Source organism: Streptococcus sp. 20925_1_22 (assembly GCF_041431685.1).
Taxonomy (GTDB): domain Bacteria; phylum Bacillota; class Bacilli; order Lactobacillales; family Streptococcaceae; genus Streptococcus.
This window is the reverse complement of sequence record NZ_JAPVYE010000004.1, coordinates 1-57,671: the sequence shown is the minus strand read 5'-3', so window position 1 is coordinate 57,671 and position 57,671 is coordinate 1. Positions and strand designations below refer to the sequence as shown.

Genomic DNA, 57,671 nt, shown 5'->3' with positions numbered 1-57,671 from the left:
GAAAATAAGAAAACCGACGATATATATCCAATACTTTTTCATATGTTATGTTTGGTTTATAACACTCATTTAACAATTGTTCTTGGATATTTAAAAGTTCTTTTTCAGAATAGTTGTAAAAATAATTCAATTTTTCATAATTTTCAATGCTACCATTTGGATAAAAACATTCATACCATTTATTCCTATAGTTATCATCATACCAAATTCCACTTACGACATAGGACATAATACCCTTAGAATAAATTATATAATCGTCGAATAATTTATTCTTCCGATGATATTTACTTATTAAAATATGCCAATAATTTTTATCATCAAGTTCTCCAAAGATATAAAATATTCTGTCAAAGGCATGCAGCCCCAAGATTTTTAATTCTTCATTTTTAATATATCCTGATTTAAGTTCAGTTGTAAGAACATACACATTTAAAAATACTGACTTTAGATATTCATTACGATATTGTTCGTCAAATTCTGAAGGTTGTTCCTTAAATTTCCGTTCAATAAATTCAAAGTTATTTATGATACTAAGAACTGTTCTAATATTAATTTTGGAAATATCGTCAAAAATAGAAAAAATATCAATAATCCAATTTAGATTATCTATTAGAAAATCACTTGTTACAATGCCTTGTAATATTTCTTTTAGCAAAGCCTCATCTTTAGAAAATTCAATGGTTTTACTAATAAATTTTTCTCTAATTTTCAAAAATTCCTCATGATTATCCATTTTAGTTTCATTTGAAATAATTAAGACTTTAAAATTGAACTTATCAATAATATCATTTGCTATAAATCCTAAAAAATCATGAAGTTCGATTTTTTTACTTAATCGTTCTAAATCATCAATAACTAATAGTATCGTTTTATCATTCTTATTCTTCGCTAAAATACTTTGTATATATTTCTTGAGAACAACATCTGATAAAATACTTATAGAATTCAATACTAAATTGCTATTATTATTGATTCGTCTAAATATTGAAGTAATTTTATTACCTCTCTCAATTATAGAAAAATTATCAAGTTCTATTGCTAATTGTGATAATAGCTCCATTTTTAAGTTTTGCAAGTCATTATATCCATAGACTGAAAAATAAATAACTCTAGCTTTAGTAGTAATTTTGGAATAATTATTAATAAAATAAGTTTTTCCACTTCCCCACTCGCCATCAATTTGTAAAGCATAGGGTTCTGGATTATCAATATAGTTATCAATAGCATTTGTTATATAGTCCATATTATGCCACTCTCTTTTTTACTCCATTATACCAAATTGTTATTTATTCTAGTGTCCCATAACATGGGGAAATTATTTTGCATCAATAGCTTTTGTAAGATTATATCCTACTTACTGGTATATTACTTAAAGTTATTCCATCTCTATCACGTTTTTTTACCGATTAGTTACAGAGGGACTTTAAAAGTTCCGCCGTGTTCATTTATGTACCAATCCGGCTTTCTAATGGTTTCGCTTGCAAGAACCAATTGTATCTATAAAATCGGCACCGTCATCCATTTTCTGACTCAGAGAGCCGTTCGTATATTTCTGAGTCATATCATCTCGAATTTTCAAGTTCTGATTTTTATTACCAATAATTGTCTGTTGGTTTAAGATAATCATGCCAATAACTTAATCATTGAAGTTATTAGCATTTCTAGAATTTTAATCAAAGCTACCGTGAATATCTTATTTTGCAAGGCTTTTTGTTTATCTAATCTCGCTATTTTAGTTCTATTAGTATCCAAGATTTTCCACAAAAAAAATCCCCTTCCTTTAGGCACAAAAAGAAGGGGCATCGCATAGAAAAAACTACGAGAGAAGACTGAAGCAAAATATGTTTGACGAAAACCTGATAAAGATGGTCACACACCGAGCATATTCCTAGGGATGTCTTATAATTTTTTTGATTTAGGAATTAAGAAAGATTATATATCAAGTTTTGATATGCCTCACGCTTGCATATCCAAGCGGCTTTCCCCGTAGTTCTGAGCAACTAATTTGTTCTAGGAAACATCTTAGTTGCTTTTTATTTTAAAACAACTATATTACGGAACATCACAGTCTTGATTAACAAAAGGATACAAGATAGTGACTGATTGTAAAAAACATTCTTAATTCTTCTTTCTAAAAAGCGACCACTGCTAATTCGGAGTTGGAATAAAAAATCTCTGTCCCTTAAGGGAACAGAGATGAAATAAGTTACTTCTTCGAACGGAAGACAACGAAGCCTACCAAGCCTACTAGAGCTACTCCAGCAGCAATCATGATCCAGCTAGCATTCTCACCCGCTTTAGGGAGAACTTTCTTGGTTCCAACATTAGAGGCATTCCCTCCGCCAGTACCATCGTCTGATTCGATGATCACAACAGTACTCCCTGTAGTGCTGCTTGAGCTACTTGAACTGCTTGAACTAGAGCTGCTCTTAGAGCTATTGTCCGAGCTAGGTTTCGGCGGTTGCGGAACTCCTGGAACTGGTGTATTGGTAATGTTCATACCATCAACAGTAGCTGTATAACCATAAACACGGTCTTCAGTAACTGAGTAGACAATATCTTTTCCATCTTCACCAGTCGCTGGCAAGTCAGTGAACTCATACTTCCACTCACCCTTATCATTCGGACCAACTTCTTTATGATCGACTTCAGCGCCATTTGCATAGAGACGAACGGTAATCTTGTCTGGACGTTTGCCATCTTTATCGTTGTCATCATTCCAAGTCTTGGTACCTGAAGCGGTAACCAATGCCTTACGGTTGGTAAAGTCTTTGTAAATAATACCAGAACCATAATTTTTGAGCTGAGCCGCATTGACCTGAATCTCTTCATCTGACAGTTGGTAACCTTCTGGTGCCTTGGTTTCCTTAATCAGATAATGCTCCTTAATCAAGTTGCTGAAAGAAGCAATCCCGTTAGCATCACTGGTTGCTTTTTGAACAATTGTCACACCATCTTCATCGTACAATGTGAATTCAGCACCTGCTAAGGCTTTACCAGCTTCATCTTTCTTAGTCACCTGCACACCATAGACATCCCCATGTGCATAGCCGTTCGCTCGTTGGTAGTGGACAGCAACCGAAGATTTTTGCTCTTCAATATTATCTGCTCGCATAATTGCTTCGTTCGGGAAGACTGTTCCATCAGCCGGAACTGTAGGGAAGTTAACACGATAGCGAACATAGAAGCCTTCATTGGCACCGATATGCCCCATGTTAATGGTAAAGGAACGCTTGTCAGCAGCAAGATTAATCGTATAATTTGCTGTCACATCCTCGCGTTGCTGACTTAGTCGATAAGAGTTATCAGCTGGGTCAACAACCCATGAACCTTTAAGAATTTGGAAGCTGTTAAGATCAATTTCTCCGGTATTAAAGCCCAGAGTATCTGAAATAACAACATTATCCAGTTCTTGATTTTGTTGGTTGATATTCAGGCTGTAAGTAATACTCTTGATATTATCCGCATTATTCCAGCCGTATTTTATGAAAGTATAAGGAGTTGCTTGGCCAGGAAGACCTTTGTAGTCAATTTTTCCATACTCAATGATCTTCTTGCCAACGATAAGTTTCAGAGGGATTGAGCCTTTATCTCGAACCACATTATGGTCAACACGAGCTAAAAGATGAACTTTCCCTTCAATATGAGAGCGAGTCAGGACATAGTCTGTATAAGTCAGTGTAAGCTGCTTAGAGCTTGCATCAACCACAGCTGTCGCTACGAGATTGCCGTCATCATCTTTGACTTCAAAATCAGCTCCCTCCAAGGCAAACTCAACAGGAAGTCCAATGGTAGTAGTATCTCCCGGCTGAACCTTGCCGTAATTGAAGGCAAAGTTTGCGTCAATTTGAAATTTTTCCCAAGGGGAAAGGCCGTCAGTCAGTTCTTCACCTTTCTGATTGTAGACATTGATTGATGTGATAACATCATCTACCGTGTTAGCTCTGGCAGATTGACTGCTAGAAAACAGGCTAAAGAGGAGCACAAAGGCTACTGAGAAAAAGCGCGCAATAGTATGAGATATTTTTTTCATAAATAATCCCTCCATTTTTCCTTTTTTCCTTTTTACTGAACATGTAAAAAACATTAAGATTTCTTTACATTTCCAATTTACTACATATATTAGACTAGCATACGATTGACCATAAGTCAACTAATTACCTTAACCGGTTCCGGTCTGGTACACAGGTTGTAAACCAGTTTATTTCTCCAAAAACCTTGTCATATAAGAATTGAAAACAGTTTCCTCCGTTATCTCCTTGTATTTTCTTGAAACAAAAATGTAATATTTGGCTGCATAATAAATGAACAAATATGAATTATATGACCATAAATATTCATATATATAAATTTGTTTTTAAAGATAAGCATAATTATTAATGCTTGCTACATAACTAGTCACAATAAAAAAACTGAACAAATATGCTCAGTTTTCTAATTGATAAATATAAGACAAAGATTATATCTAATTTATACGAGTATATAATCCCGTTATTTTTCTACATCATTCCGCCCATCATGCCTGGATCCATAGCTGGAGCTGGGCTAGCTGGTTCTGGTTGATTAGCCACCACTGCTTCGGTTGTCAAGATAAGACTGGCAACAGAAGCGGCATTTTGCAAGGCTGAACGGGTCACCTTAACTGGGTCAATGATTCCAGCCTCAATCATGTTAACCCATTCTCCAGTCGCGGCATTGAAGCCTGTACCAGCTTCAGAGTTTTTCAGACGGTCAATGACGATTGATCCTTCAAAGCCTGCATTCAGAGCGATTTGACGGACAGGCTCTTCCAAGGCGCGGAGAACGATGTTGCGACCAGTCCCTTCATCCCCTGCCAACTCAAGATCTGCGACAGCGTCCAGTACGTTGATATAGGCCGTACCACCACCGGAGACGATTCCTTCTTCTACCGCTGCACGGGTTGCGTTAAGGGCATCTTCGATGCGGAGTTTCATTTCTTTTAGTTCTGTTTCAGTTGCAGCTCCAACCTTAATCACAGCTACACCACCGGACAATTTAGCCAGACGCTCTTGCAGTTTTTCACGGTCAAACTCAGAAGTGCTGCTTTCAATCTGTGACTTAATGACTGCCACACGGTTAGCAATGGCTTCTGGATTGCCGGAGCCTTCCACAATCACAGTGCTGTCCTTATCAACAGTGACTTTAGAAGCTTGTCCAAGCGCTTCAATCGTAGCATCCTTGAGCTCTAAGCCAAGATCATCTGTAATCACTGTACCGCCTGTCAAGATAGCGATGTCTTCCAACATAGCCTTACGACGATCACCAAAGCCTGGTGCCTTGACAGCTACGACATTAAAGGTTCCGCGAATCTTATTAAGAACCAATGTTGGCAGAGCTTCACCGTCCACATCATCTGCGACAATCAAGAGCGGACGGTTGGTTTTCAAAATGTTTTCCAGTAATGGCAGGATTTCCTGAATGTTAGAAATTTTCTTGTCAGTAATCAGGATGTAAGGATTGTCCAGTTCGGCTACCATTTTTTCATTGTCAGTTACCATATACTGAGACAAGTAGCCACGGTCAAATTGCATCCCCTCAACCACATCCAACTCAGTTTCCATCCCTTTGGACTCTTCAATGGTAATAACGCCGTCATTTCCAACTTTTTCCATAGCTTCAGAGATGTACTCGCCGACTTTCTCGCTGCGAGAAGAAACGGCAGCAACTTGAGCAATAGCTTCCTTGTTAGAAACTGGTACTGAGTTAGATTTGAGGGCTTCAACAGCTGTCGCAACAGCTGCTTCAATCCCACGGCGGATACCGATTGGATTAGCACCAGCTGTAACATTTTTAATCCCCTCGCGGACGATAGCCTGTGTCAAAACAGTTGCTGTTGTTGTTCCGTCACCAGCGATATCGTTGGTCTTTGAAGCAACTTCTGAAACCAGCTTAGCGCCCATGTTTTCAAAATGGTCTTCCAGTTCGATTTCCTTGGCAATGGTTACACCATCATTGGTGATAAGCGGTGAGCCAAAGGATTTTTCCAAAACGACATTGCGGCCTTTAGGACCCAAAGTCACCTTGACAGTATTTGCCAAGATGTCAACCCCACGAACCATACTGCTTCTTGCATCTGCTGAAAATTTAATATCTTTTGCCATTTTATTATTCCTCTCTTCTAATCTTACTCGACAACTGCTAGAATATTGGCTTCACTGACTAAGAGATAAGCTTCATCTCCGTCCTTAACTTCCACGCCTGCATGGCTTTCTACGAGAACCTTGTCCCCTTCCTTAACGCTCAGGGCTACCAGCTCACCGTTCAAAGTACGAATGCCTTGACCGACTGCGACAACTTCTGCTGTCTTAGTCGCTGCTTGGCCGTTGCCTGCAATGACAAATCCGCCAACTTTCTGCTCTTTTTCTTCTACTTTCAAGACCACACGGTCTCCTAATGGTTTTAACATAGTTTTCCTCCAAAGATTGAATTTTTAGCACTCTAAACTATAGAGTGCTAATCTATAGTTATTATTTTATCACTTGGTCAGAAATAGTCAAGAAAAAAACCGGCTAGATGAAAGAAAAATTTTATTTTTTTGATTTACTTGCTCCCAAAGTCAAAGAAATAAAAAACAAGTCCGAGCTAAAATTCTCTCAGACTTGTCTTTAGGGGGAATGTCTATCTTGCAAGTTTTAGTTTTGCTTCAAAATCATCAATCACTTTTTGCAGATTTAGGTGTCCTCTATAGATACCATATCCAAATACGAGCATGGCTAAGATACCCAGTAGAGCTAGGACGATTCCTGCAATCAGTGCTAGGAGATTGGTCTCATGAAAGAGATAAATCAGAACAAGACCGATGCTGGCAATGGCAAAGAAGAGACTGAACCAGCGTCCTAGATTTTCAATCATATGCTTCTGGTAGTGAATTTCTGTTTCATAGCCTTGAATCAATTCTTGTTCTGTCATGATCTTCTCCTTTTAATATTTCAATCCTGGGTTGAAGAAACCAACTAATACACCAACAAAAGCAACTACAACGAGAATGAGCATAACTTTGATTGGAGAAAAGTTTTTCTTCGCCATCAGCCACCAACAGAAAACGATAAAGAGTGCTGTCAAGAGACCAGGGTAGACACCATCTAACTGATCTTGCATGACCAAAAATGCTTTACCAGATGAATCTTTCAATTGGAAGGCCGTTTTTACTGGAACCCAAGTAGCAGCAACTGCTCCGATAACCATACCACCAACGATAGATACTGATTTACGGATAGCCTGTCCTTGAGGACCTACCAAAAATTCAACTGCCTTATCACCTAATTCATAACCTTTGAAATAGGCGAATTTCATACCTGCATAGGCAAGTAAATTCCATACTACAATGTAGAAGATTGCACCAAGAGGTGAACCGCCATTAGAGAGTCCTAGGGCAATCCCTAGAATAATCGGAATCAAGGTACCAACAATAAGGGAATCCCCAATACCTGCAACCGGTCCCATAAGACCAGCCCGCAGTCCATTTATAGTTTCATCATCAACTCCATCAGCACCATTGGCACGTGCTTCTTCAAGACCAGCTGTAATCCCAACAATCAAAGCTCCCAGCTGAGGTTCTGTATTAAAGAAAGCAGTATAAGTTTGCATAGCCTTTGCCTGCTCTTCTTTATCCTTATAAAGCTCCTCCACCACTGGCAACATAGAAGCTAAATAACCAAAGGTCTGCATGTGTTCTTGTGAAAAACAGGTTAGATTCCCATAGTACCAATGATGGAAAGATTTGCCTAAAGTTTTTCTTGTTAATTTTACCATCTTAAATATCCTCCTCATCATCGTCTTCAATAAAATCTGCATTTGGTCCTGCAGTAGCTTGCGCTCTTATATTTTTAGCCATTTGAATTTCATAAAACAGAACGGCGAAAATCAGAGAAACAACAGCACAAGAAACAAGATTCAGACCCAGAGAAGCTGCCAATGTAAAACCGACAAAGAAAGGAATGAAATCAACAGCTTTTTCAACAATTTGTTTTAAAAGGATAGCGATTCCGACACACGGAAGAAGTGAGCCAACTGTAAAGAGAGTTTTCATAGGAATTCCATCCAACGGTAGGGCTGATTTCAAAGTTGTTACAGCCTCAGCACCTAGTTTACACATGATAAGTGTAGGCAGGAATGAAAAAACCAAGTGTGAAATCCAAGGGAAACCCCAATCGACTACATATAGCTTTTTAAAATCCTTTTTTTCTACTGCTTTCCAACCAATATGCTGCCAAAGCAGATTCATAGTTGCTGTACCATAGAAGAGTACTGTACCAACTGTTCCTACTAGAGTTCCCATTGATTTTGCAAGGTTTGCTGCATCAGCAGAATCTAAAGTTAAACCTTGTGTCTTAATGGCAACCATAGCAAGTGGAATCCCGATGTAAGAAACAGCTCGCACATCAGCAGAGACAGTACCACCAGGAGTGACCAAAGCGATGTAAACCAATTGCATAGCAACTCCACAAACAATACCAAGCTTAATATCACCTAAGATAAGACCAGATATTAAACCTCCAACTAAGGGACGTCCTAATGTATAGTTACCAATAGATGTACCACCCAAACCAGGCATAGATGACAGACATGCAAATAATCCCAGTAAAGCGGCTTGTAGCCAAGAAATTGTCATAATAGACTCTCCTTTTCATTATTATAATTAAAAACCAAATTTAGACTTGAAATCGCTCCAGTAACCGATGGAAACATCTGGCAAGAGCTGGAATTTGACTTTGTAGCCAGCTTTTTCAATCGCCTCAATCGCTTCTGCCTCTTCCTGGGTGATGGACTGGTTATTGCCCAGCTTAACAGCTCCCGGACGGTCATTAGCAGGACCGACGATGATTTCCTTAACATCCCCGGGTACAAAACCTTGGTCCACTAGGATTTCCTTCATGTCCACAGGATTTTTTGTAATGAGGAAATAGCGACTGTCTGAATCTGTGACCTTGCCTGATTTTTCCTTGAAGGCTTCCTTGGTCCAAACAAAAGTCTTCTTATCAGAAGCTCCCTTGTAGGCCTGAATCAAAACCTTGTTTCCTGCTGCTGCATTATTAACTGCAATCAAGCCATCACAAGGGTATTCCTTAGCCCAGCGAGTGACTGTTTGACCGTGGATCATGCGGTCGTCAATCCGTACAAATGATACTGTCATCTTTAAAATCTCCTTTTATCTTTTATAATGTATGCGGAAGCACTAAATATCGTCTTCATCTTCGTCAGCTGCATCACTTACGACTTCAAATTCCTGCAAAGCAGCTGTAGCCTCGGAAAGGATAGCCTGAGCCAGCTCTTTTCCGTCCAAGATGTCTTTCATAACCAAGCCAGTCAGTCCCATGGTCAGGTTCAAACCTCCCAAGATAACTGCTGAGTCGAGCTTACCCATGTCAGCTAAGACGCTAGCTGCTGTCGTCAGAGGACTGCCTCCTACAATATCAGCCAGAACTAAGACACTGTCATCAGCGCTTAAGCCAGCCAAGGCCTGAGTAAAATCAACTGCAAAATCATCAACTGACTTGCCCTCCTGAAGACCGACCGCAATCACCTGGTCCGTCTTGTCTCCGGCAAACATCTTCAAGGAACTCTGCACGCCTGCTGCCAGTCCCCCATGGCTGACCAGTACAAGGTATTTCATCTTTCCTGCCTCCTTTATCCTTCGACTTCTTAGCCCAGTCAGGCTTTAGATGACGAAGGATTTATTGATGATTTTATTGTACAGGATATGGAACCGGTTTCATATTGTCAAATGTCACTTTGCCCAGATGACATTTGTTAGGAAAAATATGACATTTGTCATATTGGTCTAGGCAACTGTACTTTTTCTGATTTAATTGGCAATAAAAAAGAAAGCAGATTATTTTCCGCTTTCTATTTCTCTTTGAATGCTCGGCAAGGCACTGTCAATCTCTTGATTCTGCATAGCATTTTGAATCAGATAGTCCATACGATCCATGGTATGACGATCTACTTCAAGACTGATGTCAATGATGGAGCGATTCATCATGTGGTCTAGCCTCTCTGAAGTCAAGGAATCCAAGCCAAAATCATCTGCCTGTAAGATTTCTCTAGCCTGTTGACTTTTCACCACAGATGGTAAGACTGAGGTCCCCTGCGATTTTTCAAACAAGGCCTGCTGGCTTTCTTTATCCTGTGACAGCAAGAGCATAAATTCCCAAGCCAGCTTCTCTTGCTTGGTATTGGAAGACATGGCAAAGAGCGAGGTCTTGACCTGTGTTCCCATCACCTGGCTATTGGCTGTTGGCATCGGGATACAGGTCCAAGAAAAGCTAGAATACTTGGCAACATGGTATGGATAGGGCTTGTAGGTCCGATACTGAGCCAGACTCATAGGATAGAAGGCCACCCGCCCCTCATCAAAGTCATTAGAAGTCACCTTATAATGCTGGCTGAGCATGTTTAGCTTGCTCATAAAGGCCAAGGCTTGGTGCATCTCTGCGCTGTCTACATTGATACCAGATTTATCGGTAAGATGGCCGCCGTAAGCTACCAGAGCTTGCTGCCAAGTGTAATCTGTAATACCGTACTGATCCACCACACCATCGCCATTGGTATCCTTGGTTACTTTCTTGCAAATCTCATAGAAATCCGTCAGGGTCCAACCTGACTCAGGAATGCTAATCCCTTCTTTTTCAAGCAGGTCTTTATTGACACACATCATGATAGGATTGCTCTCAACTGGAAGTGCATAGCTGACTCCCTGATATTGCCCAGCTTCATAAGCCACCGGATAAAAAGCCTTTCGCTCATCATCCGTTAAGAGGGTATCCAAGGATTTGAGCGCACCAGTCGAAGCCAACATGCTAAAGTCGTTTTCCGGTACCATAAAGAGATCCGGCTGCTCACCTTTCAAGACTTGCTCTGCCAGCCAGTCAGCGTAATCATCCTTGGGAATACCGCTTTCATAGACGACCTTGACATGAGGATGCGTCTTTTCAAATTTTTTAATCAAACTGTCCAAGACCTTGTTTTCGCGGCTGTTAGGCACATCCCAGCTAGAGCCAGCATAGACACCGATACGCAGGACCTTTTCCTGAGCTGAAGCCCAAAAGACAAAAGCCAGAGCAACAGATATGATCAGGACAACCAGCAGGGCTAAATGTCTCAGTCTCCACTTCATTTGTCGCTTTCCTTACTAAAATCTCTCTGAGTGACTCCGGTCTGCACAGCCCAGATAGCCAGCTGGGTTCGGTCGCGCAAGTTGAGCTTGGCTAGGATGCCTGACAGGTAATTTCTGACTGTCCCTTCTGACAGAAAGAGTTTGGCAGCAATTTCTTTATTCGAAATCCCAAAGCCAATCTGCTGGATAATCTTCCACTCCGTCCGGCTCATGTCCTCTATATTTTCCTCCGTCACCGTGATAGCAAAGTTGGACTGGGCCATCTGAGAAAAGATTTTGAAGACCTTGGTGGCAATATTGGGATTGATCATAGCTCCGCCTCGATAGACTGTCTGAATAGCTTCATGAAGCTCTTCTGTCGAAACCCCTTTGAGAATATAACCAGACGCACCGTATTTGAGAGCGGAGAAGATAAATTCATCGTCATCAAAGGTCGTCAGAATGATAATCTTAACATCCGGATACTGCTCTTTGACAGCCTTGGTACAGAGAACACCGTCCATGACTGGCATGCGAATATCCATTAAAATCACATCTGGGCGTACCCGATGAAGCTTTTCCAGCACTTCCTTACCGTCTCCGACTGTCCCGACCACCTCAATATCTGCGTGTGCTGACAGGATGATTTGCAGAGACTCGCGAATCAAGGCCTGATCGTCTGCTATTAAAACCTTAATCATGTCTTCCTCCTATTTTTGGGATTTCGATATGCGTGTAGAAACCGTCCCGATTTTCAAAGCGGACGCTTCCGCCAATAATCATTAGGCGCTCCTGCATCTGCTTGAGGCCATAGCCATAGTGGAGTTCATCAAAGCCAACACCATCATCCTGAATGGTCATTACATAAGCTTCTTCTTCCTCCAACAGCTCAATCCAGATAGTCTTGGCATGACCGTGGCGGACAGAGTTGGTAATAGACTCCTGAATCACCCGGAAGACAATGTCTTCCTTGGCAATATCCAAGTCAATATTATCCCATTCGTAGCGGAGATGAATCTCCAAATTGGAGATGGCTTCATACTCACGGATAATCTTAATCAGAGCTTCCTTCAAAGTATTATTTTCCAGAGCTCCCGGTCGCATCTTATTGAGCGAGCCACGGACATCACGGATACCATCTCGAACGACGACAGAGACATTATTGAGCTGCTCCTTAGCCCGATTGGTATCAATATCAACCAAGACCTTGACCGCATCAATACCCGCTGAAATTCCCGTTAGGGCATGGCCCAATGTATCGTGAATCTCTCTGGCAATCCGCTTCCGCTCTCGGTCTTCTGCTATTTTTTCGGACAAGGCCAGATAAGAATTCAACTCGCGATTGGCCTGAGAAGCCATGCGCAGCTCTTCCTCAATCCGATGACGCTCCGTAATAGCCGATAAGATATAGAAGAGCAAGGAAATCATAAAGACGACGATATTGAGGGAATAGAGGAAGTTCTTACCAAAAAGCAGCAACAGCCGAACGGACTCTGGGTAAAAACGAATATAAGTATCCAGCGAAGGTAGCTTGATAAAGAGCGACATGAGGTCATAGTTGGACAAGAGCAGCATGCCAAAGCTCAAAATAATGAAAGAAAACCAGTACTTCTTGTCCTTGGAAGAATTGAACTCCTTAGAGCCATAGAAAATATCCGCAAACACCAAAAGAATCAAGCCATTGTAGGACGAATGCAGGACGGAAAAGATGACCAGCATGAGCAGGATTTCAATAATGGTTGCCTTGTCATAGACGGACAGCTGATTGGGGTGGCGCTCCCGGTAGTACATGACCAAAAGCAAACTACCATAGAGGCTAATTGATACCCAGAAAATCAAGCTGGGAGAGCCCGGAATGGCATCCAAACGCTCCAAAAGCGAGTGACTGAAGCCCTTAGCCGCTATATAGTTGGTCGCAAAGAGATAGATGGACGCATTATAGACAATGGCAACCAGATTGATGACCATCAGGGCTATTTTGCTGTAAAATATACTTTTTTGAGGTCTCATTATTGCCACCCTGTAACTGTGTATTGGCTGATATTATCTCTGTTGACTAAGTGAACGGGAATCAGGTATTGGCTGTCGTAGGATTTCCCCTCTTGCATCAGCTCAATTACCTGCGCCACCTTGCGTCCCATCTGAATGGGCGATTGGGCCACGGTTCCCTGTATATCGCTAGTCGTAGCCAGAAAGTTTTTGATATCTGGTGAACCATCCACGCCATAGATTGAGATTTTCTTATCAAGACCTTGATTTTTAATAGCAGCCAAAGCCCCGATGGCTGCTCGATCATTGAGCGCCATAACTACATTAAAGTCTAAACCTTCATCCAGAGCCCCTTTGACCTGTGGCATGGTTTCCTCAGTCTGGCCTAGTGTTTCTTTCTGGGAAATAATCTTGTAGCTAGGCTGTTTTTCAATCGTATCAATAAATCCCTGAATCCGGTCCATGGCAGAGACGGCATTGCGGTGCTCTAGAAGGAGAATGTTGGCAGAAGGCCGACGCTTCATCATGTCCTGGGCAATCAGGACGCCTGCTTGGTAGTTATCAGACACAATGGTCGTATCCACTTTTACATCCTGACTGATAGGCGCATCCACTACGATGATTTTAATACCAGCTTTCTTGGCCTTTTGAAGAGAGGAAATAATACTTGGACTATTGCTTTTCACCGGATTGATGACAATGACATCAACCTTTTCTCGGATAAAAAAGTCAATCTGCTGGCTCTGCTTGCCCTCATCCAGCTCAGGATCCCGAACGTAGAGTCGGCTGCCCTGCTGGTTGGTTTTCTTCTCCAACTCCGCATTTAAGGTCTTGTAAAAGTCATTGTTCATGGTCATGTAGGTCACCCCAATCTTGACCTGCTTCTCATCTGGCAGAACGCCCTTGAAATAAATAAAAAGCAAACCCAAGATAAGCAGAATGAAAAGCGGCCAGAGAGCCTTCTTCTGATAATGCTGTATCCGTTTTTTGATCTTAGCTGATACCATTTTTCACCCCCTATGCCGTAAGCGCCTTTATGAAACATATAGGATTATTATATTACAAAGCCACCAAAAAGCAAAATCTTTCCAGAAACGGCTATAATAAAAGAGGTGAGACAGAATCTAAAAAATCCATGATTTTTGATTCTTGGTCCCACCTCGATGATTATAACTAAACCTCAAAAAGCTTAATAGAAAGAGACTTTCAATCACACAGAGCTTGCATCCTGCAAAACTGAATGATGATTTTTGGGCGCAAGGTCATTTCCCAGTCTTTGCTTCCTGCTTAAAAGGGAAGTTCCTCTTCTTCCAACACCAAATCTGCCAAATCAGCTCCGCTGTTATTTTCACGCAGAGCGCGCTGAGCCCGACTTTCCAGCAGCTGGAAGCTATGACAGAGCACCTCTGTCACATAATGAGTCGCCCCCTCCTTCTCGTAGCGACGAGTCCGCAACTCACCATCCAGAGAAATCAAGCTGCCCTTACTTGCATAGCTAGCTAAAGTCTCAGCTAGACGCCCCCAGACAACCACATTTACAAAATCCGCCTCACGCTCACCGCTCTGAGATTTATAACGACGATTAACTGCGACCGTTGCACGAGCCACAGATTTTTCATTCGCAGTCTTGTGCAGTTCAGGCGTAGCCGTCAGCCGGCCGATTACAATTACTTTATTATACATTTTATATCCTCCTAACTTATCATTCGTAATAGGAGGCAAAAAGTGAAAAAAATGTGGTATAGTATAGACAAAAAGGAAAGTTGCAGCTTCTGTCCCTTTCCTACTAGACTTGTACAACGGAGGCTCCGATGACCATTAAACATTCCCCTGTGAAAAATATTCTTTTTATCCTGATTTCTCTGTGGTTCGGAGGTTTTTCTGCCTTAGCTGCCGTAGACTACCTGACTAGCTCCAACCCCTACAAAGACACTAGTTTCTTTGTCCTTAGTCTGCTGGTTGCTGCTTTCTTCTTACTGCTCCTTATCTTTGCTATTCGCAGACTAACCATTCATGCGACTATCCTATCCTTTGACCACGACTATGTGACCTACCACTATAGCGGACTCTTATCAGCAGCCACCTACTGCATTCCTATGCAGCAGATTAGTCATGCTCGCTACAGCCGAGACAGTGAAGAATCCGAGATTGGTCTTTGGATGGAGGACAGTTTCCATGACTTTGCTGCCTTTAACCATCCCCGCCACAAGATTTATGCCTATCCCGACAGCCAACTCATCGGTATTGTTTTCAAGAGAAAACGCCTCAAAGTATTGGAAGACCAAGGCCTAAATAGCCTCATCTACCAATACAAATACAGCAGTCCAAGTCAGAGTCCCACAGCCACTCCTCAGTCAACAACCGACTCGCAAAGTAATAGCGACAGCGTCTTCTTTTGAGACAGTGTGGTGATTGTTAAGACATATCACTTTAGATTACGGAGGATATCTAATGAACTATATAGCTTTTGTTTATTCCATTCTTTTATTATTTTCAACCTATTTTGCTTATAAAAAGAAGATTGGCAGCTCCAAAATCTCATTAATCGTCAGTTTATTTTTATTTTTCCTAACTCTTCTGAATTTATTTTTCTTCAATTTTTTACTGAAAGCTTTAATATCTATACTTTTAATTTTAATCTCAGTAAGTTTTTTCTATGACAGAAAAATGAGTAAGAAGCAGATTCATTATATTCATCATTGTGTTAGATTGGTTTTTCATCTGTTAATCATTTATTTTCTCTACCATTAGCATGAGATAGATTTTTAACGCTAAATTTATTGCCACAAAAAATAGAGCGAAACGACTACACAAATCAATTCGCTCTATTTTATATTTCGGATGTTATTAGGATACCTCGCCCATTTCTGAGCTTTTTTGTTATTTTAAATCTTCATTTTTATCCCTGCCAATGTTTAGCTGGATCAAAGGCGGTGCCAACTAGTTCGCTATCGGATAATTCAATGATGCCACGTTTTTGAGGCGCATTAGGCAGCTGAAGTTCCCGTGGGCTGCACATCATACCAAAACTCTTTTCTCCTCGAAGTTCTCCTGAGAAAATCAAATTCCCTTTGGGCATCATGGCACCTGGCAGCGCCACAATCGTTTTGAGGCCGACTTTGGCATTAGGAGCACCGGCCACGATTTGAACAGTCTTATCAGCAGCTACCTGTACTTGGCAGATATTCAGGTGGTCACTATCTGGATGAGCTACCATATCAACGATTTGACCAACCACAAATTTTGGCTGGCTGTCATTGACCAAGTTCGCTGGGAAGCCTTCCTTGCTCAGCTCCTGATTGAGAATAGCCACTTGCTCATCTGTCAAAAAGACCTGTCCGCGCTCTGCAATTTCAAAAAGGTCTGACTGCTCAAAAATATTCCAAGCTACTGTCTGGCCATTATCTTCACGGTAAACACGCGCTACCCGTCCTTTGCGTTCAGCTGCCAGTTTAGCTCCTTGATTGTCCGCAGCAATAATCATCAGCACATCGCCGACATATTCTTTATTATAGGTAAAAATCATTTTACGCTCCCTTTTTCTCTTATACTCGCTAAAAATTCATTGATTTGACCCTTGGTCTTGCGTTCACGATTGACCAGACGGCCAATCTCCTGTCCCTTTTCCAGCACTACTAAGCTAGGAATCCCGTAAATGTCCCACTCTTCGGCCAGATCCAGATAGGCATCACGGTCCACTTGGATAAAGCGATAGTCAAGATTTTCAGCTTCTATCTCTGGCAGAAAAGGTCTGATAAATCGGCAATCTCCGCACCAGTCAGCCGTGAAAAAGAAGACAGTCTTCTCCCCATCATTGACATAAGAAGCCAATCCCTCTAAATTTGTAGGGATAATCATGCTTCTTCCTCGTAGCTTAGCTGACCATTTTCATAGACAAAAGCAAAATGACGGTCGTCCTCTAGGACCAGACCACCAACCAAGCGGTCATCTGTGGACTCGTAGAGCTTGACATAAAGGCAGGAAATAGTACCCTGACTGGAAAAGAAATCTCGCACAAGCTCGACGATTTCCTCCCGATTACGCAATCTTTTTTGCTCCTGTACGACTTTGGCTGCCCCAAAAGCCAGAGCTCCAGCCCCCAAAAGGGCGGTTGTGGTTAAAATGATTTTTTTAGCTTTCATGTAGAATATTTTAACACAAAAGAGCAGAGGCGACAAACAATATTCCAGATTTTCCTGGGAGAAGCTGGATTCTTGGGCGGGCAGTCCTCTTGATTCAGGCAAGCTATAAGATTTTCCTACTCATTTACCATAAAAAGTGATAAAATAGGGGACAGAAAGAAGGTAAGTTTATGACAACATTATTTTCAAAAATCAAGGAAGTAACAGAGCTTTCTGCTATTTCGGGTCACGAGGCACCTGTTCGCAGTTACCTGCGGGAAAAACTCACTCCCCATGTCGATGAGGTTGTCACCGACGGCCTGGGCGGTATCTTTGGGGTACGCCATGCAGAAGCTGAAAATGCTCCCTGTGTATTGGTAGCGGCCCACATGGACGAGGTTGGCTTTATGGTCAGCGAGATCAAGCCGGACGGAACCTTCCGTGTAGTTGAAATCGGTGGCTGGAACCCGCTGGTCGTTAGCAGCCAACGCTTCAAACTCTTTACCCGTGAAGGTCGGGAAATTCCTCTTATCTCAGGATCAGTCCCTCCTCATCTGACGCGCGGATCTGGCGGACCAGTTATGCCACAGATTGCAGATATTGTCTTTGATGGTGGCTTTGCGGATAAGGCAGAAGCTGAAAGCTACGGCATCCGTCCAGGAGACACGATTGTGCCAGACAGCTCTGCTATTCTCACAGCTAACGGGAAAAATATCATCTCCAAAGCCTGGGACAATCGCTACGGCGTCCTTATGGTCAGCGAATTGGCTCAAGCCTTGTCTGGTCAACCACTAGACAGCCAACTCTATGTCGGTGCCAATGTTCAAGAAGAGGTTGGCCTTCGTGGTGCCCATGCTTCTACGACAAAATTTGCCCCTGAGGTCTTCCTGGCTGTAGATTGCTCACCAGCGGGTGATATTTATGGCGGTCAAGGGGCCATCGGTGACGGAACGCTGATTCGCTTCTTTGACCCTGGTCATCTCATGCTGCCAGCTATGAAAGACTTCCTCTTGACAACTGCTGAGGAAGCTGGCATCAAGTATCAATACTACTGCGGCAAGGGCGGAACGGATGCTGGTGCTGCCCATCTCCAAAGCGGCGGCGTACCATCTACTACCATTGGTGTCTGCGCCCGCTACATCCACTCCCACCAAACTCTCTATGCCATGGACGATTTTCTGCAAGCCCAAGCTTTCTTGCAAGCGCTGGTCAAAAAGCTGGATCGCTCAACGGTGGACACGATTACCAGCTATTAATCTCAAAAGGCAGCCCGTTCTTCATTCGGGCTGCTATCTCTTTTGTCTAACACTTCCCCTTTCAACTTTCCAATTTGAAGAAAATTTTGTTATAATGCTTAGCAGAGGTGAAAATATACATGAAAAAAATTGCTTTTGATTCTGAGAAATACTTAAACCTGCAGCGCGACCATATCTTGGAGCGCATTAATCAATTTGAGGGCAAACTTTACATGGAATTCGGCGGTAAAATGCTGGAAGACTTCCATGCTGCCCGCGTCCTGCCAGGCTATGAGCCAGACAATAAAATCAGACTGCTCAAAGAGCTCAAGGACCAAGTAGAGATTGTCATTGCTATCAATGCCAACAACATTGAGCACTCTAAGGCGCGTGGTGATTTGGGCATTTCCTATGATCAGGAAGTGCTGCGACTAATCGATACCTTTAACGAGCTGGATATTTATGTAGGCTCAGTGGTCATCACCCAGTATTCCGGCCAGCCAGCAGCTGACCTCTTCCGCAGCCAGCTGGAAAAGAATGGCATCGCTTCCTACATCCACTACCCGATCAAGGGCTATCCGACCGACATGGACCATATCATCTCACCTGAAGGTATGGGGAAAAACGACTACATAAAAACTAGCCGTAATCTAGTCGTAGTAACTGCACCTGGTCCTGGTTCTGGTAAATTGGCTACTTGCCTATCCAACATGTACCACGACCAAATCAATGGCATCAAATCAGGCTACGCCAAGTTTGAAACCTTCCCAGTTTGGAATCTGCCCCTGCACCATCCAGTCAATTTAGCTTATGAGGCAGCGACGGCAGACCTGGACGATGTCAACATGATTGATCCTTTCCACCTGCAAACCTACGGAAAAACCACCGTCAACTACAATCGTGATATTGAAATTTTCCCAGTCCTAAAGCGTATGCTGGAGCGCATCCTTGGAAAATCACCTTATGCTTCTCCAACGGACATGGGAGTTAATATGGTTGGCTTTGCCATTGTAGATAATGATGCAGCTATCGAGGCATCTCAACAGGAAATCATCCGTCGCTACTACCAAACTATTCTGGACTTTAAGGCAGAGCGCGTTTCTGAATCTGCTGTCAAAAAGATCGAACTCTTGATGAACGACTTGGGCATCACACCGCTGGACCGCAAGGTAACAGTTGTAGCACGCGATAAGGCTGAAAGCACTGGTGAGCCAGCTCTGGCATTGGAATTGCCAAACGGTGAAATCGTAACCGGTAAGACCTCTGAGCTCTTTGGTCCTACGGCCGCTGTATTGATTAATGCCATTAAGAAACTAGCCAATATTGCCAAAGAGACTAAGCTGATTGAGCCTGAGTATGTCAAGCCAATCCAAGGCCTGAAAATCAATCATCTGGGCAGCCGTAATCCTCGACTCCACTCAAACGAAATCTTGATGGCTCTAGCAATCACAGCCATGGAAAATCAAGATGCTGCGCATGCCATGCAGCAACTCGGCAATCTCAAGGGCAGCGAGGCCCACTCCACCGTCACTCTGACTGATGAAGACAAAAACGTCCTGCGTAAGTTGGGCATCCATGTAACCATGGACCCTGTTTACCAGTATGATAGACTCTATAGAAAATAAAAACAAGCTCTGTTAAAAGCTTGTTTAGAAAGCTGGCGTCGCCAGCTTTTTTTGTTAATAACGCTTAGACAGGAGAAAGCGCAAGAGATAGTAAAGTCCCAAAACCAGGATAATGGTCAAGGTCAGAAACTGATTGAGATTTAAGATGATTGGGAAAATCATGGACAGGACACTCAAGCATGCTGCCAGCAGCAAAAGTATATTAAAAAGCAAAGTACGAGTCTTTTCGTCAATCATGCGATTGCGCTCGTCAGTCACTTGAATGTAGAGCTTCTCAAAATTTTCCTCCCGTCTTAGGGCCAGATTATACCGAATGGTCAGCAAAGAAAGCCCCAGCAGGATGCCGACCATGACTCCTTCCTGCTGATCATCCAGAGAATGAAAGTGGCTCCAGGCCAGTCCTACCAAGATGATAAAGGTTAAGATACGCCCCACGATAACTTTCCTTTGAAGTTTTTTCCGAAATTCTTGTTTAGTTAATGTTTCCATGTCAGCCTCCTATTTTTCATACGCTTGAAAAATTTTCAAAATCACCACAATCAATATAACTCCCACAAAAGGCAGGATTTCCTTAGGGATAAAATTGGCTTGAAAATGGAGATAAGATAAGCCAACCACCACCAAAATAGCCAATATCCATTTACACAAATAAGTCCATTTCATGATTTATCCTCCTCAAAGAGAAACACTTCTTCAATCCTTAAATTGAAAAAGGATGCAATTTTATGAGCCAAAAGCAGCGAGGCATTGTAGCGGCCTTTTTCTAAAGAAATAATCGTTTGTCTCGTGACCTCTAGCTTCTCAGCCAGCTCCTCCTGGCTGAGCTTTTTTCTTTTTCGTAATTCTTGAATTCGATTTTCCAAGGCTGCCTCCTTTCCACAATGTAAAACAAACTTTACTTTTCAAATATAGTATAGTCTCCTTTACATCTTTTGTCAAGAAGAAAGCGGCAAAAAAGAACTGAAACTTTAAATATTTCAGTCCTTTCATCATCTTTATTGATTTCCTTTGTTATTTGCTTTTTAAAGCCACAGTCAACTCGACACAGGCTCCTCCTTGGTCTGGATTGAGCAGAGTCAGACGACCACCGTGCAAGAGAGCTACCTGCTTAGAAAAGGCCAAGCCGATACCATGATGGGGATTAGCTGAATTGCGGCTTTGGTCACTCTGGTAAAAGAGCTGTTCCGCTCCCAGCAGCATCTCCTCTGAAAATGAAGGGCCGTTGTTCCAGATAGCAAAAACCAACTGGTCCTGCTGCACTGATACCATCAGCTTCACTTCCTTTTGGTCCTGATTAGCATGTTCAAGCGCATTCAGTAAAATATTGAGCAAAGCTCGCTTGAGATAGTCCAAATGAATTGACAAAATCAGACTAAGATCACAATCTTCTTGGAGATAAAAACGATAGCTTTCCTGTTTGCTGAACAGTGCCCAATCGTCCTGGAGATAAGCCAAAAAGTCCTCCAAGGAAAGCTGACCGAACTGATTAGAATCAATCTGAAAAGTCTTAGCGTAATCAATCAAAGAGCCACAATACTCTTCCATCTTGTGACTGGCCTGCAAAATCTCAGCAGCATAGTCTGCCTGTGGCTGGCCTAACTGCGCCAATTCCAAGAGCTCAGCATTCCCCTTAATCACAGTTAGGGGCGTCTTCAAATCGTGCGATGTCGCTGATAGCTGTAAAATCAACTCCTGATTATGCTGCTGCTCTCTTTCTAGAAGACGAGCATTATCTTGGTGGCTGCTCCGTAAATCGCTATAGACTTCTAGCATTTCCTCAATCCGAAAAAGCTGACTTTGATTTTCTTCTAAAAGCTTCTCGCTCGTTAGCATTTTTATTTCCCTGTCGATTTTTCGGAGCAATTTCAAAATATGATAAAAAGTAATCAGCAGCAAGCTCCCTGCCCAAAAGAACAAGGTGAAAAGAACGTGATTACTTCCTTGCGTAAATTCATAGCCTATAAGCACAAAAATCAAAACATGAAAAAAGACGATTTTTAAACTGGTTGTCCAGACTAGGCTTTTGAAATTTCGGGTTCTAATTGCCATCTATAGCCTACTCCTCTCACTGTTGCGATTGCTTGCAGCCCTTCTTGTTTGCATTTTTGACGAATCTGATATACGTATTCTGAGATGGAGCGAAGCTGTGTTTCTGAGCTTTCTGGGTAAAGCAAGGTATGCAGGCGTTCAGCTGAAAAGGTCTGTTTGGGATTGCTAGCTAGTAAATGCAGCAACTTAAACTCACGCTCTGAAAATTTCAAGACTTTACCAAAACAGGCAACTTCATAGCGCTCTGGATAAAATTGACAAGAAGCAATCTCAGAATAGCGCTCCTCCCGTCTTTCCTCCCGCCGAAGATGAGCTCTGACACGCGCCAGCAATTCTTTGGTCCCAAAAGGCTTAACAACATAGTCATCTGCTCCGCGAAAGAGCCCTTCCACTTTGTCTGCCTCCAATTCCTTAGCCGTCAGAAAGATGATTGGACACGAAAGATGAGGACGAATGTAGGAACACAGCTCAAAACCATTAACAGGCTCCATCATCACATCCAGCAGAATCAAGTCATATCCGACAAAATGCGTCAGCTCTAGCTCTTCTATTCGATCAAGCGTCGTCACATCATAAGCATCGAGCTCTAGGACATTTTTCACCAGCTTCAAAATGCTCCGGTCGTCATCAACCACCAAAATACGATACTGTCTCATGATTTCCATTATAGCATACCTCTAGCGAACATCTCGTTTCAAGGTTAAGAATATAGTAGAGCTCCAAACCAAAGCTAACCATATCATCTGTACTCCCAGACCTAATAGATCTATTGAATGCTGAAGCCCTTCATACTCAAAAAGATTTAGCGTAGCCAGATCGGGCAAGTATTTTGCTTCTTTGATGAACGTTGCCAATAAACGGCTGAGACCAATCAAGAGAGGAAAGAGCACCGACACCGGCACAACCCAAGATTGAAATAGCAAAGCGAGGCCGGCAGTTAAAAAAGCCAGAAAAAGATTGCTGAGAAGACCAAAAAAGCTGTAATAAAGGAATTTCCCCAGTAAGGACCAGCTAAAGTCTAGGTCAAAACGAGCCAGCATAACAAGGAAACAGCTGCCTATCATGACACTGTAGAGGACCAAGAGCAGCAAGGCCAGAAAAAGGAATTTCCCAGCCAACCAAGCCTTTCTATTTGATACGGTTAGAAAATTCGTTCGCATTCCTGATTTGACAAACTCCTGGGCAAAATAGAGGGAAGTAAAGATGACGATGACAGGCTGCGCCAGATAGAGGGCATGCAAAACCTCGCTCAGAGCCTTCGTCTGGCCAACTGCTGTCTGACTGTAGTCAAGATTCATTAGAAAAAATGGAACAGCTCCCAGAGCCACCAAGGCTGCACCAAGAGCGAGATAGTAAGAACGGAACTTAATCCATTCGCTTCTAAGTAGAGCTTTTATCATCAGTATCGCCCTCCTAAATCCGTCTTCAAAAAGCGCAGAGAGGTCATACCGCCGATGACTAGTAACCATGCACCAAGTATCAACAGCCCTTGCAAGGGATTGTTGGCATATTGGGAAGTTGGCGTTGCAGCAAACAACTCTCCTGCTGGCTGTGGCAGATAAGCTCCCCAACTCGTGTGAGCAGCTAGGTAGTTTCCTAAATTATAGATTTGGGGTACGAGAAAAAGCAGAGGAACTAGCATGGTCCGAGCCAATAAACCTAACAAAAATGAAAGGATTCCTAATAAGGTTAGAGATAAGGTTTTCCACAAAATCAAACTCCAAGCTGCCTGATTGAGCAGAATTGGATCAAGCCCTTCCTTTCCTAAAGCAAGATGCATGACCATATAGCTACAGTAGATTGATAAAAAGCTACTGGCAAGAGAAAACCAAGCAAAGGTCATGAGTTTCCCCACAAGCAACTTCAGGCGGTTATTACAGGTCAAGAGACTAGTTCTCAAGCTATGAGACTGAAATTCCATAGCTCCCAAAATTCCAGCTAAGATGACCAAAACCATGCCTGCCATAGAGGCACCATTGAGACCTAGATATTCCAGCGGGTCAATGGCTTCTGCCAGGCCGGGAACCGTCTCAGGCGTGGCATCCAAGCCGACAGATAAATACTGTCGACCCTCCATCCAGGATACGGCAGGCACCAATAGCAGCATGAAGGCCATACTCACTTTGAAAGCCTTGGTTGAGCGAATTTTCAACCATTCTGAATGCAATAAGGACATCGTTTCTTTCATCTTAAACCTCCTCTGTCAAATCAAAGAAGAGATCTTCTAGACTGTCTGCATCTTGCAGCACCTCTTCCAATCGTCCCTGCTCAATAATTCGCCCATGATGAATTAAGACTACATCATCTGTCACCATTTGCACCTCTGACAGGATATGGGAAGATAGAAGTACTGTTTTCCCTAAATCAGCCTGCCGACGGATGAACTTTCTAAACCACTTAATCCCACTTGGATCTAGTCCATTAGTCGGCTCATCTAATATAAGAAACTGAGGATCACCCAGCAAAGCTGCGGCCAAACCTAACCGTTGACCTTCCCCCAGAGACAGGCTTGACAAGAGGTCTTTCCTCTTATGAGCGATTCCAGTCATCTCCAAAACCTCATCGATCCGAGACTTGGAAATGGCATTACTCGCCGCAATAATTCTCAGGTGGTCATAAACCTTTCGATTTGGCAGACCGCCAATGCCGTCAAAGGCTGCACCTACCGTTCTGAGCGGATAGGTCATTGACTGATAGGTTTGCCCATCAAAAGTCGCCGTCCCTGCTGTCGCCCGATCTAACCCCAAGAGAATCCTCAAGGTCGAGCTTTTCCCTGCACCATTTGGGCCCAGAAAGGCTGTAATCCGACCGCTTCTAGCAGTAAAAGAAATATCTTCTAAAATCTGCTTGCTGCCATGCTTTTTGCAGACTCCTTCTATTTTCACTGTATGTTCCATACTGAACTCCTTTTGATTTTTCTTTAGTATACAAGAGAAAGTTCAGAGAAAGTTCAGACAATAAAAAAACTTGCCTTGCGACAAGTTTCTTTTCTATAATTCCAGTTTGCTCAATATGAATTTCTTTTCTTGACTTACTCACTTAGCTCACCACCCTTTCCATTATAGTATTGTTTAAACTCTTTATAAGAGTGAATCTCATGTTCTTGACCATCTACAGAATAGTCAGCTTTGATTTTAACTCCATACAAAGTTTCCTCTCCCTTAGGCGCAAACCAATGAAGGAGTGTATCGAAGATCTCGGCATTCCCCATTCGATCATAGCGCATGGATAACTTTTCATCTCCCTTAATTATCCCCTTCTCTATATTAGGGAATATACTGAATAGGTTGATGTTAGAATCAGGTTTTACATTACTAGAGTTAGTAATACTTCTATAATCAGTTGCATAGTAATAACCTATGTCAGAAATACGATCACTTAAATTTGTCATGGAAAGTGAAATAACATCTAATTCTTTTGTGCTAGGAATTTTATCTGAATCAGTCGGACTATAATATTCTTCCTTTCCTAGATTATAGTAAAGTTTTTCCACTTCGGAGATAGGTTTTCCAGCTTCTAGCACCTCAATATAAATAGTATCTTTATAGGCTGGTCCTCCAAATGTAGGAAGCCCAATACGTATAACATCATTTTTTTTATTCTTTTTTCGAACTTTTTCTAACACATTGACCGTAGAGCCTTTCTGAGTATCTAAATCATAGTACGAAAAACTAATAAATTCTGTATTTGTGCTCTTAGAATCTTTCACTCCTCTTTCCTTGTAGCTTCTGCCAAAAAGATACCGTCCTCCAACTAAAACTGTATCAGCACCAGAAAGAATGTATTTCTTTTCATCCCCTAGCACTTTAATTTTATTTATATCCAATTCATTTACTGATTTAATAATTTTGGGTTCAGATTCTTTTTCTGAAGAGCTCTGATGAAAATAAACGACTCCAAGAACTATAAAAGAAATTGTTACAATCATCCCAATCCAATATCTATATCTCATCGTCTCACCCCCTTATATCAAAACGTTGTATTAGATCCTACTAAATTTGAAAAGTACTTAGAATCCGTCGTTTGCCAATCTTCATAAAAGAAACTTTCTATCTTAGATAAACTCAGCAATCCGTCATATACAACCTGAAAACTAATTTCTTTCTTATTTTCATCACTAATAATATGATTATAATTAACTTGAAATAATTCCTTTACATTAAAAAGTCTTACAACGAGTTCTTAGTTTATTTTTCAACCGCATCCCAGAGCTGGCGGATGCTTTTTTTCTGCACGGGATCGACAAAGTGTGGAGCGATTTCCACCAGAGATTGCAAGACAAAAGCCCTCTCAGCTACATAAGGATGAGGAACAATCAAGTCCGGACTGTATAGCTCTTCCTGTCCTATGTAAAGAATATCCAGATCAATCACACGAGGTCCCCATTTGATCTCCCGCACGCGCCCTAGATCCGCTTCGATAGCCAAGAGCGTCTGCATTAATTCCTCAGGATTGAGCCAAGTCTCAATTTCAACAACTTGATTGAGAAACGAATCCTGCTCAACCCCACCCCAAGGCTCCGTCTCGATACGACTTGATGCCTGCAAAACTCTTATATTTTGTTCTGCCATTTTTTCCAAAGCCGCATCCAAATTGGCAGCTGGGCTGCCTTGGTTGCTGCCCAGAGCGATAAAGGCCTTCCGCTTTCGATGCACTAGCTTGACTGAGCAGGTCTCTAAAGGCAGTGGCACCGGTGCCCAAGGCTTCTTGACCTCCAAGCTGACCTTCTGCACCAAAGGATGAGTCAGAAAAATCCGATCAATCAGCTTATAAGCCAGCGTCTCAATCAAGTCCTCCTTGCTTTCCTGACACCAGCGGGTCAAATCCTGAGCCAATTCTCCATAGTGGATAGAAGCTGTCAGGTCGCCTGTTTTGGCAGCCTGAGTCATATCATAGTCCAAAATCAGATCCAGCACAAAACGCTGGCCTAACTCCTTCTCTGCTCCAAACAGACCGTGATAGGCATACACTTCTAAATCCTTTATGCGTAGCTGATCCATTCTCTTATCCTTTCTGATTCAAGTTTCTGCATTTCATTCTTGATAAAACTATCTAGCCTTTCCCGACACGCTCCACTACTGATAAGATCAATGTCCCATCAGTTTGTAAGCTTCATTTTTTAGGTCCTTGTCCGTCGCTAAAATGCCACGCGCTGCTGTAGTAACCGTTGCAGTGCCAGGCTTTCTGACTCCGCGCATATTCATACACATATGCTCAGCTTCCACCCAGACCAAGGCCCCCTGAGCACCCAGATAGTCCATCAAGGCTTCAGCAATCTCTACGGTCAATCGCTCTTGAATCTGCGGTTTCTTGGCATAGACCTCTACCGTTCGGGCCAGCTTGGACAGGCCTGCTACCCGACCATTAGGCACATAGGCGATGTGAACCTTCCCGTAAAATGGTAGGAAGTGGTGCTCACACATGGAATGAAAGAAAATATCCTTCTCCACTACCATATTATTGTCAATGATTTCAAAAGACTTAGCCAGATGCTCTTCAGCAGTCTCGCCCAGCCCAGCAAAAATTTCCTGGTACATTTTAGCAATACGCTGTGGCGTCTCCTGCAAGCCTTCGCGGCTTCCGTCTTCTCCAACCGCCTCAATAATCTGGGCTACAGCTGCTTCAATTTTCTTCGTGTCCATATATGCTCCTATGTTCATTTTTATTTTTTGATAATTGACTTGACTGAGAAGGACGCTCAGCCAAGTCTAACTTGCTATTCTCAAGGATTGCTTTTCTGACCTGAGCTAGAAAATACAGAGAGCCCGTGATCAGCAAAAGCTCATCTGACTCATGCTCTACAGCAAAATAATCTGCCAAATAATCCGGCCATTCTTTGTAAGACATACCTTGCTGCTCAGCCAAGGCTTGCATGCTCTCTTTAGAAAAACTCCGCGGATCAGCAAAGGCTGTCAAGCTTATAGCAGCTTTGGGAATCTTTTGCAACAGCTCCACCATATCATCCAAGGCCTTGGTTTGGATACAAGCAAATAAAATGTGCTTTCTATACGTCGGATAATGCTGGTCCAATGTCGCTGCTAGCGACCGAAGGGCATGGGGATTATGGGCTCCATCCAGAAGGATGAGCGGCTGATCCGATATCCTTTCCAAACGCCCTGGCCATACAGCAGCAAGCAAGGCCGATTCAACCTCTGCTTTTGTCAATAAAGGCAGCGACTGCAGCTGACAGTATAGGTCACACAAGTGCAGAGCTAGTCCAGCATTGTCTACCTGATGCAGTCCCATCAGAGCTGTTTGATACGAGTCTTTGGCCCGATAGGCATTTGAAAAGGAAAAGCGCTCCCCCTTCTCTGACACTTGATGTTCTACTTGATAGTCTTGAGACCAAGAAAAGAGCGGAGCATCTTTTTCAGCAGCCTTCTGCTCGACTACTGCCAGAGCCTCCGGCTCCAACCTACCGGTCACAAGGGGAACTCCAGGTTTGATAATGCCTGCTTTTTGCTGGGCAATAGCCTCTAGACTGTCACCCAGCAAGGCCACATGATCCAGACCGACTGTCGTGATAGCGGTCAGCAAAGGCTGACAGACATTAGTACTGTCCAAAAGCCCACCCATGCCGACCTCGATAATAGCCACATCCACCTGCTGCTGGACAAAATAATCATAAGCCAGAGCAGTTATAATCTCAAACTCAGTCACCCCTTGCAAGCTAGAGTCTGTCGCATGCTGGGCCAAAAGCTCTTGGTAAATAGAAAGTAATCTCTGAAGGTCTTGGTCGGAGATCGCATTGCCATTAATGGCAATCTGCTCATTGTAGCTGACTAGGTAGGGAGAGGTGAAAGTGCCAACCCGCAAGCCTCGCACCTCCAAGAGTTGGCGCAGATGGGCAATGGTTGAGCCCTTGCCATTAGTCCCTGCAATATGAATGACTGGCAGCCGCAAATGTGGATTTCCCCGCAGCTCCAGCAAACGCTCCATCCGCTCCAAGCCAAAATTGGGACTGGCTGTTCGATAGGCTTCCAGCCAACTTAAATCAGGTAATTCTTGTTTTTTCATATTACTTATACTGACCTAGATTGAGATCTTCTGTCTGCTGTGCTAGACGAATAGCATCGCCAACGGCAGCAGCCATCCGGTGCTTAGCCACTTCGTGCACTCTGACAACTTCAACGCCTCTACTGGCCGCAAGGCTAGTCAGATGGGCTGAAGCTGTATCACGGTTTTCGAAGCCTTCCTGAGTCTCAGGATTGACCTCAAAGCCGCTTTCTTCTAAGATACTAACGAGAAACCGCTTACGAGAAACCCCAAGAAAAATAGGGAAACCAGCCTGATGGAGACTATCCAGCTCCTGCAAAATGAGAAGATTCTCCCGCTTGGTCAAACCGAAACCAATCCCTGGATCCAGCATGATATTATCACGCGAAAGACCGGCATGTTCCGCCAACTCCAAAGATTTCTCAAAACACTTCCACATCAGTTCTGCAATCGGCAGCTCTGCAAAAAAAGATAACTCTTCCTTTGTGAAGGCTGATCCAAAGCCAAATTCTGGGAAAATTTTTGAGCTGGCATGTTGAGGCCGAGCCATCACTGGATTAAACATGACAATAACTGGCGCGCCATATTCCGCTGCTGTCTCTGCCATCTTTTCATCACCCAAAAGACCAGTAATATCGTTGATGATATCTGCACCCGCAGCCAAAGCAGCTGCAGCCACTTCCGACTTCCAAGTGTCCACAGAAATCACAACATCACTTTCCCGACGAATAGCTTCAATGACTGGCACCACCCGTTCTATCTCTTCTTGAATAGCCACAAAATGACTGCCCGGCCGAGGCCGAGTAGACTCACCACCAATATCCAGCATGTGAGCTCCCTCAGCAATCAGCTTTCTAGCCTGAGCCAATGCCGTCTCAACCGTATTGTAGCGCCCACCATCTGAAAAGGAATCCGGCGTCGCATTGATAATGCCACAGAGGCCCGTTCGGCCATCTGGAGCAATTGCTTTTAGATTCACCATTGATTTTCATCTCATTTCTATCGACTGCCCTGCTCTTCAACAAAAAAGGCACACTCATCTAGTGTACCGCAAAGCTCTCAGCAGATGCAGCATCCAGTCCTATGAACTGCACTCGACTTCACAAGAAGACCTTGTCTAGTCCCTTGTTTCATTTACCATTTTACCATAATTCTTCTATTTGACAAAACACTTTCTAAAAACAAAAGGGTAAAAGACTGAGAATAATCATATTTCGGAGAATATGGGCCAGCATAGACAGCTCCAAACGCTGAAAATAAGGCCTGAGGAGATGGGCAAAGACTAGTCCCAAAACTAGATAGGAGAGAAAACACAGAGTTTCCTGAAGATTTTTCGCAAGGGAAAAGCAGAGCAAACCTAGTGCAATCCCCCAGCTCTTCCGATAGCGAAGAGAGGAGTCACTGTCAATAAATTTCGGTGCTGCAGGGGATAAAACAGCGATGTCAATCCCCAGAAGCAAAAGAGAAGATGACAGAAAACTCTCCGTCAGCATCTGCTCCACCGCCTGTCCTGACTGCGCCTCCTTGCCACACAGCAGAAGAACCCCCGCAGCATTGACCAAAATCATCAAAAAATACAAGAAAAGCAAGTGTCGATAGTTGCTTGACTGACGCAAGGAACCTTTGATTTCCTGAAGTTCTCTGGAAAAATAAAAGGCGCAACAAAAAAGCAACCCCAGCAAGCCCACCATAAAAAGCAGATTAGCCTGACTAAAGACCAAGCGGTGAGGCATTGGATGAAACATGAGAAGCAGTCCCGTCTGAGTCAACATAGCCAGCAATAACAATTGAATGATTTTCTCTAATTTCAGCATATTCTCTCCATTCTTCTCTTATCATTATAGAAGAAGTAAGAGCAAGCTGGTAGAAATCCCCTCAAATGTCCTAATTTGTGCCTCAAATGACAAAAAAAGCAGATATTCTCTGCTTTCTTACTTGTTCACCAAACCTGTCAGTATCATAATGAGTACTGCAACTCCATTTCTCAGCATGTGTGCTAAAATAGACATTTCCAAACGCTTAAATATGTAAGCAACAGCAGCTAAAACAGCACCCATACCTGCATATATAACAAAACTGCCGATATTGGTCGGACCATGAAAAAGACCGAAAAGAATGACTCCTACAACCAATCCCCAAACATAATGCTTGGTAAAAATCTTCTGAGGAATCAAGCCACGAAAGACTACTTCCTCCAAGATAGGGGCTTGAATCACAGCACCTACCACTAATAAAATCTTGGGTACATGCTGAAATAAAGCATTCAAGGCATCCTGATTAGCAGTGGAAATAGCCTGACCTTCCAGCAGCATGATAATTGCTCCTAACATGTTGACGCCAATCATGACAACATTAGAAACGGCTAACCAGCCAAACGAAGACCATTTGAAAAAGTTAAAGTCAAGGCTCAACAGTTCTTCTTGCTTAGCCATTCTCAGAACAAAAAAGACAATCAAAAGATATACCACCAGCACAAAGATAGTCTGTCCAGCTGAAAAACTCTTCTCAGAAGACGTCATCTGTCGGATAAATATAAATGGTATCTGGCTGAGAAATAAGACAAACAGAGTCAGTAGGATGTACTCTAATTTTTTTAGAACTGCTTTCATATCTTCCTCCTTTTCCTTCCTAGTATAGCTCAATTTTCTCTTTTTGTATAGACAATTCTTAACTGCAAGCATTTTGTATATCACGTGTTGGGAACTAATACTGATAGTGACTATGAGATAGAATCGCTCAGTTTTTCCAAGGCCAACAACCAAGAAAATTCTTTCTTAAAGCATACAAAAAGCCCAGTCAAACTGAGCTTTTGGATTTATTGATTTTTGAAACGTTCGACATCACGCGCGATGACCAATTCTTCGTCAGTCGGGATAACCAAGACTTTGACCTTGGCATCAGGACTGGAAATCACGCCTTCTGCACCACGAACATTCTTTTCTGGGTCTACGTTACAGCCAAACCAAGAAATACCATTAATAACCAGTTCACGAATGGTCACAGAATTTTCACCAATTCCTGCGGTGAAGATGATAGCATCAGCTCCATTCAAAACAGCAAGATACTGACCAATATATTTCTGAATCCGATCTACAAAAATGTCGTTAGCCAATTGAGCCTTGGCATCACCTGCCCGCATCGCCTCATGGATATCACGCATATCACTTGACTTCTCAGAAACTCCAAGCAAGCCTGACTCACGGTTCAAGACACGACTAATATCTTCCGGAGTATTAAAGTCATCTGTGTATTGCATCAGGTAAGGAATGATGGCTGGGTCGATATCCCCTGTACGCGTTCCCATCATGACACCGCCAAGTGGTGTGAATCCCATAGAGGTATCTACAGAAACTCCCTTGTCAACTGCTGTGATAGAAGCTCCGTTACCGATATGGCAAGTGATAAGTTTGAGTTCTTCAATCGGACGTCCCAAAACTTTAGCAGCTTCCTTGGCTACATACTCATGGCTGGTCCCGTGAGCTCCGTACTTGCGGACCTTGTTTTCAGTGTAATATTTAGTCGGAATCGGATAGCGATATGCTTTTTCCGGCATAGTTGTATGGAAAGAGGTGTCAAAGACTACCACGCTGGTGATGTCTGGCAGAATTTCTCTAAAAGCACGGATGCCTGCAGCATTGGCCGGATTATGCAATGGAGCCAGAAGAGACAACTCCTCTACCTTTTGAATCACTTCTTCATCAACGAGGGCTGAATCCTTAAAGTATTCACCGCCAGCCACAACACGATGGCCCACACCGGTAATCTCATCATAAGATTCAATGATATTAAAGCGTTTCAAATCATCCAGCAAAATTTTTACGGCCTGCGTGTGATCTTCAATATCAAGAACCTGCTTCTCTGACCGACCGTCAAATTTCACTGTTGAAATAGAATCCTTGAGACCAATCCGTTCCAGCAAGCCCTTAGCCAAGACTTTTTCTTCTGGCATCAAATAGAGTTGCCATTTTAAGCTTGAGCTTCCTGCATTAATGGAAATTGTTTTCGACATTTCTTCACCTCTTTAAGCGTTTTCAAAATCATTATATCAAAATTTTGTTTGAATTTCACTATCTTTGTACCAGTTTTGAAAACTTTGGCGGAATTTAAACATTTCATCATGATCCTGCAAATCCCGTAGAGGGTAGATAAAAGGCTGAATGTTATTCGCTTCCTGTTTCCTCAAGACAAAAAGGGTTTTACCATGCTTGCTGCTTGAGAAAATAGACTCTGGCAAAGTTATCATCGCGATAAACTGAGCCTTGGCTAGGAGCCATTTTTTCAGCAGAGGAGCTTGAGCGCTGGTCAAGAGGTCATTGGGTGCCAGAAATATGGCATAACCTCCCGGTTTCAGATATTTGAGTGACTGCTCCATTAGAAGATGGTGGGCATAAGTGTGCTCATCCGGACTAGCCACTTCATAGCGAGAGGCAATACTGTCGTCTGGATAATAACCGACCGGTAAATCACTGATAATGATATCACTCTCTTTCAGAACCTGAGGCCGAACTGCATCCCCCTGAGCAAAGTGAGCCTTAGAGTTCATAACCTCTGCAATGCTGGCAGAAAGGTCGATTAATAAATCATCTAGTTCCAGACCCAGATAGTCTATCTTCTTTTGAGTATGGTTGAGAATAGTCTCAGCCAAATTCCCAGTCCCACTGCCGATTTCTAATACATCAGCTTCCTCTCTGTGAGCTAGCTGGTCCAGCAGGAAAGTAATCAGAAAACCAATTGTGTCAGGTGTGAATTGATGATTGACCTGCATGGGCTCCGTCTGGGCTGCCTTCATCAAGATAAACTGATAAGCTCTCCGCCACTCTTCCTTGTTCAAATGCAGAGCGCGGATTTTTTCATCGTTGGTCAGAACTTCTTGTAAGTCCGTATCTCCATCTAGGTAAATGCCGTTCTGCTCAATCAGAGCATCATAAAAATTGGTCGCCAGAGCGTTTTGGATATTCTGGACGTTTTCGAGAATCAGAGTATAAGCTTGTTCTATCTTTTCAAAATTCATGGAATCCTCCGTTCATCCTATCATACCAAAAATAAGGAACCTTTCCAAGATATATAAAATTACAAAGATTTTACAGTTATATTAGTCCGACTTACCAGCTTCGTCCGAAATCGCTTTCTCTTTTTTATCAGTTGCTTTCTTGTCTTCCTTTGCTTTATCCTCATCTTTCTTAGAAATGGTAAAAGTAAAGGAATAGGAATGACCGCTGCTGATCTGACTGCTGATTTCAAGATTCTTCCCTTGCCTGCGGTAGACAGCCTTGCCCTGCTCAAACTCCATCTCACCGCTATCATCCTTGGCTGTAGCTTTTGTCAGAACTGCCATTGCATAGGCTTCCGTTCTTTCCCTGTTGAAAAGCTGCAAACGCTGACTGCTGACTTGACGGTTGAGATAAAACTGCAGGAGCAAGCTAAAGACAGCGGCCATCAGCAGCGCATACAGTAAAATACCAGCATCAACTTTCTTCTTCCACACGATAGATGAACTCCCTCTCTAAACCTTTTTCAAAGCGAAAATGAAGATGGACAAGCTTACCTTCCTGACGCACATCAGCTGCTTCCAAACCATAAATCATGGGCTGGTAGCCGCGACCGCTCTTATCTGTTTTACGGAAATCATCTCCCTTGGATTTCCCCAAGGCCAAGTCCCTGCCATCCTGTCTGATGTAGATTTTGTTGTCTTCAACCTTATCAAATTGACTTCGCGAAAGCTCCGTCTCCAGTTGGTCGACAAACAAAAGCCACTCTTGTTGTTGATTGTTCTCTTGCTGATGTAGTTCTGAAGATAAGAGCTGGGTCATAGCCTGAAAGACCAGTATTCCACCACTGAGAACCAGCAAGGCTACTAAAGTCTCTAAGAGAGTAAAAGCCTTGACTTTAAGGTTTTTGGACACGGATAACTACCTCCCCTTCGTGATAGACCAGCAGCTGCTTATCTGTCTTAAGCTGGCGCACAGTAATTCCATTGGTATGAAGCTCTTCCTGTCCCGTCTGTAGGGCCATCTTGGCTACCCGCAGGACTTCTTCCTGCTGCAGAAGGACACGCTGCTCCTTGCGAGAACGGCTAATCTGCCCTAAAAGAAGACTAGCAATAGCCGCAAAAACTGCCATGGCCACCAGAGCTTCCAGCAGAATGCTAGCTTGAAGCTGTCGTCTTTTTAAACTTGCCATTGCCCATATAAAGCTGGTAAACAACTGTCCTATCCTCCGTCTGAAAAGTAATTTTGCTGAGTGATGAATTCCCACCGGACCGGTCAAACTGAATGACTTGCTGCTCATGATTCTGCAAAGTTTGCGGAAAATCCAGTTCTTGATAGCCATTGGAAATCTGCCGTCCTGAAATCTCCAGAGAAAGCTTCTCATGCCCAGCTAAGCTCAGCCTCTGCGTCTCCTGATAGAGCCTCTCAAACTCTAAAAAGAAGAGTTGCTCTTGAACCTGATTGAAGCCAGCCCTCACCGATCCAGATAATCCTAGTAGTAGAAAACTAACAACAAAAAGAACGAGGAGACTTTCCAGCAGAGTAAAAGCCTTAATTGGCAACCGCTTGAGTTTCTCCACTGTGTTTTCCATAGTAAGCCTTATAAGAATCTGCCTGTTTCTGGCTGATATTTCCTGCGCTGACTAGCTTGCTCAGGCTAGCTTTTTCATTGGTATTCTTCAGTTCATACAGCTCTGCCTGGCTTTCTACTACCTTGACCACCGCTGCAGTTCCTGTATCTGAAACAGCATCTTTTTGCTTGGTCAGATTAGGCACAAAGAGCAGCAAGAGTACGCTGATAACCAGCAAGACAATCAGCATTTCCACAAGGGTGAATGCTTGAATTTTTAAGGTATTAAGTTTTTTCATTACAAATGAACCTCCATATTCTGATAAATGGGCAAGAGCATTGCCGCATAAAGTAAAACAATCACTAAGGCAACAAAAATAAATACTAGGGGCTGAATGAAATTCATGGCCCGGTTGATACGTAGGAAAAATTCCTCCCAAGTCTTTTCAGCATAGACTTCCAGCTCACTGCCTAGCTTGGACTTAACCTCACCATACTCGATCATCAGGGACAATTCTTTCTTAAAGAAAGGGTAGCTTGCTACCTTGTCCGCATAGCCCTGACCACCTTGTAATGCAGCAGCCATATCTTCTCCGATTTCTTTAAAGAGCTGGGAAGGCTGCTCCTGCATAATCGCAAAAATCTGACTCAGTTCCAAGCCCTGACCAATCATATTTCCCCATTCACGAGCATAATAAGCGGTCAAGTAAGCCTGTACCAAACGTCCAATAAATGGTAGAGCTGCTAGTTTACTGAAAAAACGAATCTTGGATGACTTTCGATAGTAAAAGAGAGCCACTGAAACCAAGACAGCTAAAGCAAGGCTGCTCCACAAAAAGATCTGAGGCAGATGATTAATCAGTCGGGTAGCTAGATTCTGGCTGTCCAATTGAGGCAAAAGATAGTTGCGCAATCCCAGCATGATAAGGACCAAAAAGCCCAGCAGCATGAGAGGATAGGTTCCTACCTCTATCAATTTTTTCTTAACCTTGGATAGATTTTCCAGATAGGCCTCAATTTTGCCCAGACTTAGCGTCAAATTCCCATGCAGCTCAGATAAGGACAGCTGGGTGACAACGCTGTCGGAAAATCCCAGTCTGCTGACAATCTCTGAAAAGGACTGGCCAGCTGACAATCCTGCCCGCATTTCTGCCACATAAGCCTCCTCCAGCAAGGCACTTCGCCTCAGAAAGTCTACAATCTCTGCTAAGTGAAAACCGCTGCTGAAGAGATTATGAAAGAGCTCAATAATCTTTTTCTGCTTAGGCGTAGACAATTTTTTCGGTCTGCCTTTGCTCAGCACTGATATGTCCTTCTGCAAAAAGCTGATCAATCTGCTGATTCCAGACTGCGGCTTCGTGCTCTTGATAATTTTGACTGACAAAATCAACGACACCTCCTCCCCCAATTAAACGCTGGTAACAAACACCTTGAAGTACCATTCTTAGCTCATCCTCGCTAACGCCCAATTCCAAAAGCCGCTCATAGACACCGCGAACACTCTTGGCATGAATCGTTGAAAAGACCGTAGCTCCGGTCAAACTTGCCCGAACCACTGCTCTGGCTGTCTCTCGATCACGGATTTCCCCGATAATCAAGAGATCCGGCCGATGTCGCAGAGACAGCTTAATTAGACTGTCATAAGTCATACCAATGGTTTCGTTCAACTGCAGTTGCAGCATAGCCTCTTGCTTAATCTCAACCGGATCTTCAATCGACATAACCTGCCGACCAGAAAATTTGAGTTGAGCTAAATGGTACATCAAGGTTGTCTTGCCGCTACCGACCGGACCCGAGAAAAGATAGAGACCGCGAGCCTGAATTTTCTTTCGCAGCTCCGGCAATTGCTCAAACCAAAAGCGCAGCTCCCTGTCTTCGTCATGAAGGAGTCGGATGACCAGACTTTCAAAACCACGGTAATCCCCAACTGACGACAGCCGAATTGAAACCTTGGCTTCCTCACAGTCATAATCGCAAGCCCCCAGTTGACTGCGGCGCTTTTCTCCAACATTCATACCTGCGACAAACTTAAAGTGGCTGATAACAGCTGACAGAAGCTCAAAATCATAAGTCTTTATAAAGCGACGTTCATCACCGATTCTCATATAAAGCTCATAGCAAGTAGTCTTAGGAATCAGGTAAATATCCTGCGCCCCTTCTTTTCGAGCCTGCCTAATCATCTCTTTTGCAATTTCTTGAACCATACATCCTCCTCACCTTACTATTCGCAAAAAATCCAGAAAAAGAAAAAACAGCGGAAGAAACTTAACTTATAACAAGTTAGGTCTCTTCTGCTGCTCTATTATCAGATTTGCAAAATATATTCTTTCAATTTAAAGCGGCTTAGAGGATTTTAGTTTAACTGAGCAAGCTCGGTGCTTTTCAAGACCGTTCTGCTTAGTATAGCCTGGCCGGTACTTGCTCTTAGGAATCTTGCAGTCATTCTCCAGCAAAAACAGCGAGTGGTACTGCTGAACATTCTCATCGCACTCCTCGCACCAGCGCTGATCCTCCGGATCCCAAAAAATTGTCATTAAATCACTGCGGCTCTTATACAAAGGTGACTGCTCCTCCATTTGCAGCCAACGGCTTTTATAATATTTAAGGGCTTCATAATAATCATCGAACTGCTTCTTTGTAACGATATCCTCTTCCCAGCCATCCAGAAACCACCACGGTTCATAGTCCCCGTACATCTCAATTACACAATACATACTCGTCCTCTCTTTGTACCGTATATTATATATAAATTCTTTGACGAACAAAACTATTTTGCTCAAAATCAGAAAACAAGAACTTTATTGGAACGGAGACAAGCACATCGCTCTTCATAATATGAAGAGTAACCTCATGGATAGTAATCTTAATAACCTTAGGAACAAATGTTGTGTTCTTATAAATGCTTTCTATTTTAACGGCCTGCGAAATAAATCTTATTTTTTTTATTCAAAAAAGGTGAGACAAATGTCATTTTGTCCCAACCTATTGTCTGCATCATCTTAAGCAAAATTTTCATCTTGCTCGTTTCTGCATTATAACGTTTCTAAAGCAATCATCGTTGTCACAGCTGCGTCATAGTAATTATCTGACGGTAAGCCTTGCATGAAGAGATATTTATTTTGCTGCACCAATTTACGGAATTCAATGTTGTTATTAGCCGCATAGAATACTGGAGCAGTAAAGCTGCCAGCCTGATTGCTATTGAGAGCCTTGCCTTTCAGGTTGTAGCCCGCATAAATCTTTTCTTGATTAAGGAAGAAGCTCAACATCTTCTTCAGCATTTTTTGACTTTTTTCATCCTTGCTTTGAGCCAGGTTGTAAGGAAGCCGGCATGCATTATAAGAATAATAACCATCATTTGCAGACTCTACCGTATCAGGCTCAGCAGCCCGAACTTTGTCACCGTCAACCCAGATAAAGTCTGGTATCAAACCAGTCTTGTTATCAGCGCTGATTGCTTCAAGTTTGCTGAGCATGTTATCTCGGATTGTCAGCCACTGCTTATCCTTTGTCAGCTCATAGAAAGCTTGGAACTGCTGCGGCAATGTATCAGAAGTCCGCATGAGATTATAAAATTTCGATTCTGCATTTGCCCAGTTCCCAACCGTCAAAACGCCGTTGCTTTCATTATAGTTATATGCCAAAACATCTTTCAGAATAGCCTGAGCCTGAGCTTGGTATTCTTTAGCCTTGTCTGGCCACTGCTTAGCTGCCTGAATCAAAGCATAGGCAATGTAAAGATCGCCGTCTGTAGCATTGTTTTCGTCTTCATGATTGCTCTTACCATCCTTAATCGTCTGTTTCCAAGACATGAGTTGGGTATCTTTCAGACGATGAGCTAGATAATATTGATAGAGCTTTTCAAAATCAGCAGAACTTGCCTGTCCTTGCTTAGCTGCATCTACAGCAATCACCATGCCATATCCCTGTGCCTCAGACAGCACAACATCTTCAGTCTTACTGTTCGTCGTCCTGATATAAGACAATTTGTCCTTGGTTACGACATATTCTTTAGACCATTGGCTGTATATCTTCTTTTTGATATTAGGAGTACTGCCCATACGGGTGTACAAGAGGATACTAGCCAAGACAGCCAGAATTATCACAAACCAAATAAATCTTAATCTTGTTCTTTTCACACTTTCTCCTAACCTGCAAATCGTTTTGTTTTAACCCACTTGGTTTCTTTCCGCTTCAAAATCTTGTCCAAGATAACAGATCCTACTGCATCTAAAGAGACAACGATAAAGAGCTGAGAGTAAGTCAAATAGGACACAAGGGCCAGCCAAATCTGTTTGGTGGTCGCCTGTCCAAACTGAGAAGCTAGGGCGATATTGATCTGCAAAAGATAAAGCAAAATCATCAGAAGCCAGTTAAAGAGCATCAGCTGGACGATATAGATATTCTGAGCATCAAAAGCGAAAGGAATCCGCACATCCGGTATAAAGAGCTGGGTAATCATCGCCGCTACATTGGCAAAGAAAACCAAGTCAGATAGGACAATCGCCAAATTGAACCAGAAGAAGATACAAGAATAATTAAACACTTCCAGTTTCACGCGCCAGTTACCGCCGCTAAAAAGATGCTTGAAGTTGTCAATAACCACCTCATAATTTCCCTTAGCCCAGCGCTTACGCTGCAAGTAGTAGGACTTGAGGGTTTCTGGTTCTTGCTGGAAAGCTTCTGAGTTATAAGCCAAAGCAATCAGTTTGCCGCTCTGCATAATCTTAAAGGAAATTTCCGTATCCTCTGTCAAGGCACCATTTTTCCAACCACCAATACTCTTAACAAACTCAGTGTTAATCAAGAAGTTTGTACCTGGAATCCGTCCAATCTTGAAGAGATGCCACATACCTACGTGGTAAACACGCTGAGTTACAACGATTTCTTGGTTGATACAACGGGTCAGGAAGTTCTGGTTAGCATTACGGGTCTTATTGCGTCCAAAGGAAGCAACGTGACGTTCTGGATCTTCTAAAACTTTCTTAACCAGGAAGTAAAGAGCGTTCTTTTCTGGCATGGCATCCGCATCATAGACACAGATATATTCACCCTTGGCCATCTTCAGGGCATCATTCAGCACCCCTGCCTTACCTCCCGTACCTGTACGGTCTGTAATTATAACATTGCGTCCAGCATACTCAGGCATAGCCTGTACTTTCAGCATTTCCTGATAAGTATCGTCCGAGCAGTTATCCGCAAAGAGCAGAACTTCCACTCGATCATGAGGATAATCCAAATCCAGAATGGCCTTAGTTGTCTGAGCGATAACCACATCTTCATTGTGGGCTGGGACAACGACTGTAACCATAGGATAATGTTCCAATGGGCTGGTATCCACGTTGAAATCACTGCGTTTCATCCAGAAATGCACGGAAGAGCATAGAATAACCAAAGCCCAAGCCAGAGACATCCAGATGGAGAACAGAGTGACAATCATAATAAGTTGACTAATCATGACGAGTCACCGCCCTAAAATTTTTATTGACCCGATTGTAAATAACCAGATAATAAATGAAGAGGACCAAAAAGCTAATAGCAAAAAAGATACTTAGCACCATAGAGATGATAAAAAATACTTCTGTTAAAGACATGTGTTTACCTCCTAGTATTCTACGATAATGTCGGTTTCAAGCTGACGCTCCAGATTGCTCAAAGCGTCATCAAAATTATGGAATTTGTCAATGTTTTGAGCGTTCAATTTTAAACTGCCGGACTGAAACTGAATTTTTTGGTCAGTTTTCTTATTCTCAAAGTGCATCATCGTTAAATCGTCACGCACTTTCTCTTGGAAATATTCCTTGACTTCCTGATCCAGATCTTCTACCAGAACGAGAAAGTTACCATTGGATACATAGTAAACTGTTTCTACATTCTGGAAGTCCCAGTTAAGCAGTCGTAAAATTCTCTTGAGCATCCGCTTGTACTCCCGAGAGTGAATTTGATAAAAATGATGATTGTGTGCCCAATGGACCAGCAAAGCCTGAAAGGCTGGAGCTTGTTTCTGATTTACTTTCTGAACCATTTCTTCATAGGCCTCAGCAGCATCTTCACTGTCATCCTGCACTAATCCCAAGCGCTGATGGAGATAGAAATTCACTCGGCTGGTCAGCCAAGCACTGACAGGGAAGACATAAAGCAAGAAGAGAACCTGATTGTCCGGTAGATAGGTTACATCAAAGAGTAAGATCAGAGTTGCGATAACCACACCCAGAATCATAGCCCATGTCACCAAGAGATCAGATAGGACAAAGACACTAAAAATACCTAATAAAATCAGCGTGATTCCGATATAAAATATGTTAGCTGCAAAATTCCAACTGTAGAAAAGAATTAGTCCAATTGCCAGTACAAAGACTGCTAATGATTTTTCTAGTCCTTTTTTCCTAAACATTCTTTACTCCTGTCTTAAATTCTTCCGGCCTAGCCGTCTGCTTAAAATAGTGGGCAATAGCTTGAGCAATCCGCTCAGAAGCCTTACCGTCACCATACGGATTGCTGGCTTGGGCCATTTCCTGATAAAGTGACTCATCTGTCAGCAGGGCTTCCATTGCCTCTGCTACTGCTTGAGTTTCTGTACCGACCAGCTTCAAGGTGCCGGCTTCAACTCCTTCTGGTCTCTCTGTTGTATCACGAAGTACCAGTACAGGCTTACCTAAGGAAGGTGCTTCCTCTTGTACTCCGCCTGAGTCTGACATGATGAAATAGCTTTTAGCTGCGATATTATGGAAATCCAACACATCCAAAGGCTCAATCAGATGAATTTTCTCATTGTCACTTAGAATTTCTCTAGCCGCTTCCTGAACCGCTGGGCTCAGGTGAACAGGATAGACAATTTCCACATCATCATGGGCATCTACAATCTGTCGTAGAGTTCGAAAGACCCTTCTCATCGGCTCGCCTTGATTTTCCCGGCGATGCATGGTCACCAAAATCATCTTGCGAGCTGGATCAATACGATCAAGCACCTCATGCTGATAATCAGCCTGGACGGTCAGCTTGAGAGCGTCAATAGCTGTATTTCCTGTCACAAAAACTGTTTCTGCCGGATGGTTTTCCTTGAGCAAGTTAGCCTTACTCTGATCTGTTGGCGCAAAATACAAGTCCGTCAAAGAGTCAGTCATCTGACGATTCATCTCTTCTGGGAAAGGAGAGTATTTATTCCAAGTCCTCAAGCCAGCTTCCACGTGGCCGATACGAACTTGATTATAAAACGCTGCAAGACTAGCCGCAAAAGTTGTTGTCGTATCACCGTGCACCAACATAATATCTGGCTTGTTTTCCTTTAAGATATCATCCAGCTTATGCAGGATCTTGACAGTAATATCTGTCAGGGTTTGATTCTTCCCCATAATATCCAAATCATAATCAGGCTTAATCTTAAAAGTCTCAAGTACCTGATCCAGCATCTGACGATGCTGAGCAGTCACAACTGTTGTCGTTTCAAACAAGTCTGCCTGCTTCTTCAGTTCAATAACCAGTGGAGCCATCTTAATTGCTTCTGGACGAGTTCCAAAAACAACCATTACCTTAATTTTCTTCATTTTTCCTCACCAAAAATCAACATTGTTATATTAACTTTTTACTAAAAAATGTTTGTTTTAAGTAACCTTAGTTATTTTACCATCAAGCGTTTCAATAATCAAAGCATGAACTATTATTTTATACTTTCTTAATAGTAATTTACATATTGGTAACTTATTTAAGATTATTTTAATTTTCTTAACTTAACTGTAACTTAAAATTGCTGAAATTTTTCGGTTTTCTCAAAAAAATAAATAAAAAGGAAAGAACTTATAGGCTTAAAGTCCTTTTTTATGCAGAATTTTGTGGTTTTTACCTATATTTTTTAATCTTTATTCATTGTAATAAAATATTATTCCATTTGTAATCTAATTGTTTTCTATTCTTTATCTTCCAAAAAACCTCCCTTCATGAATGAAACAGCTAGATAAATGCCAGCTACTGATCTTTACAATCTCCGACCACTACCATTAAAACTAACCTCCTCTTTTTAATAATTTCAAACCTACCCCTCATACTATTTTAGGAATTTTAAAATAGTATAACCTAGCGCTATCATACTACAAAAAACCAGCTACCTCCCTGATTAAAAATAAATATGGCATCTCGCATCATAGAAAAACTGAAACAGGAAATCTTGAATATTTCTTCTATAGTCGTTGATCCATAAAGGAGAACTTAAAAACAACTTTCTAAGTATATTATAGGATAATATTTAGTTGCGAGCAAGAAATTATCGGCTGCAACAAAAAATCCCTCCCGAAAATCGGGAGGGAAAGTTCTTTATTTAAGAACAATATTTTCTTCAGTTTCAAATCCATCTGGCAGTTCTGTCACTTCGTTGATAATTTCAACTTCATTGACAGCCTGAGGTTCCAGATTGCGGTAGCGGGCCATACCAGTACCAGCTGGGATAATCTTACCGATGATAACATTTTCCTTGAGTCCGAGCAGATGGTCTTTCTTACCACGGATAGCAGCATCTGTCAGGACACGAGTTGTTTCCTGGAAGGAAGCTGCAGACAGGAAGCTATTTGTCTCAAGGGAAGCTTTGGTGATTCCCATGAGGACTGGACGAGCTGTCGCAGGCACACCGCCAGAGATAACCACATCACGGTTAGCATCTGTGAAGTCTGTAATATCCATGAGAGTTCCCATGAGAAGATCTGTATCTCCTGGATCCATAACTCGCACCTTGCGAATCATCTGACGAACCATTACTTCGATGTGTTTGTCGCCGATTTCTACCCCTTGGCTGCGGTAAACTTTTTGTACTTCAGCAAGCAGGTAAGTTTCAACAGACAAGACATCGCGGACAGCCAGCAAGTGCTTAGGTTGGATAGAACCTTCGGTCAAGGCAGCACCGCGAGAGACTTGTTCTCCCACTTCTACCTTCATGCGGGCTGTAAATGGCACTACGTATTCACCTTCGCCAGTTGCACCTGTAACAAAGACTTTCTTGGTACGAGTAGATGCATCTTCTTCGATGGCAGTAACTTCACCCTTGACTTCAGTAATGACCGCTTCCCCTTTCGGATTGCGGGCTTCAAAGATTTCTTGGACACGAGGAAGACCTTGCGTGATATCGGTATTAGAGGCAACACCACCCGTGTGGAAGGTACGCATGGTCAGCTGTGTACCAGGCTCCCCGATAGACTGGGCAGCGATGGTTCCGACTGCTTCACCAACTTCAACCGCATCACCCGTTGCCAAGTTGATACCGTAACAATGACGGCAGACACCATGGCGGGTGTTACATGTAAAGACAGAGCGGATTGTCACTTCTTCAACACCAGCATTAACAATCTCGCGCGCCTTGTCTTCTGTGATTAATTCATTTGGACCAATAATGACAGCACCAGTTTCTGGATGTTTAACTGTTTTCTTAGTGTAACGACCATTGAGACGCTCTTCCAGAGACTCGATCATTTCCTTGCCTTCTGTGATAGAAGTGATGAGCAAGCCGCGGTCTGTACCACAGTCATCTTCACGGATAATCACATCTTGGGCAACGTCAACCAGACGACGAGTCAGGTAACCTGAGTCGGCAGTCTTAAGGGCCGTATCTGTCATACCCTTACGAGCACCGTGGGTAGAGAAGAACATTTCCAAAACAGACAGACCTTCACGGAAGTTAGACAAGATTGGCAATTCCATGATACGTCCATTTGGCGCAGCCATCAGACCACGCATACCGGCCAACTGGGAGAAATTAGAGATGTTACCGCGGGCTCCAGAGTCCATCATCATAACGATAGGGTTCTTCGGATCCTGGTTGGCAACCAAACGTTTTTCCAATTTCTCACGAGCTGCCCGCCACTCAGCAGTAACTGCATTGTAGCGTTCGTCATCAGTAATCATACCACGACGGAATTGTTTAGTAATTTGTTCAACACGCTTGTGGGATTCTTCAATAATCTCAGACTTGTCTTCGACAACTGGGATATCAGCGATACCCACTGTCAGACCGGCCAAAGTAGAATGATGATAACCCAGATTCTTCAAGCGGTCAAGAAGAGCAGATGTTTCTGTTGTACGGAAGCGTTTAAAGATTTCTGCAATGATATTACCAAGATTTTTCTTCTTAAACGGAACATTGATCTCAAGCTGTTCAATGATTTCCTTTATATTTTGTCCTGGCTCCAAGAAATACTTAGCTGGCACACCTTCTGTCAAGTTAGCATTGGTTGGCTCTTGCAGATAAGGCAATTCCTCTGGCATAATCGCGTTAAAGAGAATTTTACCGACAGTAGTAATCAAAATCTTATGCTTCCGGTCTTCTGTCCAAGGCTTATTAAGACTGTCTGTTGCGATACCAACACGAGTATGCAAGTGAACATAGCCGTTGCGGAGAGCCATGACCGCCTCATCCATATCTTTGAAAATCATGCCTTCGCCTTCGCGGCCAGCCTCTTCCATGGTCAAGTAGTAGTTCCCCAAGACCATATCCTGAGATGGTGTTACAACTGGTTTCCCGTCTTTCGGATTCAAGATGTGCTCAGCAGCCAGCATAAGGATACGAGCTTCAGCCTGCGCTTCCTCCGACAATGGTACGTGGATGGCCATTTGGTCACCGTCAAAGTCGGCATTGTAGGCTTCACAGACCAGCGGGTGCAGACGAAGAGCTTTACCATCAATCAGAACCGGCTCAAAGGCCTGAATTCCCAAACGGTGAAGGGTCGGTGCGCGGTTAAGAAGCACTGGGTGTTCCTTAATCACTTCTTCCAGAATATCCCAGATACGCTCATCTCCACGCTCTACCAAGCGTTTAGCAGCTTTCACGTTCTGCACAATATCGCGAGCAACGATTTCCCGCATCACAAACGGCTTGAAGAGTTCAATCGCCATTTCACGCGGAACACCACATTGATACATTTTCAATGTAGGACCAACGGCGATAACGGAACGTCCTGAGAAGTCAACCCGTTTACCCAGCAAGTTTTGACGGAAACGACCTTGTTTTCCTTTGAGCATGTGGCTCAGAGACTTAAGCGGACGGCTGCCTGGTCCTGTAATCGGACGGCCACGACGACCATTGTCAATCAACGCATCAACCGCTTCTTGAAGCATCCGCTTCTCATTTTGAACGATGATACCAGGTGCATTGAGTTCTAGCAAACGAGCCAAACGATTGTTCCGGTTGATAACCCGGCGGTAGAGATCATTGAGGTCAGAAGCCGCAAAACGACCACCGTCCAGCTGAACCATCGGACGCAAATCTGGTGGAATAACCGGCAGGATATTGAGAACCATCCATTCTGGCTTATTGCCAGACTTGTAGAAGGCATCCAAGACATCCAAGCGACGGACAGCCTTGATCCGTTTTTGACCTGAAGCAGTTTTCAATTCTTCTTTGAGGACAGCAATCTCAGCTTCCAAGTCCACTTGCTTCAAGAGGTCTTGAATAGCTTCTGCTCCCATTTTAGCTACAAATGAGCCTGCACCGTACTCGCGTAAGCGTTCACGGTACTCACGTTCCGTCATGATTGACTTGTGCTCTAGCGGTGTATCCTTAGGATCAATCACCACATAAGCCGCAAAATAAATGACTTCTTCCAAGGCACGTGGACTCATATCCAAAGTGAGCCCCATGCGGCTTGGAATTCCTTTAAAGTACCAAATATGTGAAACAGGTGCCTTCAATTCAATGTGGCCCATACGCTCACGACGAACCTTAGCACGAGTTACTTCAACACCACAGCGGTCACAGACGATTCCTTTGTAACGAATCCGTTTGTACTTACCACAAGCACATTCCCAGTCCTTGGTTGGACCGAAGATCACTTCGTCAAAAAGGCCTTCGCGTTCTGGTTTCAGGGTTCGGTAATTGATTGTTTCAGGTTTCTTCACTTCTCCATAAGACCATGAACGGACCTTATTTGGAGAAGCTAGGGTGATTTGCATACTTTTAAAACGATTTACATCAACCACTATTTCATACCTTTCTTCATTTTCTAATCAGTGTGTATTCTTATTCTTTTCCTTCAGCCTCAAAAGCTGCTTTCGCTTCTTGAGCTGCTTTTTCACGCGCTTTTTCAAGATCGTCAACGTGGATCACATCATCATCTTCACCTTCGTCTAGGTCACGCAGTTCTACTTCATTGTCGTCTTCATCAAGAACGCGCATGTCCAGACCAAGAGATTGCAATTCTTTGACAAGAACGCGGAAGGATTCTGGCACACCTGGTTTTGGAATTGGTTTTCCTTTGGTAATAGCTTCATAAGCCTTCAAACGTCCGTTGACATCATCTGACTTATAGGTCAGGATTTCTTGCAGAACGTTAGAAGCACCGTAAGCTTCTAAGGCCCAAACTTCCATCTCACCAAAACGTTGTCCACCAAACTGAGCTTTACCTCCGAGCGGCTGTTGGGTAACCATTGAGTAAGGTCCTACTGAGCGGGCATGGAGTTTATCATCTACCATGTGGTGGAGCTTAATCATGTACATGACACCGACAGATACACGGTTGTCAAACGGCTCACCGGTACGTCCATCGTAAAGAATAGTCTTGGCATCGCTGTCCATACCAGCTTCGCGGACAGTATCCCAGAGGTCTTCTGAGCTTGCTCCATCAAAGACTGGTGTTGCAATATGGATGCCCAAGTTACGAGCTGCCATACCAAGGTGAAGCTCCATAACCTGACCAATGTTCATACGAGATGGTACCCCGAGTGGGTTCAACATGATATCAACTGGTGTTCCGTCTGGCAGGTAAGGCATGTCTTCCACAGGAACGATACGGGATACAACCCCTTTGTTTCCGTGACGACCAGCCATCTTATCTCCGACCTTGATCTTACGTTTTTGAGCGATGTAGACACGAACCAGCATATTAACACCAGATTGTAGCTCATCACCATTTGCACGGGTAAAGATCTTCACATCACGAACGACACCATCAGCCCCGTGAGGTACACGGAGAGACGTATCACGAACTTCGCGAGATTTGTCTCCGAAGATAGCGTGCAAGAGGCGCTCTTCAGCAGAGAGATCCTTTTCGCCCTTCGGAGTTACTTTTCCGACTAGGATGTCTCCTTCTTTAACTTCCGCTCCGATACGGATAATACCCATTTCGTCCAAATTGCGTAGGGCATCTTCCCCTACGTTTGGAATTTCGCGGGTAATTTCTTCAGGCCCAAGCTTAGTGTCGCGAGTTTCTGATTCGTATTCTTCTAAGTGAACAGAGGTGTAGACATCGTCTTTCACCAGACGCTCACTCATGATAACCGCATCCTCGAAGTTGTAACCTTCCCATGTCATGTAGGCAACGATTGGGTTTTGTCCCAGGGCCATTTCTCCATTTTCCATAGAAGGTCCGTCAGCGATAAAGTCGCCTTTTTCAACGACATCGCCAACTTTCACCAAGGTACGTTGGTTATAAGCAGTACCTGAGTTCGAACGGCGGAATTTTTGAATTTGGTAAACATCAAGAGAACCATCTTCGCGGCGGACCTCAACCTTGTCTGCATCCGCATAGGTAACCTTACCATCATGCTGGGCAATAACCGCTGCACCAGAGTCGTGGGCAGCTTGGTATTCCATACCAGTACCAACGTAAGGTGCTTTTGGATCGATCAAAGGCACAGCCTGACGTTGCATGTTGGCACCCATGAGGGCACGGTTGGAGTCGTCATTTTCCAAGAAAGGAATACATGCTGTCGCCACGGCAACTACCTGCTTAGGCGATACATCCATGTAGTCTACTTGGTCTGATGGGAATTCTTGGTTATTACCTTGGTGGCGTCCCATAACGATAGGCTCAGCAAAGCCACCTTCTTCATTAAGCTTAGAGTTGGCCTGCGCTACGATAAATTCATCTTCCTCATCAGCTGTCAGCCAAACGATTTCGTTAGTTACCACGCCAGCTTCACGGTCTACCTTACGGTAAGGCGTTTGAATAAATCCGTATTTGTTAAGGTGCCCATAAGAAGACAAGTTATTGATCAAACCGATGTTTGGTCCTTCAGGCGTTTCAATCGGACACATACGACCATAGTGAGTATAGTGCACGTCCCGCACTTCATAGCCAGCACGGTCACGTGTCAAACCACCAGGTCCTAAGGCAGAAAGACGGCGCTTGTGAGAAAGCTCAGACAGCGGATTGTGTTGGTCCATGAACTGAGACAACTGAGAAGAACCAAAGAATTCTTTAATAGCTGCAGTTACTGGGCGGATGTTAATGATTTGCTGTGGAGTCAGTACTTCATTGTCTTGAACAGACATCCGTTCACGGACATTACGCTCCATACGAGAAAGTCCAAGACGGACTTGGTTGGCCAAAAGCTCACCAACTGCACGAATACGACGGTTCCCCAAGTGGTCAATATCATCCACGCGGCCAATGCCTTCAGCCAAGTTGAGGAAGTAGCTCATCTCAGCCAAGATGTCAGCTGGTGTTACAATCCGTACCTTGTCAGAAGGATTTGCGTTACCAATGATGGTCACAACGCGGTCTGGATCAGTCGGTGCCACAACCTTGAACTTCTGCAAATCGACAGGAGCTGTCAAGACAGCTGAGTCATTTGGAATATAAGTAATTTTGTTCAAGCCATTGTCCAGCTGCTCTGCAATGCTGTCAATGACACTGCGAGTCATAACTGTACCAGCTTCGACAAGGATTTCTCCTGTTTCAGCATCGACAAGTGGCTCAGCAATGGTTTGGTTCAGCAAGCGAGTCTTGACGCTGAGTTTCTTGTTAATCTTATAACGACCAACTGCTGCCAAGTCATAACGATGCGGATCAAAGAAGCGCGCATCAAGGAGAGAGCGAGAGCTTTCAGCCGTCTTAGGCTCACCTGGACGAAGACGCTCATAGATTTCTTTCAGAGCTTCATCCGTACGAGAGTCCATTGGGTTCTTGTGGATATCTTTTTCAATGGTATTGCGCACCAAGTCGCTATCGCCAAAGATGTCCAAGATCTCATCATCACCTGAGAAACCAAGCGCACGCACCAAAGTGGTAAATGGAATCTTCCGTGTCCGGTCAATACGAGTGTAGGCTATGTCTTTTGAGTCTGTTTCCAACTCTAACCAAGCTCCGCGGTTAGGAATAACCGTTGAACCGTAGCCAACTTTTCCGTTTTTGTCAACTTTATCGTTAAAGTAAACCCCTGGAGAACGCACCAACTGGGATACGATAATCCGCTCACCACCATTGATGATGAAGGTTCCCATTTCAGTCATGATTGGGAAATCACCAAAGAAGACTTCCTGAGTCTTGATTTCACCAGTTTCCTTGTTAATCAGACGGAAAGTCACAAAGATTGGTGCTGAATAGCTAGCATCATGGATACGTGCTTCTTCCAGCGTGTATTTAGGCTCACGGATTTCATAGCCGACAAATTCCAATTCCATAGTGTCGGTAAAGTTTGAAATAGGAAGTACATCTTCAAAGACTTCCTTCAGACCATGATCCAAGAAATCTTGGAACGAATCCGTTTGGATTTCAATCAAATTTGGTAAATCAAGAACTTCCTTAATTCTTGAAAAACTACGACGGGTACGGTGTTTACCGTATCGAACTTCATGTCCTGCCAAGTTTTTACTCCTTTATGATAAGATACTAAGCCCTTGATAAAGCGAGAAAAGACATATCTTTTTCTCAACGCTTTGAGGGCGAGTTCTGTGAAATGTTTTCAGAGGAAAATCCTCTGTCATTTACAATGCTGCAAAACAGCCACAATCAGTCCCTTTTGTTTAATTTTCAGAAAAATTAAATTATGGTTACATAATCCATTTTTCCTAAAAATAGGCACAAAAAGAGCAGCTAAATCTGACTTATTCAAGTTTGATTTAACTGCTGTAAGCTTCTATTTGGACAATATTTCAAATAAAGCACACGACAAATTATTGTTATCATTATACCTTATTTAGCTAGAAATTGCAAGGATTTCATCCGCTTTCTGAAAAGTTAAAACTATTCTTGATGCGCTAGTTCCCTTGCCGATTATTGTTAGAATTGGAACTGGAATTAGAATTAGAGGTAGAACCGCCCAGAATAGCTGACCAAGCTTTTTGATAATCCGAATCTGATGCCCCGATACCAAAGCGGTAGGTCGTGGTCGGAGCACCATTTTTAGCCCAATAGCTAGGCACTGTCGGGCCGCTGAGATTAACAGAGCGGCCGTTTACCGTTACTGTACCTGGCTTTTCCCCTGTGGACTTGAGTACATCAGACTTAATCACACTCGGATCAAGAGTGAACTTATCACCAACACCCCAGGCATTTGGATCTGCCTGATAGATAGCATCTGCCATATAGGCCATGTAGGAGGCGTTATTATTATAACCAGTCAACGCCGCCATAGAGCTATTATCATCATGACCGATCCAGCCTCCCAAAGTCATCTTAGGAGTAGAAAGCATCAGCCACATATCGCCGTTGGTGTTGGTTGTTCCAGTCTTACCAATCCAATCGGCTCCAGCCAAGGTTCCATTGACCTGACTGATTCTGGATTTATAGGTCGTAGTAGCCCCAGAATTGATAACTCCCCGCATGAGCTCCTGCATAATCGTAGCCGCTGCTGGACTGTAAATCTGAACAGGATTGGCCTTATGCTGGTAAATCACCTTGCCATCTCGGTCTGTGATTTTTTCAACCATATATTTTTTCTGGTAGGTTCCATTATTAGCCAAGGTTTGGAAACCATTGGTATGCTGAGCTACAGATACTTCAATTCCCCCGCCCATAGGCAGACTCTCAATGCTGTAGTCATCGATGTAATAGCCCATTTTTTCCATATAGCCACGGACATTGACACCTTTTTCGCGTAATCCGCGGTAAGTCCAATAAGCTGGGATATTCCAAGAAGTATTGAGAGCTTCTTGCAAATCCATCATGGCCGTACCACGACTGTCCACGTGCATGATTGGATCGCCGCTTGAAAAGTTAGTTGGATAATTGGAAAGAACGCTGGCACTACCCATCAGACCTTGGTCAATAGCAATCCCATAAGCAAGAATCGGCTTAATAGTCGAACCCGGTGATCGTTCCGTATCAAAGGCGTGATTGTTCTGATTGGAAGCATAGTCTCTGCCTCCTACAAAGCCAATCACAGCACCGGTTTTATTATCCAAGAGGACATTTCCCACTTCAACTGCACCAGTTCCGTCATCCAAGATGCCGCCATAGTTGGCTACTGCATTTTGCATAGCCGTATGAATGTTCTTGTTAATTGTGGTGGTGACAGTATAGCCGCCATCGCTCAGTTCCTTAGCGGCCAATTCCTTGTAGGCTTTGACAGTGTCATTGTTTTTCAGCTCTTGCTGAGAAACATTATCCCGCTGAATCAAGTACTCGTACATGGTCTGCTGGGCTTCTTCGACCGCTGTGTAATAAAGGTAGCCATGCGAAGATTTTTCCGAGCTTTCAGAAGGCTTGAAATCCTTGGTCAAGTCGTAGTCCTTGTATTCTTTATACTCTTTCTCGCTTAGCTTGCCCGTCCGATACATATTATAGAGCACATCCTTGGCACGTTCCAAGCCCAGAGCCATATCTCCTGCACTCTTGAGACTACCATCCGCTGCATAAGGCGAATAAACAATCGGACTCTGTGGCAAGCCGGCAATAAAAGCAGACTGGGGCACAGTCAAATCCTTAGCAGAAACACCAAAAATTCCTTGAGCAGCTTCTTCCACACCAGCAATATTCTGCCCCTTATTGTTGCGCCCGAAAGGCGAAACGTTCAAGTAGGTCGTCAAAATATCATCCTTGGACATGTAGCGCTCCAAAGCCAGCGCATCGACAATCTCCGCCGCTTTCCGCTTGAAGGTCGGCGCATCGCCCACCACCTGCTGCTTGATTAGCTGCTGGGTAATGGTTGAACCCCCGCTAGAAGATCCAACTCCGACAACAGATCCGAGCGTAGCCCGAAGCACAGCCTTGGGCACCACTCCGTTATGCGTTTCAAAGTTCTCATCCTCTGTAGCGATAACGGCTTTTTTTACATTTTCAGAGATGGCGTCACTCTTAACTGGGATGCGGAGCAAATCATTATCCACTTCTGCAATCAAGCTACCATCAGCATAGGTAAGCTTAGAAATACCAGAGATATTATTCACCTGCTTGACCAACTCTTCCTGCTTGGGCACTTCCACCTTACTGAAAAGACTAGCTGCATAGCCTATCCCAATCCCAGCACCGATGACGGCACCAAAGAAGATAAACACAAAAGCCATATTCATCAGAAGTTTAAAAGTCCGTAAGAAAACAGCAAAAACATCACTGATAGACCAGCCGTTGTTACCACTGCCGATTTTCTTGCTCCATTCTGGAAGATGTATTTTTTTGATAAACTGCTGGGCTTTTCCCCAGAACTCTTTTAATTTTTCTATTAATTGTTCCAAGTTCGATTCTCCTTGTTATCTTCCCATTATACCAAATATCTATGATTTATTTCAAGGAATCATTGCTATTTAAAAGCTTTATGATACAATAGAGTAACATAAATTTAAAATATAGATAAGCCAATTTCTTGGCTTTTAGAATAGGAGAGACATGATGCACATTTTTGATGAGCTAAAAGAACGTGGCTTGGTATTCCAAACCACTGATGAAGCAGCTTTACGCAAGGCCTTAGAAGAAGGACAAGTCTCTTATTATACCGGATACGACCCAACCGCGGACAGCCTGCACCTAGGCCACTTGGTAGCCATTCTGACTAGCCGCCGCCTGCAACTAGCCGGACACAAACCCTACGCTCTGGTTGGAGGAGCAACTGGATTGATTGGCGATCCATCTTTTAAGGATGCTGAGCGCAGTCTCCAAACCAAGGAAACCGTGGAAGGCTGGGTAAAATCTATCCAAAATCAGCTTTCTCGTTTTCTGGACTTTGAAAAAGGTGATAATAAGGCCGAAATGGTCAATAACTATGACTGGTTCAGCAGCATCAGCTTTATCGACTTTCTGCGCGATGTCGGCAAATACTTCACTGTCAACTACATGATGAGTAAAGATTCTGTCAAGAGCCGGATTGAGACAGGGATTTCCTATACAGAATTCGCCTACCAGATCATGCAAGGATATGACTTCTATATCCTAAATCAAAACCACGGCGTAACCCTGCAAATCGGTGGTTCTGACCAGTGGGGTAATATGACAGCAGGTACAGAACTCCTGCGCCGCAAGGCTGACAAGACTGGCCATGTGATGACCGTTCCGCTCATTACCGATGCTACTGGCAAAAAATTTGGTAAGTCAGAAGGTAATGCTGTCTGGCTCAATCCTGACAAGACTTCTCCTTACGAAATGTATCAATTCTGGATGAATGTCATGGACGCAGATGCTATCCGCTTCCTGAAAATCTTCACCTTCCTGTCCTTGGATGAGATTGAAGAAATTCGTCAGCAGTTTGAAGCAGCACCACACGAACGCTTGGCTCAGAAAGTCCTAGCTCGCGAAGTGGTCAGTCTGGTTCACGGTCAAGAAGCTTATCAGGAAGCCCTCAATATCACTGAGCAGCTCTTTGCTGGAAATATCAAAAATTTGTCCGTCAAGGAACTCAAACAAGGTTTGCGCGGTGTGCCTAACTATCAGGTCCAGGCAGAAGACAACCTTAATATTGTAGAACTACTTGTGACAGCCGGTGTGGTAAACTCAAAACGTCAAGCTCGCGAGGATGTCCAAAACGGTGCTATCTACCTCAATGGTGAGCGCATCCAAGATTTAGACTATGTCCTTAGCGACTCAGATAAACTGGAAGACGAGCTAACAGTTATCCGCCGCGGTAAGAAGAAATACTTTGTCCTGACCTACTAAAGATAAAAATCCGATTATCTGAATCGGATTTTTCTATGTCTTTACTATAAGAAATAGAAAGAGAGTTCTAATGAAACCAAGACTCGCCCGCTTTGCCCAAGCTCCGGCTCTAGCCTGTCCACTCTGCCAGCAAAGCTTGGCTATGGAAGAAAACAGCCTCAAGTGCGCCAATCGCCATTCCTACGACATCGCCAAATTCGGTTATGTCAATCTAGCTCCTCAGGCCAAACAAGCTAAAGACTATGACAAAACAAGCTTTCAAAATAGGCAAGTCATCTTGGAAGCCGGCTTTTATCAACATATCCTAGACGAGTTGCTGGATCTGCTACAGACCCTGCCTGAAGAACAGACCATTCTAGACGTCGCTTGCGGAGAGGGATATTATGCTCGAAAAATCCAGGAAACATTCCCCAACAAAGAAATTTACGCTTTTGATCTATCCAAAGATTCTATCCAGTTAGCTGCCAAAAGCGATCAGAGCCTTGCTGTAAAATGGTTCGTAGGTGATTTGGCACACTTGCCCGTTCAGGAACAAAGCATGGATGTCTTGCTGGACATCTTCTCACCAGCTAATTACCATGAATTTCAGCGAGTATTGAAAAAAGAGGGGCTTATCATTAAAGTCATCCCAACAGAAAATCATCTGAAAGAAATTAGACAAAAAGCTGCTCAGTATCTGGACAAGAAAGATTATTCTAATCAAGATATCATCCAGCATTTCCAAAAACACTTTACTATCCTATCTAGAAATACCGTAGAATCCACACATGCACTGCATTCTGAGGAGAAAACTGCCTTGCTGCAGATGACTCCATTACTCTTTCATGTTGAAAAAAATCTAATCAATTGGGAGCAGCTTACACATGCCACCATTTCAGCTGAGATTCTTATAGGAAAACTAAAACAAGCAAAAATCTGAGCAACTTTCAGTAAAAAAATGAAGTTATAGCAGCCATTTTAAAAACGCAGACAAGCCTGTCTGCGTTCTTTGTTTATCAACTGATTAATAGACTGTCTTCTCTGTCTCTGGATCAAAGAAGTGTGCTTTATTGAGGTCAAAGCCTAGGTCAATACCCGCACCAGTTTCTAGGTAATCCCGTGAATCCACACGCGCTACAAACTCACTAGAACCCACTTGGCAGTAGAGGTGAGACTCTGCTCCCAGCAATTCTGAAACAGAAATCTTAGCATGCACAACTGAATTCGGGAAAGTTTCCAAGAAAGCAGCTTCCGCATTGATATCTTCCGGACGAATACCGAAGATCAGCTCCTTGCCCTCGTAACCTTTCTCCCGCAGAACCTTGAGAGCTCCTTCTGGCACAGTCAAGCGCAGCCCTTCTGTGACAATCTCATTCCCTTCAAGCTTAACTGGGATGAAGTTCATAGCTGGGCTGCCAATGAAGCCGGCAACGAACTTATTAACTGGGTTGTTATAGACTTCCTGCGGCGTACCAATCTGCTCCACTCGTCCAATCGTTCCAGTTCCAGCAGGATTCTTGGTCGCTGACATGATAACGATCCGATCCGCCAAGGTCATAGCTTCAGTCTGGTCGTGGGTAACATAGATAGTTGTTGCTCCGATACGGCGGTGAATCTTGGCAATCTCCGCCCGCATAGAAACACGCAGCTTAGCATCCAAGTTAGACAGAGGCTCATCCATAAGGAAAACCTTTGCATCCCGAACGATAGCGCGTCCCATAGCTACCCGCTGACGTTGACCACCAGACAAATCAGCTGGCTTGCGCTGCAAGAATTCCTTCAAGCCTAAGATTTCTGCTGCTTCGTTGACCCGTTTGTCAATATCTTCTTTACTGTACTTGCGCAGCTTGAGACCAAAGGCCATGTTGTCATAAACAGTCATGTGCGGATAAAGGGCATAGTTCTGGAAGACCATGGCGATGTCACGATCTTTTGGTGCCACATCATTGACCACTGTACCGTCAATAGAGGCAGTTCCTTCTGTGATGTCCTCAAGACCCGCAATCATACGCAGCGTAGTTGATTTTCCGCAACCAGAAGGACCGACAAAGACGATAAATTCCTTGTCCTTGATATCTAGATTGAAGTCTTCCACTGAATAGTGGTCGCTGTTGGGATATTTTTTATAGATATTTTTCAGATTTAATTCGACCATAATAAGCCCCTTCTTTTGAATAAAAATATTTTCTTTCAAGCTCTCGTTTGCAAAGCGCTTTCACATT

General features: G+C 43.3%; 56 protein-coding genes (1 of these 56 running past the window's edge). 5 read left to right on the top strand and 51 right to left on the bottom strand.

What is annotated here, in order from left to right; genetic code table 11:
- The 14 genes from O3621_RS06315 to O3621_RS06250 all read right to left on the bottom strand — a co-directional run.
- On the bottom strand, positions 1 to 1,243 hold the 5' portion of the coding sequence (locus O3621_RS06315) for a P-loop NTPase fold protein (protein WP_314447895.1). It extends 572 nt beyond the left edge of the window; the window shows 1,243 of its 1,815 coding nt (coding positions 1-1,243); its start codon is at positions 1,241 to 1,243; its stop codon lies off the left edge, out of view.
- Between the two features lie 963 nt (positions 1,244 to 2,206).
- Entirely contained in the window at positions 2,207 to 4,033 is a 1,827-nt protein-coding gene (locus O3621_RS06310; protein ID WP_371513961.1) for a Cna B-type domain-containing protein, read from the bottom strand.
- Positions 4,034 to 4,499: 466 nt separating this feature from the next.
- A complete protein-coding gene (gene groL / locus O3621_RS06305; RefSeq protein WP_314447889.1) occupies positions 4,500 to 6,122 on the bottom strand; it encodes a chaperonin GroEL in 1,623 nt (540 codons plus the stop codon).
- Positions 6,123 to 6,145: 23 nt separating this feature from the next.
- On the bottom strand, positions 6,146 to 6,427 hold the full coding sequence (gene groES, locus O3621_RS06300) for a co-chaperone GroES (protein WP_002919847.1): 282 nt from the start codon (positions 6,425 to 6,427) through the stop codon (positions 6,146 to 6,148).
- A 212-nt stretch (positions 6,428 to 6,639) separates the two neighbouring features.
- Positions 6,640 to 6,930 (bottom strand): DUF202 domain-containing protein, encoded by a 291-nt coding sequence (locus O3621_RS06295; RefSeq protein ID WP_314447886.1) that lies wholly within the window; start codon positions 6,928 to 6,930, stop codon positions 6,640 to 6,642.
- Between the two features lie 12 nt (positions 6,931 to 6,942).
- Positions 6,943 to 7,773, bottom strand: coding sequence for a PTS system mannose/fructose/sorbose family transporter subunit IID (locus tag O3621_RS06290; protein WP_002923061.1), 831 nt, complete (start codon positions 7,771 to 7,773; stop codon positions 6,943 to 6,945).
- Position 7,774: 1 nt separating this feature from the next.
- On the bottom strand, positions 7,775 to 8,632 hold the full coding sequence (locus tag O3621_RS06285) for a PTS sugar transporter subunit IIC (protein WP_002927051.1): 858 nt from the start codon (positions 8,630 to 8,632) through the stop codon (positions 7,775 to 7,777).
- 27 nt (positions 8,633 to 8,659) lie between these two features.
- Positions 8,660 to 9,154, bottom strand: coding sequence for a PTS sugar transporter subunit IIB (locus O3621_RS06280; RefSeq protein ID WP_125407769.1), 495 nt, complete (start codon positions 9,152 to 9,154; stop codon positions 8,660 to 8,662).
- A 42-nt stretch (positions 9,155 to 9,196) separates the two neighbouring features.
- Complete coding sequence (locus tag O3621_RS06275; RefSeq protein ID WP_002896730.1) at positions 9,197 to 9,634, bottom strand: PTS sugar transporter subunit IIA; 438 nt, start codon at positions 9,632 to 9,634, stop codon at positions 9,197 to 9,199.
- A gap of 219 nt (positions 9,635 to 9,853) precedes the next feature.
- Positions 9,854 to 11,137, bottom strand: coding sequence for an ABC transporter substrate-binding protein (locus tag O3621_RS06270; protein WP_125347170.1), 1,284 nt, complete (start codon positions 11,135 to 11,137; stop codon positions 9,854 to 9,856).
- On the bottom strand, positions 11,134 to 11,817 hold the full coding sequence (locus O3621_RS06265) for a response regulator transcription factor (RefSeq protein WP_002896732.1): 684 nt from the start codon (positions 11,815 to 11,817) through the stop codon (positions 11,134 to 11,136). Before O3621_RS06265 ends, O3621_RS06270 begins: the two co-directional genes overlap by 4 nt.
- The gene (locus O3621_RS06260; protein ID WP_314447879.1) at positions 11,810 to 13,126 is read right to left on the bottom strand and encodes a sensor histidine kinase; all 1,317 of its coding nucleotides are present in this window, start codon (positions 13,124 to 13,126) and stop codon (positions 11,810 to 11,812) included. Before O3621_RS06260 ends, O3621_RS06265 begins: the two co-directional genes overlap by 8 nt.
- Entirely contained in the window at positions 13,126 to 14,112 is a 987-nt protein-coding gene (locus O3621_RS06255) for a substrate-binding domain-containing protein (protein ID WP_314447877.1), read from the bottom strand. Before O3621_RS06255 ends, O3621_RS06260 begins: the two co-directional genes overlap by 1 nt.
- 280 nt (positions 14,113 to 14,392) lie before the next feature.
- On the bottom strand, positions 14,393 to 14,788 hold the full coding sequence (locus O3621_RS06250) for a single-stranded DNA-binding protein (protein WP_002896737.1): 396 nt from the start codon (positions 14,786 to 14,788) through the stop codon (positions 14,393 to 14,395).
- Positions 14,789 to 14,916: 128 nt separating this feature from the next.
- Between O3621_RS06250 and O3621_RS06245 the strand changes: the two genes are divergently transcribed.
- Positions 14,917 to 15,504, top strand: a complete 588-nt coding sequence (locus tag O3621_RS06245) for a hypothetical protein (protein WP_314447873.1) — start codon at positions 14,917 to 14,919, stop codon at positions 15,502 to 15,504.
- Between the two features lie 500 nt (positions 15,505 to 16,004).
- Here the strand turns inward: O3621_RS06245 and ytpR are convergent, their stop codons facing one another.
- The 3 genes from ytpR to O3621_RS06230 are packed head-to-tail and all read right to left on the bottom strand — an operon-like array spanning position 16,005 to position 17,247.
- On the bottom strand, positions 16,005 to 16,631 hold the full coding sequence (ytpR, locus tag O3621_RS06240; protein WP_371513960.1) for a YtpR family tRNA-binding protein: 627 nt from the start codon (positions 16,629 to 16,631) through the stop codon (positions 16,005 to 16,007).
- The gene (locus O3621_RS06235) at positions 16,628 to 16,963 is read right to left on the bottom strand and encodes a thioredoxin family protein (RefSeq protein ID WP_371513959.1); all 336 of its coding nucleotides are present in this window, start codon (positions 16,961 to 16,963) and stop codon (positions 16,628 to 16,630) included. The genes ytpR and O3621_RS06235 overlap by 4 nt, the downstream gene beginning before the upstream one ends.
- Entirely contained in the window at positions 16,960 to 17,247 is a 288-nt protein-coding gene (locus O3621_RS06230) for a DUF4651 domain-containing protein (RefSeq protein ID WP_002903480.1), read from the bottom strand. The genes O3621_RS06235 and O3621_RS06230 overlap by 4 nt, the downstream gene beginning before the upstream one ends.
- Before the next feature lie 170 nt (positions 17,248 to 17,417).
- On the opposite strand from O3621_RS06230, the gene pepA reads away from it, so the two are divergent.
- Together pepA and O3621_RS06220 are read left to right on the top strand one after the other, a co-directional pair.
- Positions 17,418 to 18,482: a glutamyl aminopeptidase gene (pepA, locus tag O3621_RS06225; RefSeq protein WP_371513958.1), complete on the top strand. Its 1,065-nt coding sequence runs from the start codon at positions 17,418 to 17,420 to the stop codon at positions 18,480 to 18,482.
- Between the two features lie 119 nt (positions 18,483 to 18,601).
- Positions 18,602 to 20,086, top strand: a complete 1,485-nt coding sequence (locus O3621_RS06220; protein ID WP_314580535.1) for a DUF1846 domain-containing protein — start codon at positions 18,602 to 18,604, stop codon at positions 20,084 to 20,086.
- Between the two features lie 54 nt (positions 20,087 to 20,140).
- On the opposite strand, the gene O3621_RS06215 is transcribed toward O3621_RS06220, so the two are convergent.
- The 33 genes from O3621_RS06215 to pbp1b form a co-directional block, all read right to left on the bottom strand.
- Entirely contained in the window at positions 20,141 to 20,575 is a 435-nt protein-coding gene (locus tag O3621_RS06215; RefSeq protein ID WP_101771841.1) for a hypothetical protein, read from the bottom strand.
- A 9-nt stretch (positions 20,576 to 20,584) separates the two neighbouring features.
- Positions 20,585 to 20,749: a hypothetical protein gene (locus O3621_RS06210; protein WP_314580531.1), complete on the bottom strand. Its 165-nt coding sequence runs from the start codon at positions 20,747 to 20,749 to the stop codon at positions 20,585 to 20,587.
- Positions 20,746 to 20,949, bottom strand: a complete 204-nt coding sequence (locus O3621_RS06205) for a helix-turn-helix transcriptional regulator (protein ID WP_002907433.1) — start codon at positions 20,947 to 20,949, stop codon at positions 20,746 to 20,748. The genes O3621_RS06210 and O3621_RS06205 overlap by 4 nt, the downstream gene beginning before the upstream one ends.
- Before the next feature lie 148 nt (positions 20,950 to 21,097).
- Positions 21,098 to 22,135 (bottom strand): sensor histidine kinase, encoded by a 1,038-nt coding sequence (locus O3621_RS06200; protein WP_371513957.1) that lies wholly within the window; start codon positions 22,133 to 22,135, stop codon positions 21,098 to 21,100.
- Positions 22,102 to 22,800: a response regulator transcription factor gene (locus O3621_RS06195; protein ID WP_297663189.1), complete on the bottom strand. Its 699-nt coding sequence runs from the start codon at positions 22,798 to 22,800 to the stop codon at positions 22,102 to 22,104. Before O3621_RS06195 ends, O3621_RS06200 begins: the two co-directional genes overlap by 34 nt.
- A gap of 12 nt (positions 22,801 to 22,812) precedes the next feature.
- Positions 22,813 to 23,535: a lantibiotic ABC transporter permease gene (locus O3621_RS06190; protein WP_371513956.1), complete on the bottom strand. Its 723-nt coding sequence runs from the start codon at positions 23,533 to 23,535 to the stop codon at positions 22,813 to 22,815.
- On the bottom strand, positions 23,535 to 24,323 hold the full coding sequence (locus tag O3621_RS06185) for a lantibiotic ABC transporter permease (RefSeq protein ID WP_371513955.1): 789 nt from the start codon (positions 24,321 to 24,323) through the stop codon (positions 23,535 to 23,537). Before O3621_RS06185 ends, O3621_RS06190 begins: the two co-directional genes overlap by 1 nt.
- A 1-nt stretch (position 24,324) precedes the next feature.
- Complete coding sequence (locus O3621_RS06180) at positions 24,325 to 25,032, bottom strand: ABC transporter ATP-binding protein (RefSeq protein WP_004189048.1); 708 nt, start codon at positions 25,030 to 25,032, stop codon at positions 24,325 to 24,327.
- A 134-nt stretch (positions 25,033 to 25,166) separates the two neighbouring features.
- The gene (locus O3621_RS06175; protein WP_004189052.1) at positions 25,167 to 26,087 is read right to left on the bottom strand and encodes a hypothetical protein; all 921 of its coding nucleotides are present in this window, start codon (positions 26,085 to 26,087) and stop codon (positions 25,167 to 25,169) included.
- A gap of 235 nt (positions 26,088 to 26,322) precedes the next feature.
- Positions 26,323 to 27,135, bottom strand: a complete 813-nt coding sequence (gene folK / locus O3621_RS06170) for a 2-amino-4-hydroxy-6-hydroxymethyldihydropteridine diphosphokinase (protein ID WP_371513954.1) — start codon at positions 27,133 to 27,135, stop codon at positions 26,323 to 26,325.
- 87 nt (positions 27,136 to 27,222) lie between these two features.
- Positions 27,223 to 27,777 carry a GTP cyclohydrolase I FolE gene (folE, locus tag O3621_RS06165; protein WP_002903492.1) on the bottom strand — a complete coding sequence of 185 codons (555 nt, stop codon included), beginning with the start codon at positions 27,775 to 27,777 and terminating at the stop codon, positions 27,223 to 27,225.
- Positions 27,758 to 29,152, bottom strand: coding sequence for a folylpolyglutamate synthase/dihydrofolate synthase family protein (locus O3621_RS06160; protein WP_124765820.1), 1,395 nt, complete (start codon positions 29,150 to 29,152; stop codon positions 27,758 to 27,760). Before O3621_RS06160 ends, folE begins: the two co-directional genes overlap by 20 nt.
- A 1-nt stretch (position 29,153) precedes the next feature.
- Positions 29,154 to 30,113 (bottom strand): dihydropteroate synthase, encoded by a 960-nt coding sequence (gene folP / locus O3621_RS06155; protein ID WP_314447849.1) that lies wholly within the window; start codon positions 30,111 to 30,113, stop codon positions 29,154 to 29,156.
- Positions 30,114 to 30,306: 193 nt separating this feature from the next.
- Entirely contained in the window at positions 30,307 to 30,945 is a 639-nt protein-coding gene (locus O3621_RS06150; protein ID WP_002911072.1) for a hypothetical protein, read from the bottom strand.
- Between the two features lie 117 nt (positions 30,946 to 31,062).
- A complete protein-coding gene (locus tag O3621_RS06145; RefSeq protein ID WP_185681470.1) occupies positions 31,063 to 31,812 on the bottom strand; it encodes a CPBP family intramembrane glutamic endopeptidase in 750 nt (249 codons plus the stop codon).
- A 134-nt stretch (positions 31,813 to 31,946) separates the two neighbouring features.
- Positions 31,947 to 33,140 carry an acetate kinase gene (locus O3621_RS06140; protein WP_124765828.1) on the bottom strand — a complete coding sequence of 398 codons (1,194 nt, stop codon included), beginning with the start codon at positions 33,138 to 33,140 and terminating at the stop codon, positions 31,947 to 31,949.
- Positions 33,141 to 33,176: 36 nt separating this feature from the next.
- The gene (locus O3621_RS06135) at positions 33,177 to 34,142 is read right to left on the bottom strand and encodes a class I SAM-dependent methyltransferase (RefSeq protein ID WP_314447838.1); all 966 of its coding nucleotides are present in this window, start codon (positions 34,140 to 34,142) and stop codon (positions 33,177 to 33,179) included.
- Between the two features lie 81 nt (positions 34,143 to 34,223).
- Positions 34,224 to 34,616, bottom strand: coding sequence for a competence type IV pilus minor pilin ComGG (comGG, locus tag O3621_RS06130; protein ID WP_314447835.1), 393 nt, complete (start codon positions 34,614 to 34,616; stop codon positions 34,224 to 34,226).
- Positions 34,597 to 35,034 (bottom strand): competence type IV pilus minor pilin ComGF, encoded by a 438-nt coding sequence (gene comGF, locus O3621_RS06125; protein ID WP_314447833.1) that lies wholly within the window; start codon positions 35,032 to 35,034, stop codon positions 34,597 to 34,599. The genes comGG and comGF overlap by 20 nt, the downstream gene beginning before the upstream one ends.
- Complete coding sequence (comGE, locus tag O3621_RS06120) at positions 35,018 to 35,311, bottom strand: competence type IV pilus minor pilin ComGE (RefSeq protein ID WP_125337891.1); 294 nt, start codon at positions 35,309 to 35,311, stop codon at positions 35,018 to 35,020. The genes comGF and comGE overlap by 17 nt, the downstream gene beginning before the upstream one ends.
- Positions 35,277 to 35,711, bottom strand: coding sequence for a competence type IV pilus minor pilin ComGD (comGD, locus tag O3621_RS06115; RefSeq protein WP_314447829.1), 435 nt, complete (start codon positions 35,709 to 35,711; stop codon positions 35,277 to 35,279). Before comGD ends, comGE begins: the two co-directional genes overlap by 35 nt.
- The gene (gene comGC, locus O3621_RS06110) at positions 35,671 to 35,988 is read right to left on the bottom strand and encodes a competence type IV pilus major pilin ComGC (protein ID WP_314447825.1); all 318 of its coding nucleotides are present in this window, start codon (positions 35,986 to 35,988) and stop codon (positions 35,671 to 35,673) included. The genes comGD and comGC overlap by 41 nt, the downstream gene beginning before the upstream one ends.
- Positions 35,988 to 37,022 carry a competence type IV pilus assembly protein ComGB gene (comGB, locus tag O3621_RS06105; RefSeq protein WP_314448000.1) on the bottom strand — a complete coding sequence of 345 codons (1,035 nt, stop codon included), beginning with the start codon at positions 37,020 to 37,022 and terminating at the stop codon, positions 35,988 to 35,990. Before comGB ends, comGC begins: the two co-directional genes overlap by 1 nt.
- Entirely contained in the window at positions 36,952 to 37,893 is a 942-nt protein-coding gene (gene comGA / locus O3621_RS06100) for a competence type IV pilus ATPase ComGA (protein WP_371513953.1), read from the bottom strand. Before comGA ends, comGB begins: the two co-directional genes overlap by 71 nt.
- A gap of 129 nt (positions 37,894 to 38,022) precedes the next feature.
- Entirely contained in the window at positions 38,023 to 38,403 is a 381-nt protein-coding gene (locus O3621_RS06095) for a DUF1033 family protein (RefSeq protein ID WP_314447821.1), read from the bottom strand.
- Positions 38,404 to 38,721: 318 nt separating this feature from the next.
- Positions 38,722 to 39,828, bottom strand: a complete 1,107-nt coding sequence (locus tag O3621_RS06090; RefSeq protein ID WP_314447817.1) for a glycosyl hydrolase family 8 — start codon at positions 39,826 to 39,828, stop codon at positions 38,722 to 38,724.
- Positions 39,829 to 39,836: 8 nt separating this feature from the next.
- Positions 39,837 to 41,147, bottom strand: coding sequence for a glycosyltransferase (locus O3621_RS06085; RefSeq protein WP_002910859.1), 1,311 nt, complete (start codon positions 41,145 to 41,147; stop codon positions 39,837 to 39,839).
- Positions 41,140 to 41,283 (bottom strand): hypothetical protein, encoded by a 144-nt coding sequence (locus tag O3621_RS06080; RefSeq protein ID WP_002896778.1) that lies wholly within the window; start codon positions 41,281 to 41,283, stop codon positions 41,140 to 41,142. Before O3621_RS06080 ends, O3621_RS06085 begins: the two co-directional genes overlap by 8 nt.
- Positions 41,284 to 41,294: 11 nt before the next feature.
- Positions 41,295 to 42,083 (bottom strand): hypothetical protein, encoded by a 789-nt coding sequence (locus tag O3621_RS06075; RefSeq protein ID WP_314447813.1) that lies wholly within the window; start codon positions 42,081 to 42,083, stop codon positions 41,295 to 41,297.
- Complete coding sequence (gene wecB, locus O3621_RS06070; RefSeq protein ID WP_002911057.1) at positions 42,076 to 43,233, bottom strand: non-hydrolyzing UDP-N-acetylglucosamine 2-epimerase; 1,158 nt, start codon at positions 43,231 to 43,233, stop codon at positions 42,076 to 42,078. Before wecB ends, O3621_RS06075 begins: the two co-directional genes overlap by 8 nt.
- 763 nt (positions 43,234 to 43,996) lie before the next feature.
- Positions 43,997 to 47,644: a DNA-directed RNA polymerase subunit beta' gene (rpoC, locus tag O3621_RS06065; protein WP_314447810.1), complete on the bottom strand. Its 3,648-nt coding sequence runs from the start codon at positions 47,642 to 47,644 to the stop codon at positions 43,997 to 43,999.
- Between the two features lie 40 nt (positions 47,645 to 47,684).
- Positions 47,685 to 51,251 (bottom strand): DNA-directed RNA polymerase subunit beta, encoded by a 3,567-nt coding sequence (gene rpoB, locus O3621_RS06060; protein ID WP_268702109.1) that lies wholly within the window; start codon positions 51,249 to 51,251, stop codon positions 47,685 to 47,687.
- A gap of 393 nt (positions 51,252 to 51,644) precedes the next feature.
- The gene (gene pbp1b / locus O3621_RS06055) at positions 51,645 to 54,059 is read right to left on the bottom strand and encodes a penicillin-binding protein PBP1B (RefSeq protein WP_371513951.1); all 2,415 of its coding nucleotides are present in this window, start codon (positions 54,057 to 54,059) and stop codon (positions 51,645 to 51,647) included.
- Positions 54,060 to 54,213: 154 nt separating this feature from the next.
- Between pbp1b and tyrS the strand changes: the two genes are divergently transcribed.
- Positions 54,214 to 55,470, top strand: coding sequence for a tyrosine--tRNA ligase (gene tyrS, locus O3621_RS06050; protein WP_371514034.1), 1,257 nt, complete (start codon positions 54,214 to 54,216; stop codon positions 55,468 to 55,470).
- A 70-nt stretch (positions 55,471 to 55,540) separates the two neighbouring features.
- A complete protein-coding gene (locus tag O3621_RS06045; RefSeq protein ID WP_371513949.1) occupies positions 55,541 to 56,389 on the top strand; it encodes a putative RNA methyltransferase in 849 nt (282 codons plus the stop codon).
- 84 nt (positions 56,390 to 56,473) lie between these two features.
- Here the strand turns inward: O3621_RS06045 and O3621_RS06040 are convergent, their stop codons facing one another.
- Positions 56,474 to 57,604, bottom strand: a complete 1,131-nt coding sequence (locus tag O3621_RS06040) for a sn-glycerol-3-phosphate ABC transporter ATP-binding protein UgpC (protein ID WP_314447800.1) — start codon at positions 57,602 to 57,604, stop codon at positions 56,474 to 56,476.
- Between the last annotated feature and the right edge of the window lie 67 nt (positions 57,605 to 57,671).

Excerpts from the sequence above, each read along its gene's own strand:
- O3621_RS06310 (WP_371513961.1), bottom strand. The coding sequence starts at position 4,033 with ATGAAAAAAATATCTCATACTATTGCGCGCTTTTTCTCAGTAGCCTTT.
- groL (WP_314447889.1), bottom strand. The coding sequence starts at position 6,122 with ATGGCAAAAGATATTAAATTTTCAGCAGATGCAAGAAGCAGTATGGTT.
- groES (WP_002919847.1), bottom strand. The coding sequence starts at position 6,427 with ATGTTAAAACCATTAGGAGACCGTGTGGTCTTGAAAGTAGAAGAAAAA.
- O3621_RS06295 (WP_314447886.1), bottom strand. The coding sequence starts at position 6,930 with ATGACAGAACAAGAATTGATTCAAGGCTATGAAACAGAAATTCACTAC.
- O3621_RS06290 (WP_002923061.1), bottom strand. The coding sequence starts at position 7,773 with ATGGTAAAATTAACAAGAAAAACTTTAGGCAAATCTTTCCATCATTGG.
- O3621_RS06285 (WP_002927051.1), bottom strand. The coding sequence starts at position 8,632 with ATGACAATTTCTTGGCTACAAGCCGCTTTACTGGGATTATTTGCATGT.
- O3621_RS06280 (WP_125407769.1), bottom strand. The coding sequence starts at position 9,154 with ATGACAGTATCATTTGTACGGATTGACGACCGCATGATCCACGGTCAA.
- O3621_RS06275 (WP_002896730.1), bottom strand. The coding sequence starts at position 9,634 with ATGAAATACCTTGTACTGGTCAGCCATGGGGGACTGGCAGCAGGCGTG.
- O3621_RS06270 (WP_125347170.1), bottom strand. The coding sequence starts at position 11,137 with ATGAAGTGGAGACTGAGACATTTAGCCCTGCTGGTTGTCCTGATCATA.
- O3621_RS06265 (WP_002896732.1), bottom strand. The coding sequence starts at position 11,817 with ATGATTAAGGTTTTAATAGCAGACGATCAGGCCTTGATTCGCGAGTCT.
- O3621_RS06260 (WP_314447879.1), bottom strand. The coding sequence starts at position 13,126 with ATGAGACCTCAAAAAAGTATATTTTACAGCAAAATAGCCCTGATGGTC.
- O3621_RS06255 (WP_314447877.1), bottom strand. The coding sequence starts at position 14,112 with ATGGTATCAGCTAAGATCAAAAAACGGATACAGCATTATCAGAAGAAG.
- O3621_RS06250 (WP_002896737.1), bottom strand. The coding sequence starts at position 14,788 with ATGTATAATAAAGTAATTGTAATCGGCCGGCTGACGGCTACGCCTGAA.
- O3621_RS06245 (WP_314447873.1), top strand. The coding sequence starts at position 14,917 with ATGACCATTAAACATTCCCCTGTGAAAAATATTCTTTTTATCCTGATT.
- ytpR (WP_371513960.1), bottom strand. The coding sequence starts at position 16,631 with ATGATTTTTACCTATAATAAAGAATATGTCGGCGATGTGCTGATGATT.
- O3621_RS06235 (WP_371513959.1), bottom strand. The coding sequence starts at position 16,963 with ATGATTATCCCTACAAATTTAGAGGGATTGGCTTCTTATGTCAATGAT.
- O3621_RS06230 (WP_002903480.1), bottom strand. The coding sequence starts at position 17,247 with ATGAAAGCTAAAAAAATCATTTTAACCACAACCGCCCTTTTGGGGGCT.
- pepA (WP_371513958.1), top strand. The coding sequence starts at position 17,418 with ATGACAACATTATTTTCAAAAATCAAGGAAGTAACAGAGCTTTCTGCT.
- O3621_RS06220 (WP_314580535.1), top strand. The coding sequence starts at position 18,602 with ATGAAAAAAATTGCTTTTGATTCTGAGAAATACTTAAACCTGCAGCGC.
- O3621_RS06215 (WP_101771841.1), bottom strand. The coding sequence starts at position 20,575 with ATGGAAACATTAACTAAACAAGAATTTCGGAAAAAACTTCAAAGGAAA.
- O3621_RS06210 (WP_314580531.1), bottom strand. The coding sequence starts at position 20,749 with ATGAAATGGACTTATTTGTGTAAATGGATATTGGCTATTTTGGTGGTG.
- O3621_RS06200 (WP_371513957.1), bottom strand. The coding sequence starts at position 22,135 with ATGGCAATTAGAACCCGAAATTTCAAAAGCCTAGTCTGGACAACCAGT.
- O3621_RS06195 (WP_297663189.1), bottom strand. The coding sequence starts at position 22,800 with ATGGAAATCATGAGACAGTATCGTATTTTGGTGGTTGATGACGACCGG.
- O3621_RS06190 (WP_371513956.1), bottom strand. The coding sequence starts at position 23,535 with ATGATAAAAGCTCTACTTAGAAGCGAATGGATTAAGTTCCGTTCTTAC.
- O3621_RS06185 (WP_371513955.1), bottom strand. The coding sequence starts at position 24,323 with ATGAAAGAAACGATGTCCTTATTGCATTCAGAATGGTTGAAAATTCGC.
- O3621_RS06180 (WP_004189048.1), bottom strand. The coding sequence starts at position 25,032 with ATGGAACATACAGTGAAAATAGAAGGAGTCTGCAAAAAGCATGGCAGC.
- O3621_RS06175 (WP_004189052.1), bottom strand. The coding sequence starts at position 26,087 with ATGAGATATAGATATTGGATTGGGATGATTGTAACAATTTCTTTTATA.
- folK (WP_371513954.1), bottom strand. The coding sequence starts at position 27,135 with ATGGATCAGCTACGCATAAAGGATTTAGAAGTGTATGCCTATCACGGT.
- folE (WP_002903492.1), bottom strand. The coding sequence starts at position 27,777 with ATGGACACGAAGAAAATTGAAGCAGCTGTAGCCCAGATTATTGAGGCG.
- O3621_RS06160 (WP_124765820.1), bottom strand. The coding sequence starts at position 29,152 with ATGAAAAAACAAGAATTACCTGATTTAAGTTGGCTGGAAGCCTATCGA.
- folP (WP_314447849.1), bottom strand. The coding sequence starts at position 30,113 with ATGGTGAATCTAAAAGCAATTGCTCCAGATGGCCGAACGGGCCTCTGT.
- O3621_RS06150 (WP_002911072.1), bottom strand. The coding sequence starts at position 30,945 with ATGCTGAAATTAGAGAAAATCATTCAATTGTTATTGCTGGCTATGTTG.
- O3621_RS06145 (WP_185681470.1), bottom strand. The coding sequence starts at position 31,812 with ATGCTTGCAGTTAAGAATTGTCTATACAAAAAGAGAAAATTGAGCTAT.
- O3621_RS06140 (WP_124765828.1), bottom strand. The coding sequence starts at position 33,140 with ATGTCGAAAACAATTTCCATTAATGCAGGAAGCTCAAGCTTAAAATGG.
- O3621_RS06135 (WP_314447838.1), bottom strand. The coding sequence starts at position 34,142 with ATGAATTTTGAAAAGATAGAACAAGCTTATACTCTGATTCTCGAAAAC.
- comGE (WP_125337891.1), bottom strand. The coding sequence starts at position 35,311 with ATGGCAAGTTTAAAAAGACGACAGCTTCAAGCTAGCATTCTGCTGGAA.
- comGD (WP_314447829.1), bottom strand. The coding sequence starts at position 35,711 with ATGGAAAACACAGTGGAGAAACTCAAGCGGTTGCCAATTAAGGCTTTT.
- comGC (WP_314447825.1), bottom strand. The coding sequence starts at position 35,988 with ATGAAAAAACTTAATACCTTAAAAATTCAAGCATTCACCCTTGTGGAA.
- comGA (WP_371513953.1), bottom strand. The coding sequence starts at position 37,893 with ATGGTTCAAGAAATTGCAAAAGAGATGATTAGGCAGGCTCGAAAAGAA.
- O3621_RS06095 (WP_314447821.1), bottom strand. The coding sequence starts at position 38,403 with ATGTATTGTGTAATTGAGATGTACGGGGACTATGAACCGTGGTGGTTT.
- O3621_RS06085 (WP_002910859.1), bottom strand. The coding sequence starts at position 41,147 with ATGATTAGTCAACTTATTATGATTGTCACTCTGTTCTCCATCTGGATG.
- O3621_RS06080 (WP_002896778.1), bottom strand. The coding sequence starts at position 41,283 with ATGTCTTTAACAGAAGTATTTTTTATCATCTCTATGGTGCTAAGTATC.
- O3621_RS06075 (WP_314447813.1), bottom strand. The coding sequence starts at position 42,083 with ATGTTTAGGAAAAAAGGACTAGAAAAATCATTAGCAGTCTTTGTACTG.
- wecB (WP_002911057.1), bottom strand. The coding sequence starts at position 43,233 with ATGAAGAAAATTAAGGTAATGGTTGTTTTTGGAACTCGTCCAGAAGCA.
- tyrS (WP_371514034.1), top strand. The coding sequence starts at position 54,214 with ATGCACATTTTTGATGAGCTAAAAGAACGTGGCTTGGTATTCCAAACC.
- O3621_RS06045 (WP_371513949.1), top strand. The coding sequence starts at position 55,541 with ATGAAACCAAGACTCGCCCGCTTTGCCCAAGCTCCGGCTCTAGCCTGT.
- O3621_RS06040 (WP_314447800.1), bottom strand. The coding sequence starts at position 57,604 with ATGGTCGAATTAAATCTGAAAAATATCTATAAAAAATATCCCAACAGC.